A 57,008-nucleotide genomic window follows, 5' to 3' on the forward strand; every position below is an offset into this window, starting at 1 on the left:
TCTGAACGACAAGGTGCCGTTCGTGTCGCCGTTCACGATCGCGTTCGACGAATCCGCGCGCGAGCGTCAGTTCATGATGCTGATGTACGCGCACCGCCAGCATCACGCGATCGTCGACGCGCTGAAACAAGGCGAAGGCGCGCGCGTCGATGCGTTGATGAAGGAACACACGCACATCTCGAAGGAAAGTCTGAATCTGTCGCTGCCATCGCTGCATCTGATCGCGGGCGCGGCATGAACAACGACACGCTTTCCGCCGACACCAGCCAGGCAGCCGCGAAAGCGCCGCTGTCGGTCAGCAGCAAGGACCTGCTCAATCTCGCGCAACTGCGCGCCTTCCGGCTCGTCGCCGATATGGGCAGCGCGACCCGCGCCGCGGCCGCGCTATTTCGCGCGCAGTCGGCGGTCACGCGCTCCGTGCAGGAGCTCGAGTCGGCGCTCGGCGTGCCGCTGTTCGATCGCGGTCCTTCCGGCATGCTGCCCACCGCGGTTGGCCGCGCGGTGCTGCATCGCTGCGAGCGGATCTTCGCCGAACTCGAAGAACTCGCGCAATGGTGCGCCGCGCGACAGACGCGCCGCCGCCCCGTCGCGGAAGCCGCATTGCCCGCGTATCTGCTCAACACGCGGCGGCTGCAACTGTTCGCCGCGCTCGCGCGGCATCGGCATATGCCGAGCGCGGCAAAAGCCTTCGGCATCAGTCAGCCCGCGGTCAGCACCGCGATCCGGGTACTGGAAAGCGGCTCGGGACTGAGTCTGTTCCATCGCAGCCCGCGCGGCATCCTGCTGACGGCCGAGGGCGAAACGTTCCTGCTGCACGTACGCCGCGCGCTGAACGAACTGCGCCACATCCCCGACGATATCGCCGCATTGCACGGCAAGATTCAGGGCTCGGTGACGGTCGGCGCGTTGCCGCTCGGACGCACGCTGATCCTGCCGAAGGCGATCGCGCGAATGACCACGGAGAATCCGGGCGTGCGCGTGGTCACCGACGAAAGCGCATACGAGACGCTGGTGGCCGGTTTGCGCGCCGGCGACATCGACTTCATTCTCGGCGCGCTGCGCGACAACGACGCAACGAGTGGCCTGAAAAACGAGCGGCTGATGTCGGAAGACATGGTGGTGCTGGTGCGCCGCGGTCATCCGCTGACTCGAGCGCACGATCTGACCATCATGGATCTGCGCGACGCGCAATGGATTCTGCCGCGCAGCAACGCGCCGGCGCGTGCGTTGTTCGAAACGCAGTTCAAGCGGATGAAGGTGAAGCCGCCGCTACCGACCGTCGAGACCGCCGACCTCGCGGTGATTCGCGGTCTGCTGCTCGGCACCGACATGGCGGCGGCGTTGTCGGCGCAGCAGCTGCATCACGAGGTCCAGTCCGGGCAACTGGTGGTGCTCGACGTACCGCTGCACAACACGCGGCGCGAGATCGGCCTGACGATGCGCGCGGCCGGTACGCCGTCGCCAGCCGCGCGCGCGTTGATCGACGCGATCCGGCTGTCGGTCGTCGATGTGACGCGCACGGTCAGTATCGGCGCGACCTGAGCGTTCCCATCACTGAAGGACCGCTTCGAACTGTCGCCGTGGGGCCTGTATCACATGCAGTTCACCGAGGCGTCATAGCGCGCCGCCGAATCGCTCGACGCACGCCTGCCGCACGCGCTCGACCGAGCTCGCCCAGTCCTCGCCCGGCGCGCGCCGGAACAGACGCAGCGCGTGCGGATACCACGGCGAATCGTCGCGCTCGCGCATCCACCGCCAATCCGCATCTCTTTCGGGCAGCAGCACCCAGCACGGCTTGCCGAGCGATGCGGCCAGATGCGCGATCGACGTATCGACGCAGATCACCAGATCGAGTTGCGCGACGATCGCCGCACTGTCCGCGAAGTCCGTCACGCGCGCACCGAGATCGAGCAGCGGCTGCGCGAGCGGCGGATTGCGCGCTTCGTCCTCGCCCTGCCCCTTCTGCAAGCTCACGAAATTCAAGCCGGGCACGGTCCACAGTGGCGCGAGCGTGGCGAGCGACGGCATCGAGCGATTCGCATCGTTGTGATGCTTCGCGTTGCCCTTCCAGACCAGACCGACTCGATGGCCGGGCGGCAGCGCGTCCAGCGTGGGGCGCCAGTGTTCGATGAGCGCGGGTTCCGCGCTCATCCGAGCGGGGCGCGGAATCGTATCCAGCGTCGTGCGCAGATACAGCGGCACGCTCAGCGGACTGGTCCAGCAATCGTAGGTCGCGGCGCGTGTGAGCGCTCCATGGTGGTCGAGCACCGCATCGACGCCCTCCACCTTCGCGATCAGCCGATGCAACGCCGGTGCACACGCAAACGCAATATGCGCGGCCCCCAACGCCTTCAGCAGCGGAACATAGCGGCTGAATTGCAGCATGTCGCCGAGGCCGTCTTCCTGCCACAACAGCACGGACTTGCCCTCGAGCGGCTCGCCTTGCCATTGCGCACAACCGAGCATCGTCTGCGACTGTCGATGAACGAAATGCGGCTGCTGATAGCGGCATTCGTAGAGAGGCCAGCCCTCGTCGAAGCGGCCGAAGCCGAGCAGCAACACGCCGAGGCCGAAACGCGCCTCGGTATAGTCGGGTTTGAATGCAATCGCCTGCCGATACGCGCTTTCTGCCTCGGCAAAGCGCCCGATCTGGGTCAGCGCATTGGCGATGTTCGAATGCGCCTCGGCGAGTTGCGGCGACACCGCGAGCGCTTGCTGGAACGCGTCGAGCGCTTCCGGAAAACGCTCGAGCACGCGCAGCACACAACCGAGATTGTTGTGCGCGTGGGCAAGCAGAGGTTGGCAGCGAATCGCGTCGCGATAAGCCTGCTCGGCTTCCTCGTAACGCTCCTGCCTGAACAGCGCCACGCCGAGGTTGTAATGCGCCTCCGCATAATCCGCCCGATGCGCGAGCGCTTCGCGATACGCCGCCTCGGCCTCGCTGACGCGATCGAGATCGACGAGCATCGCGCCAAGATTGAGATGCGCTTCCGCATAGTCGGGCCGGATAGCGATCGCGAGTCGGCAAGCCTGTTCTGCGTCCGCGAGATGCCGCATCGCCTTCAGCACACCGGCGAAATTGTTGAGCGCCTCCGGATATTGCGGTTTCAGCGTCAGCGCTTCGCGATACGCGGCGTCCGCTTCCGCGAGACGCCCCAGTTCCGTCAGCACGATGCCGAGGTTGTTGTGCAATTCGGCATGGCCACGCAAGCCGCGCAACGCATGACGATAAGCCGCTTCTGCTTCCTGCGGGCGTCGCAGGTCGCGCAGCACGATGCCGTGGTTGTAATGCGCTTCGGCGTGCTCGGGGTGAATCGTCACCGCCTGCCGAAACGCCGCCTCCGCTTCGGCGCGATAGCCGAGCCCGTAAAGCACGTTGCCGAGTTGACAATGCGCGTTCGCGTCGAGCGGGCGCAGAGAAACCAATCGCTGATACGTCGATTTCGCGGCCGACAGGCGGCCGAGCGAACTGAACAGCGAGCCGAGACTCGCGTAGACGTCCGCGTAATCAGGCTTCAGATACAGGCACTGGCGCCAATAGTTCTCCGCGTCCGCCCACTGACGCAGCGCGAACGAACACGCACCGGCGATATTGAACGCATCGGCCCGCTGATCGTTCGGCAAACCGGTGTTTTCGAGCAGCGGCGCGACGAGCGGCAACGCGTCGGCGAACTGTCCGGCCGAACATAGCGCCACCGCCCGCTGGTTGATGTCGGCGATCGATGAAGCGGGCGTCTGCGTGAGTGTCATGTGTCGTGGCGATGTTTCAGCGGCGTGGCCGTGCGGCGGGTGCGCCGCTGTTGCGCTGTTGATTCGGTACGCGCACCTCGCGCGATTGCACAGCATAAGTGATTCGCCCCGGCCTCAGCGCCCCGAAATAAGCGCGTTTTCACCGTCAAATCCGCCGCTATACCCGTCATTACGAATGAAAGGATCGTGCGGTGATGCTAGAATCGGCCCCGTCTTTTCTTCGACGCTCATGACTCGACGCTCCCGCAACCAACTGACCGCATGGCTTGGCCTCGTCGCCATGTGGCTCGTCGTGTTCGCGCCGCTCGTGAGTCAGTTGCTCGAATCGGGCCGCGCCCACGAGCCGATTGCCGCGCTGTGTTCGGCGCTTCGCCCGGCCGGCGCAAGCGATATCAGCGATGCGAGCGTCGTCGCTCAAACGAGCCCCGCCCCCGTGCATCTGAGCCACGACGATGCGTTCGGCGCCTGCGGCTACTGTCATCTGCTCGAACATCACGTCGCGATGCCGACGCTCGCCGTCGTCGAGCCGCCGGCCGCGCTGCCGCTGGCCGGCACCGCGCCGCCCACGCTGTCCACCCGCTTCACGCCGCTTGGCGCGTTCCCGTCGGGACGTCCGCGCGCGCCACCTGCCGTTTCCTGATCGCTGCCGGTTCTGATCGCGCCTTCGTCGCTGATATCGACGAAACCTGCGATCGCCTGTTCAATGCATCGAGGAAACGCTCATGTTCAACTTCGCGCTGCGAAGGCTGTCTTTTTGCGTCCGTCGTGACGCTGTCTGTTCCGCTCATCGCGCGGTTCGCCGTTCCGTTCGTTGGCCCGCGCTCGTGCCTGCTTTCGTGCCGGCTTTGGTCGCAACACCCGCGCATGCCACTGACGCCGATGCGACGCTGCCCGCCGTCAGCGTCAATGCCAGCGCAAGCGCGAGCGCCGCATCGCGCGCCGTCGACCCGAACCTGCCCGCCTCCGTCGAAACCGTCACACGCGATCAATTCGCGAACTGGAACGTCGTCAACACCGAGGACGTGCTCAAGTACCTGCCGAACCTCGCGGTACGCAAGCGCTTCATCGGCGACCTGAATTCGATCATCGCGGTACGCGGCACCAGCAACACGCAGAGCGCGCGCGGCCTCGTCTATGCGGACGGTTTGCTGCTGAGCAACCTGCTGGGCAATAGCTATTCGTTTCCGCCGCGCTGGTCGATGGTGTATCCCGACGAAATCCAGCAGGTCGACGTAATCTACGGACCGTTTTCCGCGCTGTACCCTGGCAATTCGCTCGGCGCGACCGTGTTGATCAGTACGCGCATGCCGACGCAGTTCGAAGCCAACGCCGACGTCAAGGCATTCACGCAGCACTTCAGCCTGTTCGGCGTGAACCAGAGTTTCAACGGTAGCGAAGTGAGCGCGTCGCTCGGCGATCGGATCGGCAAGTTCTCATACCTGCTCGGCGTCAATCATCTCGAGAACACGAGTCAGCCGCTGCAATTCGCGACGCTCGCGCAGTCGACCACGCCGGCGAAGGCCGGCGACACGCCCGTCACCGGCGCCTATTTCTACAACAACCAGACTAATGCGCCGACGGCTGTGCTCGGCGTGAACGGCGAAGGCATCGAGCACACGGTGCAGGACCAGTTCAAGCTGAAGATGCAGTACGACTTCACGCCGACGCTGCAGGGCGGCTTCACGCTCGGCTACTGGCACCAGACGTACAACAGCGAAACATCGACGTTCCTGCGCGACGCGGACGGCAACCCGGTGTACAGCGGCAACGTGTCGATCAACGGCTACCACTATACGATTCCGGCTGCCGCATTCGCGCCGAGTCTCGGGCACAGCGAGAACTGGCTCTACGGCGTGTCGTTGAAAACGCGCAACGCAGTCGGCTGGAACGGCGAGGCAATCGCGTCGTATTACGACATCGGCAATAGCGTCGCACGCACCGCGAAGGCCGGCGGCCCCGGCAACGGTCCCGGCACGGTGCTGTTCGGCGACGGCACCGGCTGGAAGACGCTGGACCTGCGCGGCACCTTTACGCCCGCGGCAAACGAGGCGGGACTCGCCAATCACGCACTGAGCTTCGGCTACCACTACGACAACTACTTCGTCGACAACCAGACCTACAACACGCTGGCCTGGCGCGACGGCGACGCGACCTCGTTCGCCAATGCGTTCACCGGCAAGACGCAGACGCAAGCTCTTTATGCGCAGGACGCGTGGCGTTTTGTGCCGCGCTGGAAGCTCGTCTACGGCGTGCGCTATGAAGACTGGCAAGCCTACGATGGTGCACAGTCGCTGCCCGGCACGACGATCGCTTACAGCGACGCCAGCCAGCGTCACTTTTCGCCGAAGGCGTCGTTATCGTTCGATGTCAGCGACGATCTGACTTTGCGCGCGTCGATCGGGCGCGCTTATCGCTTTCCGACCGCGAGCGAACTGTTCCAGGGGCAAATCAATGGCTCCGCGATCGTCAACAACAATCCGCATCTGCAACCCGAAGACGATCTGTCGAAAGAACTGAGCGCCGAATGGGCGCACTGGAATGGCGTGTTCCGCCTGTCGCTGTTTCAGGACGACGTGAAGAACACGATCTTCAGTCAGACCGACACCACCGTGATTCCGAACGTGACGAACTTCCAGAACATCGGCAAGGTTCGCTCGCGCGGCGTCGAAACGAGTTATTCAGGCGAGGACGTATTCGCCCGCGGACTCGATCTGCTCGCGAGCGTCGCGTACACGCAGTCGAAGATCCGCGAAAACGCGCAGAACCCGGCCTCGGTCGGCAAGTACTTTTACCGCATTCCACTGTGGCGCGCGAATCTTGCCGCGACGTATCACTTCGACGCGCGCGCGGCGCTGACGCTCGCCGCGCGCTACTCGGGCCGTCAGTACAACACGCTGACGAATACCGACACGAACCCCAACGTGTTCGGCGGCACCAGCACCTACACGGTCGCCGACGCGAAGTTCACGTTCAAGCCGACGAAGCTCAGCGAACTCGGCATCGGCGTCGACAACCTGTTCGATGCGCACTACTTCGTCTACCACCCGTATCCGGGCCGCACGTTTTATGTCGAAGCGAAGCTGCATCTCTGAGCAACCCATCGCCCCATTTGAGGATTTCATGTCCACGACTCCAACCGCCGAACCCGGACGTGCTCAGAACGGTACGGCCGCTGCCGCGACGAACGGCCCGGCACATCCAGGCTATAGAACACTGTGGCGCTGGCATTTTTACGCGGGCCTCTTCGTGATGCCGTTTCTGCTCGTGCTCGCTATCACCGGCACGCTGTATTGCTTTCAGCCGCCGATCGAGCCGCTGCTGTATCGGCAGCAAATGGTCGTCGCACCGCAAGCGGTGCCGAGACTGCCCGACAACGTGCTGCTCGCGCGAGCGCGCGCGGCGATGCCGCCCGGCTCGGTCGCGACGACCGCGGTGATCACACGCGATCCGCAACGCAGCGCCGAATTCGTGTTTCGACTCGCAGATGGCACGCAGCAGAGCGTCTATCTGAATCCGTACAACGGCGATTTGTTGGGCACGCTGAGCGTCGAGCGTCGCTTGATGCAGGTGGATCGCATGATTCATCGCAAGCTGCTGCTCGGCAAGCCCGGCGAACTGCTGATGGAACTGGCCGCATGCTGGACGCTCGTGATGATCGGCACCGGCATCGCGCTATGGTGGCCACGCGGCAAATCGACTGCGCGCTCTGTGCTGCTGCCACGCCTCGCGCTGAAAGGACGTCCGCTATGGAAAAGTCTTCATGCGGTAATCGGCATCTGGCTCGCGCTGGGCGCGCTTGCGTTCGTCTTGACCGGTCTGCCGTGGACCGGCTCGTGGGGCAAGCAGTTCAAGGCGTTCGCGACCGCGACGAAGCTAGGCGCGCCGCCGGACGCGTGGGGCGGGTTGCCATTGCGCTCCAGCGTGCCGGGAGCGCAACCGGACCGCGCCGACCACGCGAGCGCCACGGGCGCCCATGCCACGCACGCCGAAATGGAGTCGATGCCCGGCATGGTCATGGACGACCTGCCGTTGCCGCTGACGCCGTGGGCCGCAGGCAACTCCAGCGTGCCCTCTTCTTCGGCCAGCGACGCGGCGCAGCCGCTGTCGCTCGGCCATATCGTCGCGCTCGCCGCGTCGCTCGGCATCACGGACGGCTACAGCATCGTGCTGCCGAACTCCGCAACCGGCGTCTACACGCTTTCGTGGTTCCCCGCGGATCCGCGAGATGAACGCACGCTGTACGTCGACCAATACAGCGGCGCGATCCTGAAGGACATTCGCTACGGCGATTACGGCGCGATCGCGAAGGCCGTGTCGTACGGCACGTCGCTGCATATGGGGCGCTACTTCGGCGTCGCGAATCAGATACTCTGCGCGGCGATTTCGCTCGGCCTTGCCGCGCTCGCTGGGACTGGCTTCGTGATGTGGTGGAAACGCCGGCCGCAACGCTCGCTCGGCGCGCCGTCGCGCGAGCGCGCCGCGCCGCCGATGCGTGGCTGGAAAGCCGGCCTCGTGCTGCTCGGCGTCGTTTTCCCGCTGATGGGCGCAACGCTCGTCGCGGTATGGCTGCTCGATCGGCTGGCTTTCGGCCGTGACTCACGACCGGAATTGAACGAAGTCGCTTGAGACCCGGTGCAAACCGCGTCGGTGCCGCTTGCGTCCCTCGACTGTTTGCGATACATTTTGCTCGTTTATGATCGGTTTGCGCCGAAACGGAGACGAGACCCATGCAGCGAACCCGGGAAGAAGCGATCAATGGGCTACTGCCCGAGCAGCGCGAAGCGCTGATTCTGGAGCGATTGCGCTCGCATGGTCGGGTGCTCGCGGCCGAGCTTGCCGCCGAGTTGCAGATCTCCGAGCACACCGTGCGCCGCCATCTGCGCGATCTCGCCGATCAGGGGCACTGCAAGCGCGTGTACGGCGGCGCGCTGCTGATGTCGCCCGCCGACAAACCCGCGGCGCTCCGGATGAACGAGGCCGTCGATCGCAAGGCACGGCTTGCCGCGGCGGCTGTATCGATCGTTCGTCCGAAGCAGATCGTGCTGCTCGACGCGGGCTCGACGAACGTCGCGATCGCGGCGGCGCTGCCCGACAACGCCGGCCTGACCGTCGTCACGAATTCGCCGGAGGCGTGCGCACGGCTGCTGAACCGGCCGGGAATCGACGTGATACTGATCGGCGGCCGCATCGCCGGGGGCGCGGCGGGCTCGCTCGGCGCGACCGCGCTGCTGCAAATCCAGCAGATCCGCGCGGACCTCTGTTTTCTCGGCGCCTGCGCCTTCGATCCCGACGAAGGCGTCGCCGCATTCGACGCTGAAGACGCTGAACTGAAACGCGCGATGGTCAAAGCGAGCGGCCAGATTGCCATCGCGCTGACTTCGGAAAAGCTGATCACGGCTGCACCGTTCGCGGTAGCGCCGGCTGCGGCGGTCGATCATCTGTGCGTCGAAGCGGACGTACCGGGCGCGCGTGTCGCGAGCCTCAAGGCCGTCTGCGATAACGTGATGGTGGCACGCCCATGAACTTATTCGCCAGGGAACGCATCGCGACGCTCGCCGTCTTTCTCGCCAACGGTTTCGGCATCGGCGCATGGGCGGTCGAGGTGCCGCGCATCAAGGAAAGTCTGGCGCTCAGCGACACCTCGCTCGGTGTCGCGCTGTTCTGCTTCGCGCTCGGCGCCATCGTTGCGATGCCGCTCGCGGGACAGCTCGCGCCGCGCGTCGGCAGCGGCCGCGCCACCGCGCTGCTCGGCGCGGCATTCGCGATCGCGCTGCCGCTGCCAGCGGTCGCGCCCGGCATGCTGTCGTTGTGCGTGGTGCTGTTTGCGCTCGGCGCGTCGAACGGCGCACTCGACGTGTCGATGAACGGTCATGCGAGCGCGATCGAAACTCGCTGGCGCGCGCCGATCATGTCGTCGTTTCATGCCGCGTGGAGCGCGGGGGGCCTGCTTGGCGCAGCGAGCGGCGCGATGCTGCAGAAGGGCGGCGTCGGCGTCATGGGCGGGCTGCTCGTCCCCGATCTGTTCATCGCGGCCCTGATCATTTTCGCTGCATGGTTTGCGTTGCGCGATATCGGTCCGCGCGCGGCCGCCGCGTCGAGCGGCTTCGCATGGCCGGACAGCGGCGTGATGAAGCTGGCGCTGCTCGCGTTCATGTGCATGCTGGTAGAAGGCGCGGTGGCCGACTGGAGCGCGGTGTACCTGCGCTCCACGCTGAACCAGGAAGCGAGCATCGCCGCGATCGGCTACTCCGCGTTCGCGTTTTCGATGGCGGCCTGCCGGATCGCAGGCGATGCGTCGGTGCGACGCTTCGGCTCGAGCAAGGTCGTCGCGCTCGGCGGTCTGATCGCGTTCGCCGGGCTCGCGCTGGTGCTGAGCCTGCCGACGGTGCTGACCGCGTGCGTCGGCTTCGCGATGGTCGGCATCGGTCTCGCGAATATCGTTCCGGTGATTTTCAGCGCAGCGGGCCGGTCGAGCGCGACGCCGGCGATCGGCGTGTCGATGGCGGCCACGTTCGGCTATGCGGGCTTTCTGGTCGGGCCGCCGCTGATCGGTTTCGGCGCTGGGGTGCTCGGCTTGCGCGCGGCGTTGGGCGTGCTCGTAATGGCCACGCTGATCGTGTCGCTGCTGGGCGGCAAGGCGGTGCGCGGCGCGCAACCCGCCTAGCCCGCGCTATTTCGCTTTCTTGTCGAGCACCGCAAGCGGCTTGCGAACGGGTAACGCATCACGTCCCGCATGCTGACCCAACGGCCAGCTGAACGCGCCGAGCAACGAGCTCGGCTGCGTGCCATCGTCGAGACCGGTGGCCGGCCACTCGTGTTTCGCGGGCACCCAGCGCGTGCCGAACACGTGATCCCACATCGGCAATAGCTGCGTGAAGTTGTGGTTGAGATGCTCGGCGCGAATGGAGTGATGCAAGCGGTGATACTGCGGATTGTTGATCCACGTGACGTAGCGGCCGAGGTCCACGCGCAGATTCAGATGCGCGAAGTAGTTGCCGAACATGAATACGATCGACGTCACACCGACGATCCACGGCTCGACCTTGAACAGTACGCCGACGAGCGGATAAAGCAGGCAGCCCTTGATGAGCACTTCGATCCAGTGATGCCGCAACGTGATCGTCACGTTGAAATCCACCGCGCTATGGTGCAGCGAATGCAGCTTCCACAGGATGGGCCACGTGTGCTGCAAGCGATGAAACGCGTATTCGAGGCAATCGATCGTCAGCAGCACGATCACGAACGAAGCGAGCGCGCCCCACCCGTGCGACACCAGCACCACCATGCCGCCGCCGAGCGCATTTACGATCGCGACGCTTGCGGCCGCGGTCAGCGGCTTGGTGGCCTCCACCAACGCCAGATACACGCCCGCATAAGCCATGTTCAGACGCTGCCCCGCGCGCGATTGAAGCAATGCGGCCGGCCAGCGACGCTCGAGCAACGCGCCGAGTCCCATCATGACCAGCACGAGCGCATAGCCTTGCAGCCACAGGCTCGCGTGGTGCAGCAATGACGGAAACGGGCTCGACGCTAACATGGCATTCCCTGATGCAGCGGCTGCATACCGTGTGGAGGAGCGTTAGCATGATCTTCGCAGCCCGCCGGTCCGCGCGCAAGCGCCCTTTCGCTCGGGCCGCCGCGCATTCGGCTTGACCCTCATGCACGGAAAAAATGGCGGGGTCATCGCTTCACGCCGTCACGATCGCGAGCCGACGTTAGATATAACCGTATCGTCCGCGCGCGTCGTCGTTGTTTGTCGACATCCGTTTGGTGTGGCCCCGCCGTACTTCGCGTGTTGCGCCAAGCTCCCCGAGCGCGAATCGCGAAGACGTTTGCTGCCGTCGGCATTTATTCACTGAGTGAAATTCCGGCTGCAACATGTGTAGTTCTTGTGCCGGTCTTATTGCAACGGCTATGCCATGCTGGAACAAAGCGTTGCCAGTTAAGGACGGATGCGTTCCGATGCGCTTCGAAGCGGGCCTGATCGCACGTGATGCATCGAAAATGAGACGCCGCATGAATGCTTCGACGAGTTCGTGCCGGTTCGCACACATCGTTCGACGCACGCGGGAATACCCGAACGCGCATTGACGGGCCATGGTTTGCGACACGTACCGGCCAGAATCGCCGGCGCATGATGCGACGAAACAATACCTGGGTCATGCGGACCGACGTGTCGCAAAGTCGAGACGACAAATGGCTTACAGCAGCGCGGTCAATTGCGCGACCCGCACCTCGAACTGCCGTAATTCATCGGCGGCAAGCGACTTCTTCTGCGGCAGGTCGACCTTGAGCGGATCCTGCGGCACATCGTCCACGTGAACCTCGAAATGCAGATGCGGTCCGGTCGTCCAACCGGTCTTGCCCACATAGCCGATCACCTGATCGCGCACGACACGGCTGCCTGCGCGCAGTCCTTTCGCGAAGTGCGACAGATGCGCGAACGTCGTCGAAAACGGTGCGGGGTTCTGAATGACGACCACATTGCCATAACCGGACTGACGGCCGATAAAACGGATCACGCCACGCGCGGTCGCCCGCACGGGTGTGCCGGCCGGCGCCGCAAGGTCGACGCCGTCATGACTTTGCCAACGATGCACTACCGGATCGAAGCGGCGCAACGAGAAAGCCGACGACACGCGCGTGAAGTCGAGCGGATAGCGCTCGAACGCGGGCCCCGTGCTGAGGCCGTCTTTCGAGTAGTAGTGCGGTTGACCTTGCGGATTCTTGTGAAGGAACACGTCGTGCGCGCTCGAGCCTCGTACGATGCGCACCGCGAGCGGTTCGCGCGCTGCGCCTGTGCCAGTGACGCTAGTGGAGTCGAATACGGCGCTCACGCGGTCGCCAGCTTTCAGATCGCGCGACAAATCGAGCTCGTCGCGAAACGCACGCGACAGAATCGCTGTGGTGCCCGCATCGATGCCAAGGCTCTGCGCGGCCGCCGCGAAGGTGCGCTCGACCGGCGCTTCCCTCACGGTGAATGTAGGGGCTTGCGCAGCCGGCACGGCCGGCGGGGGTGCCGACGCCGATCCCGGCGCGCGGGCAACGGCCGTCGTCGAGTCCTTGCTCCGAAGCGACACGTCGGGTTCGTCGTTGCGCGCGGCGCGTTCATGAGTGACGAGATAGGCAGCGCACACCGAGCTCATTGCGCATACGACAATGATTTTGCTGGCGCGTCCCGGTAAAAGACGAGCTACAGATAGAGGCATGTTCAAGAACGACTGTCGACCGTCGCATGCGCGAAAGGCACGCACGACGAGGTGGTTTCGTTGAATTAGCGTCTGCTGGCACTGCGTTAGACGCTGTATGAGGCTCGGGGCAGCCTAGGGTCGCTTTCTTAAGTCAGCCTTAAGCTGCCCCCAAATGAAGCTGGGATGCGGCGAGAGAACGAGTCGGAATATTCGGCTCGCTTGCGCGGGCGTCAGCCGACTCAAGACAACGAAGCAAGCATGTTCGACAGACGCCGGACATGGGCCTTGAATGCATCGCTCGTTTCGCGGTTCGTGGTGGGATTCAGATGCGAGCTTTCGGCGAGTTGCGCCTGCTCGTGAAAGTCGTTGGCGATTCTGCGCTTGATGTCGTCAGGCAGCGACCGCACGATGGAGACCAGCAAAGCCTCTTCGGCATGCAACATGCCGAGAATCGAATGTGTGTCCATACGAGAACCTCCGGGGGGAACATCGTCGGTGCCGGCCGGCAGTGGCGCCGGCGCTCCTCATGTTACCCCGTTGATTCCGCGTCGTTGCGTGTGCGAGTTACTCGGCGATCGAATAGCGTGACGGATGGGCACGCGGCCGTTCTGCCTCACGCTCGACGCGCGGACTCGCGCCGCGAATGAACAGGACCGCGCAAAAAGCGACCATGGCCCAAATGCAAAGAATGACGGTCAACGTGCTCATGTCAGTTTCCGGAACTTCGGGACTACGGGTTGGTACGGTGTTGCTGCCGCGTTCGCCGTCAATGCAGCGTGGACCGCTCGGGCGCACCGAACAGCAGCTCATCGATCAGGGCGGTGGTGAACGTCAGTTGCGTTTCGAGCGATTGACGTGCGGCTTGCGCGCCCGCTTCGTCGCTTCGGGCGACGGCCGCGTGCGCCTGCGTGGCGAGACGCAGGATGGCTTCGGAACCGCGTTGCAGTTCGCGCATCGCGGGGTCGTTCGGACCCAGCGTCGGCTGATCCCGTTCCGAGGCGGTGAGTTCCGGCAGGTCGGTGTCGAACCGGCGGGGTTTGTTGTGACGGGAGGACATCCGGGGCTCCTGACGGAAAAGCGCGATATACGCGACGGGACGAACTCAGTGTGCGCCGGCCCCCCGCGTTTCAATTCGCCGAACAGAAGCCGAATCTGAAGCTAATCCGGGGTCTTCGAGAAAAACGAGGGTTTTTACCGAGCAATCCGCGCTGGGGGCCGCAAATCCGTCGCCGGGGGCATCGGAGTTCGCGGCAATGGCAGGAAAACGTCTACCTTGCAGAAGCAGAAAAAGACTTTTAGCGGTCTCAATCTGCCGGAACGACGTCGATGCGCAATGCCTCGCCGCCGGCGGCAATCACCAGCAGGTGGTCGACGTTCGGATGGGCGCCCGGACGGTTGCGCGCGTCGGCCGTATGCTCGGCGAACAGCGCGAGGCCGTGTTCGGCCGCCTTCGCGTCGAGCGTGCCGAACGCGCCGCGCAGGTAGTTGTACACCGCGAGCGAGCCCTGCTTGCCCGGTTTGTTCTCGATAGTAGCGACCACGGCACCGCTGCCGTTGACCAGATCGATGCGCGCGATACCGTCGATTGCCGGCATTCTGGCGAGATTTTCCTTGAAAACGTTGCTCGGTTCGATCATTGAAACCACTCCTTCCGTTCTAAAAAATGCATGGCGGGCCGTATCTTATCCGATGGGCGGCGAGCGGGTGGATTGGAGGCCGCTGCGAACCGGCACGCGCTGCCGATGCCTGGTATTCCTAGTAAATGTTTCGCACGGATCAAGGGCTCGATAAGCCAGAGAAAACGTTTAACTTAAAGCGCGCAATCCATAAGAATCCGGCCACCGTGTAATCACTTTCGAAAGACCCAGCAAGGAGACGAAAGCAACGCGTCGGCCTCACGCCGCGCGGATGCTTCGCCAACCTAACTAACTTTCTCGGAATTAACCAAATCGATAATCGATGTCGATCGCACAAAAATCAACCTCAAACTGCAAACGATAAACCGCGGATCAAATCATCGAATACCACCTTTTCCACGCCGCACAGCGGCTTGCTCGCGTTTTGGACCGCTTGCAATCCGCTGTGAGATATGATCTCCTACGTCTTACAGATTATTTATCTGCCGCGATTCAGCGGCGTCTGTAATCACCATGCTGCGCTGCAGCGACGCGTGGCTGAGGCACAGCCAAGCAGAGTAAGGAAGATGGCCAACGGCAAGGCTAGCAACGAGGATACACATTCCTCGATGCAGGGAGGCGCTTTGCCCGTCGTAGGATGTCATCTGATGACTGATGTTTTTTAACTTCAAGACATTCTTTTTCTCGGCACGCAGATTATTTGAATCACAAAATCCATTTAAAAGGAGACGAACAATAATCAAGGAATATCGGAAAAGTTAATCAGACCATCAATCAACTAAAATCTGGAGACGAAATGCTTTCCCCGAAGAAAACGACGCTTGCCTTTGCCGTCAGCGCTGCCACCGCGCTTTTATTCACCGCCTGCGGCGGCGGTGTGAATGACGGCCCATCCTCTTCCGGCGGCAGTCCGTCCACGAACTCGCCCTCTCCCACGCCCGATCCGTCGAAAAACGGCGCAATTTCGCTGCATGGAATCGTCTACGGCGCGGCCGACACCAGCGTGCCGACCGGCGCAGGCATTCCAATCACGATGATGGGGCAAATGCGAGCGCTGTTCGATCTGATCAGAAAATCGTCCGATTTCACCCAGGTGGTGATGGATCTCGGCGACGGCAGCCCAGTCCATGTGCTCGATACGAACACCGGCGACAAATTCCTGCCCGGCAAGCTCGCGCTCGGTTTGTCGTGGATCCTGATCGACATGAAAACGAAAGGCGATCCGGCCTACGCCGACTATCTGGCGACGTACCAGAAGATCACGACGGCGATGATGACGCAGATGACCGGCTCCAATTACACGTACGCGAATACGTCCTGGGGCGAGTACTACTATCTCGTCGCGCTCAACAATTTCCAGTCGCACGGCATGCTCAACGAAGTGTTCAGCGACGCGATGCTGAAGACGCTACAGGCGCGCCTGACCTTCTGCGACATGTTCGGCGCCGATGCGAGCGGCAAGACCGACACCTGCCCCGCCGCAGGCACGCCGATCGACGTCGCATCGCTCAATACCGCGCAGAACTACTACGCGGTGTCGTATGGCATCGCGGGGCTGCGGCAGAAGCTCGGCTGGAGCAATCCGACGTTCTCGTCGACCACCGACCCGACCGTGGCCACGATGAACGCGCGCGACGCGCTGCTGTACACGCTGACGAAGCACATCCGCAACGATTCGACCGGCGGCTTCTCCGACGAAGCGTCGAACACGCACACGACCTATTACGATCAGGCGCGCTACGACCGTTACAGCACGCTGCTAATCGGCGAAGTGACCGAGCGCACGCTGGAAATGGGCAATCAGGCAAACCTGACGCCGGAGTTGAAATCGTATCTGCGTAACTCGGTCAACCTGATTCTTCCGCAGCTCAATACCAAGGGCCAAGGCTTCAACTATGGCCGCTCGATCGGTCCGTATGGCGACTCGGCATTCATGGAAGTGCTGACCGCCGCCGCCAATGCGGGCATCCTGACCGATCAGGAAATGAAGGTCGCCTACACGTACATCTACAAGTCGGCTCTGCGCTACAGCAACTTCTGGTACGACCCAACGCTGCCGACGCCGTCCGTCAACATGTGGGTCAAGGGCCGCGGCACCGACTCGTATCGCGGCAAGCCGCGCGTGATGGGCGAAAACTTCAGCCTGCTGCATCAGTACATGTACGTGAACGCGTGGTGGGACAAGCTCGGCTTCAACGGCAAGGCGCCGCTGTCCGATACCGACATGCAGTCTTATCTCGACGCGTTCCCGCACTACACGCTGACCTGGTACAACCAGCCGGGCGATACCGCGCATCCGTATAGCGCCGCGCTGATCACGGTGCGCGACGGCAGGCGCGTGATCAACCTGAACCTGAGCCAGGCGCCCGACTACAACTCGTACACGCCGTACTATCCGGCGCCGTCCTCGGACAATCTTGTGCACGGTACGACGGACCTCGCCTATGCGCTGATGATTCCGCAAGTCACGTACAACGGCAAAACCTATATTCCGGTCACGTACTACAAGAATCTGAACGTGCAGGAAACCAACGGCCAGGTGGTCGTCACGTTCGACACCGCGAAGTTCAGGCAAGCGGCCAAGAACGCGTTGTACACGACGGATCTCGATCTGCAAGTGCATACGGTGATGACGTTCGCCAAGGGCTCGATCACGCGCACCGATACGCTGAGCTCGGGCACGTTGGCGGGCAATCTCGCGGTAGAAACGGACTACACGTCGTTCGCGGACTTTCAGAACACGACGGCGAATAGCGACGGCTACTCGGTCAGCTACGCGAATAGCCCCGCGACGAACTACGCCGCGGTGGGTTTCGATAGTTGCGCGCTGTCGCAGCTCGATACGGTGAACGGTGCGACGAACCCGTTGTCGACCACGCCGATCGGACAGTTGCACTCCAACTTCGCCTGTACGACCAATCCGTTCGCGTTGACGGGCGGCGCCAGCCGTACGCTGTCCTGGACGCTGAAGTACGCTGATCCGGCCTGATAGGAGTAGCAGCAATACCGGTAGCAGAAGTTGCCTTGTTAAGGAATCTCCGAGTCGGAACAATGCGACATCAACGCAGCGAACCCGAAGACGAGTCCGATTCAGGCAACTTCACCCGAGCTGGCAATCATGCGCATTTCCTTTCTGCTCAGGCTGCGGATCTCGCGAGCAAAGCGAGCGAAGGGAAGCGGCCCCTCGATAGGGCGCGCGCGGCGTTGAATACCGTTATGCGGTGGGTCAAGCAGGCTTCCGCCGAAAAGCGTTGATGGAGAAATGCGAGAGCGAACGTTCATTCGCCACGCCGAAAAAAAGCCCGCTTACGCGGGCAACCCTTCTCAACGCAGCATCGCCACGCGCCAACATCTTCACCCCTTCGTCGCGCCAAACGTCAGGCCCGCGACAAAATGCTTCTGCATCGCAAAGAACATCATCACCGATGGCAGCGCCGCCAGAATCGATCCCGCCGAAACGAGATTCCACGCGGTCGTCCACTGCCCTTTCAGCGCGGCTACACCCACCGTGATCGGCGCGGCGTCATCGCCTTGCGTCAGACACAGGGCCCAGAAATAGTCGTTCCACACGAACGTGAACACGAGGATCGCCAAGGCCGCGAGCGCCGGACGAATCAGCGGCAGCACGATCCTGAAGAACACGGTCCACTCGTTCGCCCCTTCTATGCGTGCCGCCTCGACCAGTTCGAATGGCAGCTGCTTGATGAAGTTGCGCAGAAACAGCGCGCAAAAGCCGGTCTGGAACGACACATGAAACAGAATCAGCGCGCTCACGGTATTGAACAGCCCGAGCTGCAACGACAGATCTCGCACCGGGATCATCAACACCTGGATCGGCACGAAGTTGCCCGCGACGAACGTGGCGAACAACATCGAATTGCCGCGAAAGCGATAGATCGCCAACGCAAAACCCGCCATCGCCGCGAGTGCGATCGAGCCCACGACCGCAGGCACCGTGATCAGCACGCTGTTCCAGAAGTAATGCCGCATCGGCGACGTCGTCAACGCCTCGCGATAGTTATCGAACATCGCGAAGTGCTTCGGCCATCCCCAGTAGTTGCCCTCGCTCAGTTCTTCGGTCGAACGCACGGACGTGATCAGCACCGCGATCATCGGCAGCAGCCAGATCACGAGTGCGATTGGCAACGTCAGCTTGTATGCGCGGCGCGTGGCCGGCTTCCATTTGTCGATCGGAATCGGAAACATCAGCGGCTCCTTATTGCTCGGCGCGCAGCATCCGCCGCAGGTGATAGACGATGTACACGAGCATGATGCCGAACAGCACCACCGCGATCGCCGCCGAATAGCCGATGCGGTAGTACTTGATCGCCTGGTCGTACATGAAATAGGCGAGCACCGTCGAGCTTTCGAACGGACCGCCGCCCGTCATCACCGAAATCAGATCGAAGCTGCGCAGCGCGCCGATGATCGTCACGACGATCGCCATGAACGTGGTGGGCCGCAACTGCGGCAGGATCACATGCCAGAGCATCGACCAGCCCTGCGCGCCTTCCATTCGCGCGGCTTCGATCTGCTCGGCGTTCAACGTGGTCAAGCCGGTCAGATAGAGAATCATGCAGTACGCGGTTTGCGGCCACAGTGCCGCGAACACGATGCCGAACGTCGCATAGCGCGGATCGCCGAGCACTGGCACGCCGTGGCCGAGCATCATCGCGAGCAGGCCGAAGGTCGGATCGTAGAACCATGAAAAGATCAGCCCGACCACGACGCCCGACAACACGAACGGCGCGAAAAACAGCGACTTGACGATACGGATGCCCGCCACCGCCTGGTTCAGATACAGCGCGACGGCGAGGCCCATCGGCGGGGCGAGCAGGAACAGCACGAGCCAGATCAGGTTGTTCCTCAGCGCCGTATAGAACGTCGGCGTATGAACGAGCTCGATATAGTTCGCGAGGCCGATGAAGGTCGGCTCGGTCATCCCGTCCCAGTTGAAGAAGCTCAGGCGGATCGTCGAGAGGATCGGCCACACCACGTACACGGCCACCATGAAGCAGGCCGGTGCGAGAAACAGGAACGCGGCGCGCCGCTGCCGCCGCGCGGTCGGCGTCGGGCCGCGCCGGCGCGACGCGAGCGGCGCGCCGCCCAGCGCACCACCCGACGCCGGCAACCCCTGGCCGCCGGATTCAACAGGACCGTCGACGCTATGACGGCTGACGGAATGCGACACGATCAATCTCCCGATCTGATCTGATACGACCCGATGCATCGGACAGCGGCCGTGCGGCCGCCGCCGCTCACTTCTTGTAGATGCGTTGACGCGTCTGCTCGAGCTGCGCGAGGATGCTGTCGAGCTTCGACGGATCGGAGACGAACTGCTGCATCCCCTTCATCCCTTCGTCGGCCATCTCCTTGGTCATGTCGCGATCGTAGAACTGCGCGATGCCGCCCTTCGTATTCGACAGGATCTGGAAGCCGATCTTCGAAATCGGATCTTCAGGTTCCGGCGACTTGCTGTTCGCCGATAACGAGCCGAGCCCCTTTGCGAGTTGCGCACCGATTTCGGGCGTCTCGACGAAAGCGAGGAACGTGTGCGCATCGGCCTTGTTCTTCGCTTTCGATGGAATATGCAGCGATTCGACCGGCCCATCCTCGGCGGTCGGCACCTTGGAGTCGATGATCGGGAACTGGAAGTACCCCATTTGCGGCTTTACGTTGTCCGGGAAACCCGCCGCAATGAACGTCCCCATCAGCATCATGGCCGCCTTGCCTTGGAACAGGAACGGCTGCACCGCGTCGAGATCGTAGGACAGTGAATTGTTGATGAAGTAGCCGTCGTCGATCAGCTGCTTCCACGTCGTATAAACCTTCTTCACGCGCGGATCGGTGTACGGAATCTCGCCGGCCATCAGCTTCTGATGGAACGCATTGCCGTTCAGCCGCAGATCGAGGTAATCGAACCAGCCGGCAAGCGTCCATGCATCGCGGCCCGCCACCGCGATCGGCGTAATACCGGCGGCCTTCAGCTTTTTCCCGGCGTCGAGAAACTCGTCCCACGTTTTCGGCTCGCCCTTGATGCCGGCCTTCTCGAACAGGTCCTTGCGATAGAACGTCCCCCACGAGTAGTACACGGTCGGCGCGGCGTATTGCTTGCCCTTGTACGACGACGCTTCCTTCGTCGACGCATACATGTCGTTCCAGCCGTTCTTCTGCCAGTCGCCGGTCAGATCTTCGAACAGGCCACGCTGCGCGTAATACGCCATACGCTCGCCGTCGTGCCAGTTGACGATATCGGGTGCGACAGTCGAAAGCCAACCCGGCAACTGAACCTTGTAGGCCTCTTCGTCGATGAACGACACCTTCACGTCGATCCCGGGTTGCGCCTTCTTGAACTCGTCGACCACCTGCTGCCACACCGCGCGCTGGCTCGCGCCCTTGAACGCGATGTTCATCGCGAGCGTGCCCGCCTGCGCGGTGCTGACGACCGAGGTCCCCGCGGCAACCGCGGCCAGCGCGAGCGCCGCCAGAATCTTGCGTGGTTTCAGTTTCATCCTGACTGTCTCCTTCATTCCATGGTTTTTACGTCGTTGTCGCTTCTGTATCGAATGACTGCGTGGAATTGCCAAGGCCAGACTTCTATTGCGAGCGGTAGACCGCTACCCCTTGCGGCGCCACCTCCCGGGAGCCGATCACGAAAGCGTCGTCGGAAATGTTTTCGAGCGTATAGGCTTGATCGCCATAGTTGAACACATAGGTCAGTCCGCCGCGACGGCTGATGCGCACGCTGTCGCCGAGTGCCTGCGTTTCGAGGCCCGCTTCCTGTGCGATCCGCGCGAACAGGCGCACTGTCAACGCGTCGTCGAACAGGCTCGCGAGGTAGTGGAACGCGCCGCTTCGCACGTACGCGGGATGACCGTCCGCGAAACGCGCGCGCACGTCGAATGAGGATGATGCATCGCTGTCGATGAAATCGCGCCAGTGTCGCGCGAAGCCGTCGGCCGCACCGCCTTGCTGGTCCAGCACCACCGCTTCGGTCACGTTCGGCCGCATCGATTCGACGCGCCACACGCGCAGCGGCAACACCGACGTCAAGGCACCGGGCGGCAGATTCGCCGGAATCCGCAGGTCGCGCGTCTTCGATCCGGTGCGCGGGCCGAGCACGACTTGCGCGCCCGAGCGTGCGAGACGTTCGGCGAAATCGTCGGGCACGACCGGCAGCGGCGGCACGACGACGAGGCTATAGCCATCGAACGACGCATTGGCCGGCACCACATCGACGTCGAGTCCGAGCGCGCGCAGAGCCGAGTAGTACTCGAACGCGAAGCGCGGATAGTGAAAGTCCGCGCCTTGCGGATGAATCTCGAACAGCCACTTCGCTTCGTAGTCGTAGACGAGCGCGACTTTCGAACGGATCGACGCATTCGCGTCGGCATTCGCGGCGAGCACCGTGTGAATTTCCGATGCCACCTGCGAGGCTTCATTGCCGCCGACGTCGAGCCGGTTATCGGGCGTATTGAGCCCCGCGTGCATCTGCTCCTGCGCGAACGGCGCCTGACGCCAGCGGAAATACGACACGCAACCCGCGCCGTGCGCGAACGCTTCCCAACTCCACAGCCGCACCATGCCCGGCAGCGGCGCCGGGTTCCACTGCGCCCAGTTCACCGGTCCCGGCTGCTGCTCCATCACCCACAGCGGCAGCTTCGACATGCCGCGATATACGTCGTGATTGAACGACGCGAAATCCGGATGACCGGTACGCAACCAGCGCGCCTTGATGTCCGGTGCGAACCACTGCTCTTCGAGCGCGCCGAGCGGATAGCTGTCCCACGTCGCGACGTCGAGATCGGCCGCGACCTTGTAGTGATCGAACTCGGTGAAGAGCTGCATGAAGTTGTGCGCGACGGGCCGCCCCGGCGAATGCGCGCGAATGATCTCGACCTGCATGCGGTTGTAGCGCGCCACTTCGTCGGATGCGAAACGCCGGTAGTCGAGCCGATGCGACGGATGCGCCTCGGTCACGGTGCCGACCGGCGCGTCGATTTCTTCGAAACCGCGGTACTCCATGCTCCAGAACACCGTGCCCCACGCGTCGTTCAACGCCTGGATCGTGCGATAACGCGCCTTCAGCCACTCGCGAAAGCGCGCGACCGCGGCTGGCGAATAGCTGACCACCGTGTAATGACAGCCGAATTCGTTATCGGTCTGCCAGAAAGCGACCGCCGGATGCTTGCCGTAGCGCTCGGCCACCGCCGTGCAAATTCGCCGCGACGCCTCGAAATACGCGGGCGACGAGAAGTCGTAATGACGCCGCGAGCCGAACGCGCGCGGACGTCCATCGGCGCCGACCGGCAGGATGTCCGGATGACGATCGATCAGCCACTTCGGCGGCGTCGCGGTCGGCGTACACATGACGACCTTCAGGCCAGCCGCGCCGAGCACGTCGACGGCGCGATCGAGCCAGCCCCAATCGTATTCGCCGGGGGTCGGCTCGATCCGGCTCCACGCGAATTCGGCAATGCGCACCTGCTCGATGCCGAGCGCTTTGATCCGGCGCGCGTCGTCTTTCCACATCGACTCGGGCCAGTGCTCCGGGTAATAACAGACTCCTAAACGCATCCCTGTGTCCCCAATGTTCTTCAAGCGTAGTGTTCGACGGTTTCGAGCGACGCGGCCGCGAAGCCGTCCTCGGTAAACAGATGACAGGCGGTAAGCGGCACCCGCAGGCTCGCGCGATCGCCTGGCGCGAGGTGCGTGTTGCCCGGCGCCTTGGCGATCAGCACGGCGCCGCCGGGTTGATCGAGGTGCACGTAGCTGTGTTCGCCAAGCTGCTCGACGAGCGATACGGTGCGCGCGAGCACACCCTCTTGCGACGCGGCCGATGCATCGACGAACTCCAGATGCTCGGGGCGCACGCCGAGCGTGACCGGCTGAGCTGACTGCAAGCCCACGCTGCTGACCGGCACACGCACGTTCTCGCCGGTGTGATCGAGCGTGACGAGCACGCCTTGCGTATCGACCGACGCCACCTTGCCCGGCAGGAAATTCATTCGCGGCGAGCCGATAAAGCCGGCCACGAAGCGGCTTTTCGGGCGGTGATACAGCTCGAGCGGCGCGCCGATCTGCGCGATGCTGCCGTAGCGCTCGGTGTCCTTGCCCGAATGCAGGAGCACGATCTTGTCCGCGAGCGTCATCGCTTCGATCTGATCGTGCGTCACGTAGACCACGCTCGCCTTCGCGAACTGCTTATGCAGGCGCGCGATTTCGACGCGCGTTTGTCCGCGCAAGGTTGCATCGAGATTGGACAGCGGTTCGTCGAACAGGAACACGCCGGGCTCGCGCACGATCGCCCGGCCGATCGCGACGCGCTGCCGTTGCCCGCCTGACAGCGCCTTCGGCTTGCGCTCGAGCAGTGCCTCGAGTTGCAGGATGCGCGCGGCCTCACGCACCTTGCGCTCGATTTCATCCTTCGGGGTCTTAGCGAGTTTCAGACCGAACGCCATGTTCTCGAACACGCTCATGTGCGGAAACAGCGCATAGCTCTGGAACACCATCGCGACGCCGCGTTGCGCGGCCGGCACGTCGTTGACGATCTTCCCGCCAATCGACAGGTCGCCGTCGGTCACGTCCTCGAGTCCGGCGATCATGCGCAGCAGCGTGGACTTGCCACAGCCCGACGGGCCGAGAAACACGCAGAATTCGTTTTCGCCGATATCCAGATCGACGTTGCGAATCACCGGCGCACCGTCGCCATACGCCTTTTGCACGCCTCGTAACGAAATGCTCGCCATTGCCTCGACTCCGTGATTTAATCGGCGCGAAGTCGGAGATTAAGCGCTTAATCAGCGTGACCGAAAAATCGATCGCAAGGCGATCGTTGGGTCTGTCTCCGATATCGTTTTGTACGTTGGTTCGACGACAGATGTTGCCGCGCCTTGCGCCGCGACGCAAATGTCGGGCAGCCATCCCAGATACTGACCAGATCATGCCTACACTCAGCGAAGTCGCGCGTCATGCCGGCGTTACGCCGGCCACGGTGTCCAACGTGCTGCGCAATCGCGGCCGCGTCGGCGAAACGACCCGGCAACGCGTGCTCGACGCGGTCGCGGCGCTCGGCTATCGCCCGCATCTCGCCGCGCGTGCGCTCGCCGAAGGCCGCGCGCCGACGCTTGCTTTGATGGTGTCGAGCATCGCGAATCCGTTCTATCCGGAGTTCGCGCTCGCGGTCGAACGCGCCGCGCGCACGAGCGGCCACTTCGTGATCATCTGCAATACCAACGAGGACCCGCTGAGTGGCCGCGCGTACCTCGACCAGATTGCCGGCACCTTGTCCGAAGGTGTGCTCGTGACCAACGCGAACCTCGATTTCGCCGATCTGCACAAGACCGAAGCGCGCGGCACACCGGTCGTGCTGTGCATGTGGGAGCGGCCCAGCGAGCCGCCCGGTTTGCCGTGCGTCGCGGTCGATTTCCGGCTGGCCGGCAAACTGGCCGCCGAGCACCTGCTCGAACTCGGGCATCGGCGCATTGGTGCGATCGTCGGCAGCAAGGCGTCGGGTATTCACGCGACGCGCTATGAAGGTTTCGTCGACGCATTGCGCGCAGCCGGCGTGCCGAAGAATCGCGTGCGGCACGGGCTCGACACGATCCACGGCGGCTACCTTGCGGCCCGCGCGCTGCTCGAAGCCGATCCGCAACTGAGCGCGATCTTCGTGACCAACGACCTGCCCGCGCTCGGCGCAATGCACGCGGCGGCAGACCTCGGCCTGCGCGTGCCGCACGATCTGTCGGTGATCGGCATCACCGACATCCAGCTCGCGCGCGAGTCGCGTCCCGCGCTGACGACGGTGGCGGTACCGACGGTCGAGGTCGCCGGACTTGCAGTGGAACTGCTGCGCGAGCTGATCGAGACGTCGTACGGACAGGCGGGACGCGCCGTGGGGGATGTACGGGCGCAGGTGCCGATGCGGATTTCGTCCGAGCCGAAACTGGTCGTGCGCGCATCGACGGCCGCGCCCCGCTCGCGTTGATGCGGCCGTAACAGCCACGACGCAACGTTGCAGCCGACGAGGTTCGGCCAGCTTGCCGCGCATCAACTCGCGTGACGAGGCACACGCGCACCGACCGCCAAAGCAATGCAGGCCAATACCGCGGAAACCGCGGCGAATGCGACGTTCGCCCACAAATGCCCGACCCGGGTCGACAGCAAAGCTATGCCGACCGCCGGCAACGAGTTGCCGGTGTAACAGCAGAGCAGATACGCCGATAGCAATTCGGCGCGCTGGTCCGCGGGCGCGATCCGGTTGACCTCCTGCAAGCTGCCGCGGAAACCGAGCGCGGCCGCGATGCCACACGACGCCGTCGCCGCGCTCAGCACCACGATCGACGCGGCGACCTGCGCCCACAACAGCAACGCCAGACTCGGCGGCAACAGCCACAGTCCGGCAAACATTGCGGTGCGGGCGGCAAGTTTCGACGTGACCATCACCGTGATCGTGCTCGCGGCAAACAGTTCGGCGACGAGCGCCCCGCTCAGCGCGGGGCTATGCAGATGCATGCTGTTCGCGATCAGATTGGGCAACAACGCCGCGAAAAAACCGAGCAGCGCGAAGGTCGCGAATGCGGTGACGGCAGGCACGACGAATGCCACGCGCAATCGTGCGGGTACGCCGATGCGTGGCGCGAACGACACCTGCGCCAGGGTCCGGGCGCGCTCCTGCACCGTTTCGCATGCGAGCGCCGCCAACGCCGCGGTGACCAGAAGCGTCAACAGATAAACGACGAACACCGTGTGCAACGGCCACGGCGCGAATTGCGCGAGCAGACCGGTCAGCAGCGGCCCCACTCCGAGCCCGGCCAGATTGACCGCCGCGGCAAGACGGCTGGCGGGCGCCTTGTCGGCGCCGGCGTGCAATTCCGCGATCCATGCGGTCGCCGTGGCGGCACCCACGCCGATCGCGAGTCCGCTTGCCGCTCGAGCGACGAAAAGCCACGTCGCATGCGTGGCGAATAGAAAGCACATCGTGCTCGCGATCGCGGCTGCGAGCACCAGCAGAGTGACCGGTCGACGGCCGGCCTGATCGGACACGCGACCGAATAAGAACAACGCGCCGAGATTGCCGATCACGTAGGTCGCGTACACGAGCGTGATCGTCAGATCGGACAGTCCGAACCGGTGTTGATAGAGCGGATAAAGCGGCGTGACCATCGTGCTGCCCGCGTACAGAACGCCGATCACCAGCGCGGCGGCGATCAACGATGCGCGGGAGCCGAGTCGTCGCTGCCACCAATGCGAAGGCATGGGTCTCTCCGGCAGGTTCACGTCCTGTCGAGGCGAGCAAGTGCTGTTCCGCCGCGACCTCTTCTCAGGTTTCAGCGGATACCGAAAAAGCGCGTTACGCGGCGCGAATTGCGTTGAAAAACCCTAGTTCAGCCTTCAACAAGCTTTCAGTTGAGCCAGGACTTTCCCGAAGCCGAGACCCGCTGCTCCGCACTGCAACACTCCTTCAAAGCCTTGCCACACAAGGCTCTCAGCCTGCATCCGGGGCGCTGCATGGCAATTATTCTGCTTTCACATTTCCTTGACGATCGGCTGCGCGCCTGCTGTACTAAATCAACCAAAGTGATTTAGGCGATTTCCTTCGGACCACGTCGAATCGAAGCGTCATCGCCAAACGTTGACCCCGCAGTTTTGCAGTTTCGATCTATCTGCAGTCTCACACGTCGTTGCCAATAACCGGAGGAGCGTCTTATGAATCTGAATTCCCACAGGCGTCCTGTCGCCAGGACAATCGTGTCGATGTGCACCGCGGCAGCGGCGCTGTGGTGCGCGAGCGCGAGTCAGGCCGCCGACCAGCCCGTCATCGGCCTGATCACGAAGACCGATACGAATCCGTTCTTCGTCAAGATGCGCCAGGGCGCGGACGCGACCGCGTCGAAAGACGGCGCGAAACTGATCACGGCCGCCGGCAAGTTCGACGGCGACAACGCGAGCCAGGTCACCGCGATCGAAAACATGATGACGGCCGGCGCGAAGGCGATCCTGATCACACCGAGCGACACCAAGGCGATCGTGCCGAGCATCAAGAAGGCGCGCGCGGCCGGCGTGATGGTCGTCGCGCTCGATACGCCGACCGATCCGCAGGACGCGACCGACGCCCTGTTCGCCACCGACAACTTCAAGGCCGGCGTGCTGATCGGCAAATATGCGAAGGCCGCGCTGAACGGCAAGCCCGCGAAGATCGCCACGCTCGATCTCGCGCCGGGCGTGTCGGTCGGCGTGCTGCGTCACAACGGCTTCCTCGAAGGCTTCGGCGTCAAGGAAGGCGATGCGTCGATCGTATGCAGCCAGGACACGCGCGGCGATCAGGCGAAAGGCCAGACCGCGATGGAAAACTGCCTGCAGAAAGCGCCGGATATCAACGTCGTCTACACGATCAACGAACCGGCCGCGGCCGGCGCGTATCGCGCGCTGAAGGCGGCGGGCAAGGACAAGGGCGTGATGATCGTGTCGATCGACGGCGGCTGCGAAGGCGTGCGCAACGTGAAGGCCGGTGCGATCGCGGCGACCTCGCAGCAGTATCCGCTGAAGATGGCCTCGCTCGGCGTCACCGCCGGCGTCGACTACGCGAAGACCGGCAAGAAGGTCTCCGGGTATCAGGACACCGGCGTCACGCTGATCACCGATAAACCGATGTCCGGCGTCGATAGCAAGGACACGAAGTTCGGCCTAGACAACTGCTGGGGCAAGTAACGCGCATTGCACAGCGGCCCGTTGCGCGTCGTACCGGGCCGCCATCTGATTCGCCGCGTGACCTTCACGTCACGCTCATGTACCGAGGACTGCCATCATGTCGACCCCTTCCGCGCCCGCCGGCCGCCCGCGCCCGTCTTTCTCCGAGCACCTTCCGTCGCTGTCCGAAATCGGACCGCTGATCGCGCTGGTGCTGGCCTGCGGGTTCTTTATTTCGCAGAGCAGCCGCTTTCTATCGTTCCAGAACCTGTCGCTGATCCTGCAACAGACGATGGTCGTCGCGGTCATCGCGATCGGCCAGACGCTGATCGTGCTGACCGGCGGCATCGATCTGTCCTGCGGCATGGTGATGGCTTTCGGCTCGATCATCATGACCAAGTTCGCGGTCGTGCTCGGCGTACCACCCATTCTCGCAATCCTGTGCGGCATCGGCGCCAGTACCTTGTTCGGCTTACTGAACGGTCTGTTGATCACGCGCATCAAGTTGCCGGCGTTCATCGTCACGCTGGGTACGCTGAACATCGCGTTTGCGCTCACGCAGATCTACTCGAACGCGGAAAGCGTGTCGAACCTGCCCGACGCGATCATGTTCTTCGGCAGCACGTTCAAGCTCGGACCGGCGGAAGTCACGTACGGCACCGTGCTGACGCTGCTGATGTACCTGGCCACGTGGTTCGTGCTGCGCGACACGGTGCCGGGGCGCCATCTGTACGCGCTCGGCAACAACGCCGAGGCCGCGCGGCTGATGGGCCTGTCGTCGCAGCGGATTCTGCTGATCGTCTACACGCTCGCCGGCGCGATCTATGGCATCGCCGCGCTGCTGTCGGTAGCGCGCACCGGCGTCGGCGATCCGCAAGCCGGGCAAACCGAGAACCTCGACAGCATCACCGCGGTCGTGCTCGGCGGCACGAGTCTGTTCGGCGGACGCGGGTCGATCGTCGGCACCTTGCTTGGAGCGCTGATCGTCGGCGTGTTTCGTAACGGCCTGACGCTGATCGGCGTGTCCTCGGTGTACCAGGTCTTGATCACCGGCATCCTCGTGATTCTCGCGGTCGCCGCCGATAAACTCTCGCACCGCGGCCGTTGATCCCGCACAGGAGCCTTGTCATGCTGACCTCCACCTCCCCTTCCACGTCCTCTGCGATGCCGGTTCTGCAAGCACGCGGGCTCGTCAAACGTTATGGCAACGTGACCGCGCTCGACGGTTGCGATTTCGAAGTGCTGCCCGGCGAAATCCTCGCGGTGATCGGCGACAACGGCGCGGGCAAATCGTCGCTGATCAAGGCGCTCTCGGGCGCGACGGTGCCCGACGAAGGCGAGATTCTGCTCGACGGCAAACCGGTCAAGTTCCGCAGTCCGCTCGATGCGCGCGCTCAGGGCATCGAGACCGTGTACCAGGAACTCGCGGTCGCGCCGGCGATGAGCATCGCCGAAAACCTGTTTCTCGCCCGCGAATTGCTGAAACCGGGCTGGCGCGGCTCGCTGCTCAAGATGATCGACAAGCGCCGCATGCTCGACGAAGCGACCGCGGCCATGAAAGATCTGCAGATCGGCATCCGCTCGATGCGCCAGGCGGTCGAAACGCTGTCGGGCGGTCAGCGCCAGGGCGTCGCCGTGGCACGCAGCGCGGCGTTCGCGCGCCACGTCGTGATTCTCGACGAGCCCACCGCCGCGCTCGGCGTGAAGGAAGGCAACATGGTGCTCGAACTGATCCGCCGCGTGCGCGATCGTGGTCTGCCGGTGATTCTGATCAGCCACAACATGCCGCACGTGTTCGAGATCGCCGACCGCATCCACATTCAACGGCTCGGCCGGCGCGCGGCGCTCGTCAATACGAAGGACGTGCACATGTCGGAAGCGGTCGCGATCATGACCGGCGCGAAGAAAGCCGACGTGAAGGCGATCGCATGACGCGCCGCTCAACCCGCTGAGCCACGAGGCCGATACACGACAATGGACACCTCCAGCACCAGCACGCGTTCGCCGGTCAAACGCACGGTCGGCTCGAACCAGGTGGGCATGCGGCAATTCAACGAGCGGATCGTGCTGCAAACGATCCGCTTGCATGGCCCGCTGCCGAAGGCCGAGGTCGGCCGCCTCACGCGTCTTTCGATGCAGACGGTGTCGATGATCGCCGATCGGCTGATCGCCGACGGTCTGCTCGAAAAGCAGGCGCGCGTGCGTGGCAAGATCGGCCAGCCGTCGGTGCCGATCGCGTTGTGCGCGGACGGCGCATACACGATCGGCATCAAGGTCGGACGCCGCAGTCTCGACGTGCTCGCGATGGATTTCGCCGGGCGCATCGTGTGCCGCGACGTGTTCGAGTATGCGTATCCCGACCCGAGAACGCTGTTCCCCGCGCTCGAAAGCAAACTCGCGCGCGTGAACCAGACGCTCGGTGCGAAGGCCGGCAAAGTGGTCGGCGTAGGCGTCGCGGCGCCGTTGTGGCTCGGCGGCTGGCGCGACTTTCTCGGCGCGCCGCCCGACGCGCTCGAAGCCTGGAACGACATCGATCTACGCGCGCGCATCGCGACGATAACCGGCCTGCCCGTCGAGTTCGCCAAAGACACCACGGCCGCGTGCGCGGCCGAGCTCGTGATGGGCCAGGGCCGCGGCATCCACAACTTCCTGTATCTATTCGTCGGCACATTCATCGGCGGCGGGCTCGTGATCGACGGCCGTCTGCATGGCGGTCCGCACGACAACGCGGGAGCGGTCGGTTCGATCCCGCTGCGCGAAGGCAGCGCCCGCAAACCCGCGCGGCAGTTGCTGCACGCGGCATCGGGCTTCGTGCTCGAACAACTGTTCAGCGATGCGGGCGCGCCGGCCGCCGCGGCGCACGATCATCGCGCGCTGTCGCCCGAGTTGTGGAGGCATACCGAGCAATGGCTCGACAGCGCGTGCCCGGCAATCGCAAACGCGCTAACCAATGCGGCCGCGCTGCTCGATCTCGAAGCCGTCGTGATCGACGGCGAGTTCGACCGGCTATTGCTGCGCGAGATCATTCGCCGTACCGAGCGCGTACTCGATCGTTTCGAATGGGAAGGGATGGTGCGGCCGCAATTGCTGGAAGGCGCGATCGGCGCCGATGCCCGTGCAATGGGCGGTGCGATTCTGCCGCTATACGCGCATTTCGCACCGGTCCATGAACTGTTTCTGAAGCCGGCGGCCACCGAGGTGGGTTATGACGAGCGGTAAGCGCTTCAGTGCGCGGCGACCTTCGTCGCAGCTGGCGGCGATTGCGCCGGCACCGTCGTCACGGTTTTCTGAACCGGTTTATCGAGCAACGGCTGCAACGCCGGCGCCATCGACTTCAGCAACTGCACCGCCAGCGCACTCGTGAAGTCGTAACGCGCGGCATACGGCTCGTGCACCCACGCGGTCAGCGTGCCGTAGAAGCGGTCGCCGAGCGCGAACACGAAGGTCGCGCTGCGATTCACCTTGCGCGACTCGATCAGGCGCGCGCCCTTCGCGTAAACGTTCAAACGCTGATCGCCGGTGCCGGTCTTGCCATAGACTTCGAGCGTTTCGCCGTTCGGGAACGTCATGCCCTGCGCGAGACGCCTCGCGGTCCCGCCCGTCACGACATCACGCAACAGCATCCGTACCTCACCGGCGATCTCCGGCGACACCTGCTGCTGCGGCGCAACCACCGCGCGCCTGAAATGCGTTTCGTACGGCGTATCCTTCGCGAAGTCGATTTGCGTCAGCGTTTCGGTCGGCACCTTGTTGCCGCCGTTCGCGATCACGCCGATCAGTTGCGCGAGCGCCGCCGGACGATCACCCGACGCGCCGATCGCGGCCGCATACGACGGCGTCAGCGACGCAAACGGATAGCCGAGCGCCTGCCAAGACTTGCCGATCGCGTCGAACGCGCGCAGTTCGACCATGCGCTTGATGCGCCGATCCTGAGTCGCGTGATAGCGCGTCTTGAAGAGCCACGAGTAGGTGGACAGTCGCACGTCCTGGCTTGCGGTTTCGATCTGCGCGAGCGTCGCATCGGGATGCTTGCGCAGATAATTCAGCGTCCATAGTTCGAGCGGATGCACGCTGGAGATATAGCCGCGGTCGTTCAGGTTGAAACGGTTTATGCCGTACTTGTCGTACAGATTCGCGAGGTCTTCGTCGTCGAGCATCGAAGCCGACGGCGTGTTCTTCAGCGCCGCGTACATCATCCTGTTGAACCACGCGTTCGATTGATCCGGCGCCACGCTGCGCAAAGCGGTCGCCACTTTCGGCGGCGATTTGCGCACGCCGAGCAGCAACAGCGTGATCTGCTGATCGGGCGTCTTGCCGTGATACTTCGTGTAGAAGCGCTTCATGTACACGCGGCTTTCCTGATCGGCGAAACGCGTCAGATACATCTTGCGGGTCGCGGTATCGCCGAGCCACTCCGACGACGGCCCGGTGGTCTGCACCATTTCATAGTGCACGATATCGCGCATCAGCCGCACGAACACGAGATTCACCGAATGCTGGAACGCGCGATGCACGGTCAGGATGCGGCTGTTGTCGTCGGACTCGAAGTTCGTGAAGGTCTGCGCGCCGCCGCCCGTAAAGAAGGTTTCACCCGGGCTCGCCGAGTATTTACGCTCGACGGCGGCGTCGAGCATCGGCTGCAGCGAATGATCTCGCGTGTGCAGCAGATAGTCGATCGCCCAGCGCGTCAGCCGATCGTTCGGATCGGGTGTGATCGCTTTCAGCTCGGCATTGCTCAGCGACGCGTAACGGGTGTGCAAATCGGTGACGATCTGCAGATACGTGATCACGGTGCGCAGTTTCGCGGTCGAGCCGAGGTTCAGGCGCGCGCCCGAATTGATGTCGAACGGCTGGTTCACGCTATCGGTCTGCACGCGCACGAGATTCGCGTCGCCGTGCCGCTCGAACAGCGTGAAGCTGTAGGCGATATGCGTCGGATCGTCGGACCCGCGCAGCATTTCGTAGCCCACCAGCCCCGCGGCCTTCGCGCCGTCTTTGGTCGCGGCGGCGGCGAGGCGCTCGGCAATGGCCTGTTGTACGTCATTGTTCAGCGTGCCCGTCGCCTGCATGTCCAGGCGGTCGAGTTCATAGAAACTGCGCACGCCGAGCGCGGCGAGCAGATGCGAGCGCATCGACGTGACCGCCTTGCGCGACACGAACGAACCGAGATCCGGTGTGCTGCGCGGCGCGCGATGCAGTTCGACATGCGCCGCCAACGCCGCGTCGCGCAACTGCGCGGTGATCACGCCGCCACTCGCGAGCAGCCGCAGATAGCTGTCGGTCAGCCGTTCCAGCTCGGGATAGCCGCGCTGCAGGAAAAACGACGGCGCGCGCTGCGCGATCATCAGCGACAACACTTCCCGAAACGCCAGGCCCTGGTCGGGCAGATTCGTGTCGGTCGACGGTGCCTTCAGCAGACGGTTGGTCTCGCGGAAATCGCGCCCGTACCAGGCGGCGAGACCATCGCCGATACCGTTGATTTCGCCGACGCCGGGCTGCGCGGCAAGCGGCACCGAGTTCAGATAATGCACGACGATCTGTTCGCGCGCGGGCAGCGTTTGCGGTCCGTTCAGATAGGCGCGCACCGACGCGGACGCGATTTGCCGCAGCTTTTCCGGCGGCGTCGCGGTGCGGCCGCCCGCCGAGTGACGGAATTTCTCGATCTGCGTCGCGAGCGTGCTGCCGCCCGGCGTCTGCTGATGTCGATTGAACACGCGCGCGCCCTGGTCGGCGAGCGCGCGGCTGAAGCGCCCCCAGTCGATCGCCGGATTGCGGTTCGGCTGATTCGGATCGAGCAGATAGCGGTCCTCGATGAACAGCAGCGAGTTCACGACGAGCGGCGGAATCGCGTCGAAGCTGTCGTACACGCGGCCCGGAAACTGGGCGCTGTATAGCGGCACGCCGGTGCCGTCGAACAATTGCAGGCCCGCGGTGTCTTTTTCGTCGTAAGGCAGGAACAGGCCGCCATCTGCCAGCGACAGCATGCGTTCTGAATCGCGCGCCTGCGAGCTGATTTCGAAGCCATGCTGCAACAGACGCTGCTGGATCGCCGGCAACAGCGCGTAGCCGAGGCGCGCGTCGTACGGGCCCTTGTCGGCTTGCGGAAAGCGGATGGAATGACTGGGACCGTCGGCGACCGAGAAACCAACGTCGCGAGTCAGTTCGGAAAGGTAGCGCGCCTGTAGCCGCGAGGTCTCGACCTCGATCTGCACGAGCCGCGCAACTAGCGCCATCGCGAGCAGGAAAAACGCGGCCAGGCCCCATTTGAGCCAACGCCAGCTCCGCACGGTCACGGTGCTGGTCGCGCGAAGCGGAAACCGAAGCGGTGGCCGATTCATGGCTGCTCTCCCCGAGCGATGGCCAGGATGTCGAGCCTGGCTCAGTTCATTTAAACCAGTGTAGCTCGGAACGAGAGACCCTCATCGGCTCAGATTGACGTGACAGTGTCGCGGCTACAACACCTGCTGGCGTCGAATGACAAAACGCGAACCGGCATGAGATATTGAATATCTTTTCACCCGAATACCAAACCGTCTGTTCGGACGGTTTTGCCGTTTCTGGCGGGCCTTGCCGAAATAAAGTCGCTTTTTTGCTGGCATTCTTACCGGCAACGGGCGGACGGCTGAGCAAGCTGGTTGCGCCGCGCCTAAGTTCGCGTTTTCGTCTGCGCGCGCAACAGCGCGATAAACCGCTCCGCCGGCGGCGACAGCACGCCGCCCTTGCGCGTGACGATGCCGAATGTCTGCGACGGCGATTTGAGCCTGACCGGCACGACGCGCAGCATCTTGTGCCGCACGAACGGCTCCGCAATGGCGCTCGGCAGCAGCGAAATCAGTTCGGCGCTGCTTTGCAGCAGTGCCACTGTCACGAAAGTGGAAGCCGTCGAAATCGGATTGTCGGGCATGTCGAGGCCGGCGAGATCCATCTCGCGTTCGAGCAGCGCATGCAGCGGCATATGTGACGGATACGTGACCCAGCGATGCCCGGCGAGATCGCTCAACGTCATCTCGCGACGCAGCAATGGTGCATGCTGATACCCGACCACCACCGCCAACGGCTCGTCGCCGAGCGGGCGATACTGATACTTCGACGGATCGGCCGCGACCGCCGCGCGGCCGACCACCAGATCGAGCCGGCCGTCGTCGAGCTGCGCGAGCATCCGCGCGCTGGTGTCCTCGACCACCTCGATCGACAGACCCGGTTGCGCCGCATGCAATTGATTCAGCGCGGGCACCACGCAGTCGGGAATCGCGCCCATGATCGCGCCGAGAGCGAGCCGGCCGCCGCGCCCGGAACGTATTTCGGCGACGTCCTGACAGAGCGCGGTGAGGTCGGACGTCACAACGCGCGCATAACGGATCACGCAATGGCCGAGCTGGTTCGGAATCATGCCGCTTTTCGAGCGCTCGAAAAGCGGCGCGTCGAGCATCGATTCGAGCTCCTGCAGCGCCTTGCTCGCCGCCGATTGCGTCATCGACATCACGCCGGCCGCCTTGTGCAGCGATTTGTGATCGTCGAGCGCGATCAGCAGTTGCAGCTGCTTCATGCGCAGCTTTGATAGCAGGACGTTCAGTGTGTCTTTCATTGCGGGGGTGATTCGTAAAAGCGATCACGATATGGAAACAATTCAATATACCTGTGAGGCCCCGCGCCGTATAGTCGCCGCAGCAGACATTCATCCAGTTGCGCCGCTCCCTTGCGGGCTCGGGCGCAATCCTTCCATCCGAACACGGACCACATCGCCATGAGCCAAGCGTCACACTCCCCCGCCCTGCGCGGCGTCTTCCCCGTCGTGCCGACGATCTTCGACGATTCCGGCCGCCTCGACCTCGAGGGCCAGAAGCGCTGCCTCGATTTCATGATCGACGCCGGCTCGAACGGCCTGTGCATTCTCGCGAACTTCTCCGAGCAGTTCGCGCTGTCCGACGACGAGCGCAGCACATTGATGCATGTCGCGCTCGAACACGTCGCGGGCCGTGTGCCGGTGATCGTCACGACCACGCACTTCAGCTCGTATCAATGCGCGGAACGCAGCCGCGCCGCGCAGGCCGCGGGCGCCGCGATGGTGATGGTGATGCCGCCGTATCACGGCGCGACGATCCGCATCGGCGAGCGCGGCATCTACGAGTTCTATCGCACGGTGTCCGATGCGATCCAGATTCCGATCATGATCCAGGATGCGCCGGTCAGCGGCACGCCGTTGTCCGCGCCGTTCCTCGCCCGCATGGCGCGCGAGATCGACAACGTGTCGTACTTCAAGATCGAAACGCCGCAGGCTGCCAACAAGCTGCGCGAGCTGATCGAACTGGGCGGCGACGCGATCGTCGGTCCGTGGGACGGCGAGGAAGCAATTACGCTGATGGCCGATCTCGATGCTGGCGCGACCGGCTCGATGACGGGCGGCGGTTATGCCGATGGCATCCGCCTGATCATCGATGCCTATGCGGCCGGCGATACCGAAGCCGCCGCCGCGCACTATCAGCAGTGGCTGCCGCTGATCAACTACGAGAACCGCCAGGGCGGCCTCGCATCGTGCAAGGCGCTGATGAAGGAAGGCGGCGTGATCGCTTCGGACGCGGTGCGTCATCCGCTGCCGCAGATGCATCCGGCGACGCGCGAAGGACTGTTGAAAATCGCGCGCCGGCTCGATCCGCTGGTGTTGCGCTGGGGTCGATAACACGCTTTGAGATGCAGCGGGGCGCCCGCCGACCTGCGGGCTCACGCGGGCTGGACGGCGACACGCGATTGCCGCTAACCTAGCGCGTGTCCACGAGCTTGCGCCCCATGCAAAGTTTCTACGAAGCCACCGTCACCCGCTCCTCCGCCTTTGCGCCGCTCGACGGCCGACGCAGCGCGCACGTCTGCATCATCGGCGGGGGACTCGCGGGACTCTCCACTGCGTTGGGACTCGCAGAGCGCGGCGTCGAAGACGTCGTCGTGCTCGAAGCGCAGCAGGTCGGCTTCGGCGCATCGGGACGCAACGGCGGGTTCGTGTTCGGCGGCTATAGCCTCGATTGCGCCGACCTGCTGAAGACGCTCGGCCCGACACGCGCGCGCGAACTCTATGCGCTGACCACCGACGCAGTCGAGCTGATGCGCAAACGCATTGCGCGCTACCGGATCGATTGCGACGCAACCGATGCCGGCGTGATCCTCGCGAACTGGTTCGACGAACCCGCGCGTCTCGAAGCGCAACGGCGTCTGATGCGCGATTCGTTCGGCGTCGACTGGGAACCGATCGTTGCCGACGAACTCGCCGCGCAACTGAAAACGAGCCGCTATCACGGCGGACTGTTCGAGCGCAACGCGTTCCATTTTCATCCGCTCAAGTATGTCCTCGGCGTCGCCGCGGCGGCCGCGCAAGCGGGTGTGACGATCCACGAGCGCTCGCCGGTCGTCGGCTTGCGGCGCGACGGCGCGGGCTTCGTCGTCGAGACGTCGCAAGGTGCGCTCGACGCGCGTCACGTCGTGATGGCGGGCGGCGGCTATGCGCGCAACGTGTACGCGCGCGTCGAGCGCGCGGTGCTGCCGATCGCTACCTACGTGATGGCGACCGAACCGCTCGGCGAACGCTTGCACGACGCGATCGCGACGCGCGCCGCGGTCTACGACACCCGCTTCGCATTCGACTACTACCGGCCGCTGCCCGATACGCGCATCCTGTGGGGCGGCCGCATCTCGGTGCGCGACCGCGAACCCGAGGCAATCGCGCGTCTGTTGCGGCAGGACCTGTTGAAGGTCTATCCGCAGCTGCGCGACGTACGCATCGAGCACGCATGGGGCGGCCTGATGAGCTACGCGCGACACAAGATGCCGCAGATCGGCCAAAGCACGGATGGCGTCTGGTATGCGGTCGGTTTCGGCGGACACGGCATGGCGCCGACCACGGTGTCGGGCGAATTGCTGGCGGCGGCGATCTGCGGTGAACGGCCGGTGCCCGATGCATTCGCGAGCTTCGGCCTCACGCGCACGTACGGCGCGCTCGGTCTCGCGGCCGCGCAGCTCACGTACACCGCGATGCAAACACGCGATGCCCTCGCCGCACGCCGCCGGCCCACGCGACCGGTCGCGTAAGCGCCGCCCGGGCTCCTTCGAAATACCTGCACCGATGCCCGAGACCCCCGCCAGAGGCCCATTTCGCCATGCTAGAATGCGCCGTCACTGCCGCTCGAAACCACAATGAAAAAGGGAAGCAAGGCCGCCGAGCCTGATACCAACGGCATCGTGTCTGGCGCGCCGCACGACGACGCGCGACGTACCGACGCCAAGCGAGCCGACGCCCGGCGTGTGGACGCCCCACGCAAATACGATCCCGAGCAGACGAAGCGCAACATCCTCGACGTCGCGACCCAGGAGTTCTCCGCGATGGGACTGGCGGGTGCCCGCGTCGACGCGATCGCGGAGCGCACGAACACCACCAAGCGCATGCTGTATTACTACTTCGGCAGCAAGGAAGGGTTGTATCAGGCGGTGCTGGAAAAGGTGTACGGAGACATTCGTGCGCTCGAACAGGACCTGCACATCAGCGAACTCGATCCGGTCGAGGGCATGCGCGCGCTGGTCGAATTCACGTTCGATTACCACGACCGGCAGCGCGACTTCGTGCGTCTAGTGACGATCGAAAACATTCACGGCGCGAAGTATGTCGAGCAGGTCAAGACGTTCAAAGGACGCAACGTCACCGTGATTCACACGATCGAGGATCTGCTCGCGCGCGGCATCGCGGCCGGCCAATTCCGCAGCGACATCGATCCGATCGATCTGCACCTGATGATCAGCTCGCTGTGCTTTCATCGCGTGGGCAACCGGCATACGTTCGGCACCGCGTTTGGGCGCGATCCGTCGCATCCACGGCTGCGGGCACGGCATCGGGCGATGATCGTCGATGCGATCTTGCGGTTCGTGAAGAAGGACGATTGAGGCCGGTGGCGACGCGAGCGGCTGAGAAATGAAAAACGGGATGTGGTGAAAGCCACATCCCGTTTTTTGTCGCTTCGACACCCGTCACCTGAAGCGACGTCTCACAGGAAGCCTTAATCCGCCAGCACGATCCGCTTGATATCGCCGACGATGAAGATATACGACAGCGCGCCGATCAACGCGACGACACCGATAAACACCAGCGCACCGACGAACGAACCGGTCGCCGCGACGATCAAACCCACCACCAGCGGCGTCACGATACCCGCCAGATTCGCGGCGAAGTTGAAGATGCCGCCGGTCACGCCGAGCAGACCCTCGGGCGCGATATCCGATACCAGCGTCCAGCCGAGCGCCGCCATACCTTGCGCGAAGAACGCCACCGACAGAATCGCGATCACGACCACGTTGCTCTCGACATAGTTGGCGAGAATGATCGTCGACGCGAGCAGCAGACCAGCGATGATCGGCAGCTTGCGCGCGACGTTCGGCGATTTGCCACGACGCAGCAGCCAGTCGGAGAACACCCCGCCGAACATCACGCCGATCGACGCCGCAATGAACGGCATGATCGCGAAGAAGCCGATCTTCAGCCACGCCATGTGACGCTCAGTAGCGAGATACGTCGGGAACCACGTGAGGAAAAACACCAGCGTCGAATTGCCCGCGAACTGGCCGAGACAGATGCCCGTCAGCTGACGATGCTTGAGCAGCTGGCCGATCGTGCGCCATTGGAAGCCGCTCTTCTTCGATGCCGCCGTATCGGCTGCACCCGCGACATCCTTGTGGCGCTGCGTGAGACCGCCGCCCGCCTCGATGTAGTCGAGCTCTTCCTGATTCGCCGACGGATGATCGCGCGGCTCGCGATACATCAGCCACCACACCACGCCAAACGCGATACCGACACCGCCGACCACGAGGAACAGCGAGCGCCACCCGAATGCGCCCATCAGCATGAACAGGAACGGGCTGAAAAACGCGAGACCGATATATTCGCCGACCGTGTAGGTGCCGGTCGCCATCGCGCGCTCGCTTTGCGGAAACCACGTGGCAACCACCCGGCTATTGGTCGGAAAACACGGTGCTTCCGAAACGCCAAGGCCGAGACGGAACGCGAACAGGCCGGCGATGCCACCCACGAGCCCTTGCGCGAGCGTGCACAGCGACCAGAACGTCATCGACAGGAAGTACGTGATCTTGCTGCCGAAGCGGTCGAGAAACAGGCCCCCCGGAATCTGCGAAGCCACGTAGCTCCACGAAAATACGGAGAACAGCAGGCCCATCAGCGCGGCGTTGATGCCGAGCTCCTTCGTCAACTGCGGCGCCGCGATGCCCAGAATGGTGCGGTCGAGATAGTTGATCATCGTGCCGACTGCGAGCAGTCCGAGGATCTGAAAGCGGGCTTTCGAACGGCGCGCGGGGCTCGCCGTCTTGCTGTGCGCGGGCGAGCCCGCGGAACTGGATTGGAACGATTGCGTCATGTCGTACTGGTCTCCTCGATCAGCTTGGATGCCGGTCTCTACGCGGCCGGTTAGCGTTGCAACAGCGATTGAAAATGGGTGTAGACCCGCTCGGCGTCCGGCTCGAGGCCCGTGAAAATGCGCATGGCGTCGACCGCCTGGTAGACCGCCATGCCGCCGCCGCTCAGCGTGCGGCAGCCGAGCGCCTCGGCCGCTTGCAGCAGCGCTGTGCGAATCGGGAAATAGACGATGTCGGCAACCCACAGGTCGCGGTGCAGCAATTCGGCCGGCAGCGGCAGGCCGGGCATTTTAGCCATGCCGGTCGGCGTCGCGTGAATCAGCCCTTGCGCGGCGGCGAGCGATTCTTCGAGCGATGTGCCCGCGCTGACCTTGGCTTTCGGGAAACGCGCCTGCAATTCGTCGGCGAGCGATTGCGCGCGGGCGGCATCGACGTCGAACAGCGTCAGCGACTGCGCGCCCATGTTTAGCGCCGCGTGCGCGACCGCCGCGCCGGCCCCGCCGGCGCCCAGCTGCACGACTCGTTCCAGCGACACGTCCGGCAGGCCGCGCTGGAACGCGCGCGCGAAACCGGACCAGTCGGTGTTGTGACCGATACGCTTGCCGTCCTTGAACAGCACGGTGTTGACCGCGCCGAGCGCGCGGGCGTCGTCGGACAGCTCATCGAGCAGCGGAATCACCGCCTGCTTGCACGGATATGTGATGTTCAGGCCGTTGTAGCCCATCCGTTCGGCCGCGGTCAGCAGCTCCGGCAGCGCCGCGGTATCGAGCTTCTGCGCATCCAGATCGATGCGTCGATACACGTAATGCAGACCGAGCCTGCTGCCCTCTTCCTCGTGCATTGCGGGCGTGAGCGAACCGCTGATGCCCGAGCCGATCAGACCGACCAGAAAGGACTGAGGCGTGGCCCGCAAGCTCGCCTGCGCATTGGCCAACGCGGTGATCTGCGCGTCGGACCGGGGATTTTCCTGAGTGTTCGCTTGAGTGTTCATTTCGCCGCCCTATGCTTAAGAATCGTCGCCATCCTTTCCAGCGCGAGCACATAGCCCTGCGTGCCGCAGCCGACGATGATCGCGTCCGCCACCGCCGACACGTACGAGTGATGCCGGAACGCTTCACGCCGATGCACGTTCGAGATATGCACCTCGATGACGGGCTTTTCGATCGCCGTCAGCGCGTCGGCGATTGCAACCGACGTATGCGTGTACGCGGCCGGATTGATCACGATGCCGTCGACCTTGGTGCGCGCCGCGTGCAGCCAGTCGATCAGTTGATGCTCGGCGTTCGACTGGCAGAAGTCGATCGCGAGGTCGAGGCGCTCGCCCGCGTCGCGGCACAGCTTCGCGACGTCGTCGAGCGTTTCCGAGCCATAGATGGCCGGCTCGCGCGTGCCCAGCAGATTGAGGTTCGGTCCGTTCAGGACCAGTACGGAGGCAAAGCTCATGACAACGACTCCCGCAAAATAAAGCTCGACTCGAACCGACGCACCCGCGACGGTTCTTCGACGCATGGCGAAGTGTGCGCTCATCGGCCGTCGCCGTCATTCGGGGTTTCTACGAATTTGTACCATCTAGTTAGTTTGTATAGACTATCGAAACTCCTCGGCTAGTGTGGGATATTCTGGTCTGCGTCTTGCTGGAGTGCGTAACGAACTAGCTCATTTTGCGCATTGCAGCAAGCTTGGCAGGCCGCGCCTCATGGGCGCGCCGCAGCGGCTTGCCTCCTTGTTTCCCCCTCGTTTGCCCGTTTTTGCAGGAGCCGTTCATGCAACGTTCGATAGCCACCGTGTCGATTAGCGGCACCCTCGTCGAGAAGCTGAGCGCGATCCGCGCGGCGGGCTTCGAAGGTGTCGAAATCTTCGAGAACGACCTGCTGTATTTCGACGGCTCGCCCGCCGACGTGCGCCGCATCGCCAACGACCTCGGCCTGAAGATCATGCTGTTCCAGCCGTTTCGCGATTTCGACGGCGTCAGTCCCGACCGGCTCGAGCGCAATCTCGACCGCGCGAAGCGCAAGTTCGACGTAATGCACGAGCTCGGCACGGACCGCATCCTCGTGTGCAGCAACGTGTCGCCCGAGACCATCTGCGACGACTCGCTGATGATCGACCAGTTGGGCGCGCTGGCGCGCGCGGCCGAAGCGGCTGGCGTGATCGCCGGTTACGAGGCGCTCGCCTGGGGCAAGCACGTGAAAACCTACCGCCACGCGTGGAAGCTCGTCGACGCCGTGAACCATCCGAGCCTCGGGCTCGTGCTCGACAGCTTTCATACGCTGTCGCTGGACGACACGCCCGACGCGATCGCAGACATTCCCGGCGAGCGCATCGCGTTCGTGCAGATCGCAGACGCGCCGAAGCTCGCGATGGACGTGCTCGAATGGAGCCGCCACTACCGCTGCTTCCCGGGCCAGGGCGACTTCGATCTCGCGAACTTCACCGCGCAGGTCGTCAAATCCGGCTACGAGGGCCCGCTCTCGCTGGAAATTTTCAACGACGGCTTTCGCGCCGCCCCCACCACGATCACGGCCGCCGATGGCCATCGCTCGCTGTTGTTTCTCGAAGAGCAAACTCGCGCGCTGCTCGAAGAGCAGCAGCCGCAGAAGATGACTGGCGACCTGTACCGCTCGCCCGCCGCGCCCGCGCACGTCGGCTATCAGTTCCTCGAATTCGCGGTCGATCACACCACCCGCGCGCAGCTCGCCGACTGGCTCGGCAAGCTGCGCTTTCGCCAGGCCGGCCAGCATCGCTCGAAGGACGTGACGCTATATCAGCACGGCGCGGCATCGATCGTGCTAAATGCCGAGCCCGATTCGTTCGCAAACGCGTTTTTTCAGCAGCATGGCTTGTCGCTGTGCGCGTCGGCGTTTCGTGTCGACGACGCCAGCCAGGCGTTCGAGCGCGCCGCCGGCTTTGGCTACACACCGTTCTCCGGCCAGATTGGGCCGAACGAGCGCGTGCTGCCGGCCGTGCAGGCACCGGACGGCAGCCTCAACTATTTCGTTGACGAAACGCCGGATCAGCCCACGCTGTTCGAGGCGGATTTCGTGCTGACTGACATCAACGGGCCGACCGAGGTGGGACCGCTCGAGCGCATCGATCATGTGTGCCTGTCGGTGCCGGCGAGTGCGCTCGATACGTGGGTGCTGTTTCTGCGCACCGCGTTCGGCTTCCAGGCCGAGCCGGGGGTGCTCGTGCCCGATCCGTATGGCCTCGTGCGCAGCCGCGCACTGCGCAGCGCGGACGGCTCGGTGCGGATCGCGCTGAATGCATCGGTGGATCGCCATACGGCGGTGGCCGAGGCGCTGCACACTTATCACGGCTCGGGACTGAACCACGTTGCGTTCAGTACCGGCGACATTTTCACCGCGATCGCCGAGTTTGTCGCCGACGGCGTACCGATCCTGCGCATTCCGCGCAACTACTACGACGACCTCGCGGCCCGCTACGCGTTATCCGACACGCTGCTGGAAGCGATGCGCGCGAACGACATCCTGTACGACCGCGACGAACGCGGCGGCGAGTTTTTCCACGCCTATACGGAACAACTCGACCAGCGCTTCTTCCTCGAAATTGTCGAGCGGCGCGGCGGTTATGACGGCTACGGCGCGGCCAACGCGGCGGTGCGGCTCGCGGCGCAGGCGCAGCGGCGCAAGTAACGGGCAGACACCCCGGGGCACGACGGCGGCTGGGCTGCGCCATTGGAAAGCCGCGTCGACACGTATTTCGTCTTTTCAGGCACGCGATTTGCGCCCCCGCTCGGGCAGGTTCGCCGCCTCGATATAATGGCGGCTGTTTTGGGGTCTACTCCGCGCGACACGTGGACCCTACGCCGAATCGCCGAATCAACGCCAGGAGAGATATGAAGAAGTTCGCTGCAGTCCTGTCCCTTTCGCTGCTTCTCAACGCTTGCGCGTATTTCCAGAAAGACCCCGATTCCGGCGAACCCGTCACGGACACGACGACGCAGCGTTCCGTCGACGACGTGGTCGCCTGTCTGACGCAGTTGGCCAATCATCACAACGCCGCGTTCAAGTCGACCGGAATTCCGCAAGGCCAGATGCTCGACTTCGGCGACTCGAACATCATCAAGGTACGCAGCGACAACGGCGAGACAACTTACCGTTTCTATGCGGGCAAGCGTCATGTAAGCAACCTGTGGATCGAATCGGCCGCCAAAACCTGCGCGCCATGAGGCTTTGTGGCGCATAAAGGCGAAGTTGCAGGCTTCGGAATCTGATCCATTGCAACGTTCATGTCACGGTGTTACAGGACAATGGAGTCTTAAGAATCGTTTAAGACTTCCTCCGCAACATCCCCGGACATGTCCCCGCACGAGGTGCGCTCCATGAACCAGCCCGAACCGAATACCGACGAAATGCCGGCCAAGCGGCCCACTATCCTGCGCCGTCTGTTGAGCCATCACGAACTCGCGACACTGCTGCTGTTGCTGCACGCGCCGATCGATGCATCCGCAAAACCCGAAATTCCGCAGCTTTACGAAGCAGGTCTCGTCGAGACCATTTCGAACGACGCGGGCACGTCGCATATCCGTCTGACGTCCGAGGGTAATGCCGTGTTGCGGGGGCTTGGGGTGAAGTAAAGCACGACCATCGAAACTGTCTGAGGCCGCGGCAATGATTCACATTGCCGCGGCCTTTTTCATGCAAGCATTTCAGGCCTGCCACACCCCATACCCCGCCTCGCGCAACCCGATCGCCAGTTCCACTTCCATGTCCTGTGCGCCGCGGTAAGGCATCGGGTTGAACACTTCGTACAGTTCGGGCATCAGACGCAAGCCGTAGTCGCGCACATACCGATTCGCCTGAATGCCCGCCTTGTGCCGATCGAAGCGCAGGTCCGGGTCGAGCCCCGTCATGCCGACGTACACGCACGGCTTGTCGAAACGGTAATCGGGATTCGCGCGACGAAAGCGCGCCTCGTTCCACACCTTGTCGTCGAGCGCGACGACGTACACGTAATAATGATGCCCGCGACCCGCCATGACACGCCCGACGCCGCTCAGCCGCGCAGCGTACCGTGCAGCAACATCCGGTATTCGGTCGGTGTGACGCCGACGGTCGCCTTGAATTGCCGCGTAAATGCGCTGTGATCGGTATAGCCGCAACGCGCGGCGACGTCGGTGACCTTGTCGTGCGAAACCAGCAGCGCGGTCGCAGCATCGAGTCGCGTTTTCAGCAACACCTGGCGCGGCGTCAGATGAAACACCTTGTGAAAGTAGCGCTCCAGTTGCGCGACCGACATGTCCGCCATCGCCGCAAGCTGCTTCAGGTTCAGCGGCTGCACGTAATTCTCATGGATCGACTGCACGACGGCGGCAAGCCGGCTGTAGGCCGGATGGCTGCTTTCGTCGGCTTTCAGATCGCGGGAGATGCCGGCGAGGCCGACCACCTTGCCGCTCGCATCGCGCAAAGGCTGTTTACAGGTCAGGCACCAGCCCGGTTGACGGCCCGGATACAGATGCAATTCGAGCTGATCGAGCATCTGGTTGCCGACGCCGATGATCGCCTTGTCCTGCGCGGTATAAATGCGCCCGAAGCGGCGCGGAAACACGTCTTCCGCGGTTTTGCCGAGCAGCGCCGCCTTTTCCTTGAAACCGCAACGCGAAGCGAGTGTGCGATTGACGAGCGCGTAGCGCGCGTCAGCGTCCTTCACGAAGAACACGACGTCCGGCATTGCATCGAATACCGGCTCGAGCAACCTGAAATGCGACAGCATGCCGGACAGCGTCGTATCGTCCGGTTCGAGCGGATGAGCCAGCGTGTTCATCGTGCGGTTCCGTTGGTGCGTGCCTGATTGATTGCGTTGCGTTCGCGGATCGCTGCGCCGCTGCGGCCGGGCAGCCGGCGGGTGCGGTTGATAGCGATCGATTATAGAGCCGCGCGTCGCCCGCCAATATCTACCGATGGTAAGCGGGGAGCCGTCATGGCGCCGCTGCCGGTGGTTCGGCGGCGCTCATCAGCGTGCCAATTTGCGCCGGGCTGAATGGCGGACGCGCCGCGGCGGCCGGCCAGCCGAAGTACAGGCTCGCGGCCGCGCCGCAGATGCGCCCCTGGCAAGGGCCCATGCCGCAACGCGTCTGCAGCTTCGCGTCACGCCAATCCGCGCAGCGGCGCACCTCGCCGACGCTCACATCCTCGCAACGGCACAGCAGCGTCGCATCGGGAGGCGGCGTGCGTACCGCGTCGCCCAATGCGAACGACGCCGCGACGCGCGCGCCAAAGCCCCGCCAGCGCGCGCGCTGCGTGACGAGCGCCGCCAGCGCGGCGCGTTGGGTCGCCGCCTCGCCGCTCGCCACGAGACCGGCGATCTCGCCTTCCGCGCAAGCGAGCTCCGCGCCGCCGACGCCCGTGCACTCGCCCGCCGCATAAACGCGTTCGAGCGAGGTGCGCTGCCCGTCGTCGACGATGATTTCGCCCGCGTCGTTGAGCGCGCAGCCGAGCGCCTGGGCAAGCGTGACATTCGGCAGCAGCCCATAGCCGCACGCGACGCGGTCGCAATCGAGCGTCACGTCGCGCTCGCCGCGCCGGATCGTCACCTGCTGCACGCGCTCGGCGCCGCGGGCTTCGCGCACGATGCTGCCGGTCCAGTAGCGCAGTCCCGCGAGACCGCGCGTGAGGCTGATCGCCTGACCCAGCTTCGCGGGCTCACGCAGCAGCGATACGGCGAAACGCGCGACCTCTGCCGCCGATGCCTGCTCGACCACCGCGATCACATGCGCGCCGGCCTCTCGCGCCGTCGCGAGCGCGGCCATCAGCAGCGGGCCGCTGCCGGCGATCACGATGCGTTCGTCGCGCACCGGCATACCGCCTTTGATCAGCGCCTGCAATGCGCCCACGCCGGTCACGCCGGGCAAGGTCCAGCCGGGAAACGGCAGAAAACGCTCGCGCGCGCCGGTCGCAAGAATCAGTCTGTCGTAGCTGATCGACACCCCGCCGTGTTCGGCGGATTCGAGCAGCAAACCTTGCGTGCCGAGCGGCGCGATCACGCGCGTCGATGGCCAGTAAGTGAAGTTTTGCTGCGATTGCAATGCCGCGAGCAACGCATGCAGCGGCGCTTGCGGCGGATCGGCGGGCCCCTGGCGCCAGATCTGGCCGCCGGCGCGCGGGTTGTCATCGAGCTGCGCGACCGTCGCGCCCGCCTGCGCCGCCGCCCGCGCGGCATTGAGCCCGGCCGGACCACCGCCGATCACCACGATGTCGAAGTGCTGAGTCATGCGTGTACGGTCCCGTTTCGTGTCTGCACGCGCTGGCCATCGCGGCACAGCGTCTGGCACGCGAGCGCATGCGCTCGACCGTCGATCGTCACGCGGCACTCCTGGCACACGCCCATCCCGCACAATGCGTCACGCGGCTCGCCTTTGACCGACAGACTCGAGCCGCGGATGCCCGCGATAGCAAGCGCTGCTGCTACGGTCGTGCCGGGTTTCACTTCGATGCTGCGGCCGTCGACCGTCAAACGGATGCGGGCCGCGTCAGTGTCAGTCATGGGCCACCTGTTCGGCAAAACGGACCGGCAGATAAGGTTCGAACGGAATCGGCGCGGCGTGGCCCGTGATCTGCGCCGCGAGCAGTTTTGCGGTCGCGAGCGAGGTCGTTACGCCCAGTCCTTCGTGACCGACCGCAAGCCATACGCGGGACATGGAACCTGAGCCAACGTCGGGCGCAAACTCGCCGGCCGGTCCGATCAGCGGCAGGCCGTCCGGCGACGCGGCACGAAACCCCGTCCACGCGCGGATGCCGCTGAGCGTCGGCAATGCCGGCAAATACTGCGCGGCTCGTTGCAGCATCTGCGCGAGCACTGGCATCTCGACGGCGGGATCGGTTGTTTCGAACTGGCGCGACGAGCCGATCAGCAATTGCCCGGTCGGACGGGGCTGCGCGTTGAATGCGACCGACGTGCCGGTCGCGTGATGTGCACTCTTGATATAGCCGAGTTCAAGAAGTTGATGACGGATCAGCCCCGGATAGCGGTCGGTGATCAGCAGGTGGCCTTTCTTCGGCTGCATCGGCAGCGACGGCAGCAATTGCGACGCGCCGAGGCCGTTCGCGACGACCACGTGCGCCGCGCTGATGCGCTCGCCGCTCGCCAGCACGACGCCACCCGCATCGATCGACGCGACCGACGCGCCAAGCCGCACGCTGATGTTCGCCGCGTGTGGCGATCGCGCGAGCAGCCATTCAGCGGCGGTCGGCGCATACACGATGCTGTCGTGCTCGATCCGCAAGCCGCCGGCCATCGACGGTGCGAGCGCCGGTTCGCAGGCGCGTAAGTCGGCCGCGTCCACCAGTTGCGCGGCGACGCCCTGGCTCACAAACGCCGCATGCATTGCGCGCGCGGCTTGCCATTCCTCGTCGTCGGCGGCGATCCACAGCGTGCCGCAGCGCGCGAACGCGTCGCGCGTGCGCAGCTGCGGCGCGAGCTCGAGCCATAGCTCGCGCGAATAGCGACTCAGCACGAATTCGGCGGGCGAGTCGTTCATCACGACGATATGCCCCATGCCGGCCGCCGTCGCGCCGCCGCCGATGCGCTCGGCGTCGAGCACGTCGACACGCATGCCGAGCGCGGCCAGTTCCGCCGCGCACGCTGCACCGACGACACCCGCTCCGATGATCAGCGCGTCCGGGCTCATGCGGTCCGGATACCCCACGCGAACGGATCGCGCTCGTCGAAACAAAGACGCCCCTCGGCCGTGATGTGCGCGTGACCGGTGATGGTCGGAATCACATGAACGCCGTCGCCCGCCGCGTGATAGCTCGCCTCGAACACGCTGCCGATGATGCTCTCCTGGCGCCACACCGCGCCTTCGGCGAGCTTGCCGTCGGCCGCGAGACACGCGACCTTCGCGCTTGTGCCGGTGCCGCACGGCGAGCGGTCGTACGCGTTGCCGGGGCACAGCACGAAGCTGCGGCTGTCGAGGCCGTCGCGCGAGCCCGGTCCGAACAGCTCGATATGGTCGATCAGCGCGCCGTTCGCGCCGGTGATGTTCTGTGCGATCAGCGCGTCGCGAATCGCCGAGCTGAACGCAGTCAGGCTCGCGATGTTCGCGGCCTCGAGCTCGTGCCCATGCTCGGCCACGAGGAAAAACCAGTTGCCACCCCAGCCGATGTCACCGGTCAGCACGCCATAGCCTGGCACGTCGACCTGCACGGCCTTGCGGTGGCGATACGCGGGCACGTTGCGCACCGCGACGCCGCCGTCTTCGTTTAGCGTCGCCTCGACCACGCCGACCGGCGTTTCGATAAGGTGCCGTCCCTGTCCGATCCGCCCCCTGTGCGCGAGCGACACGACGAGCCCGATCGTGCCGTGCCCGCACATGCCGAGATAGCCGACGTTGTTGAAGAAGATCACGCCGGCCGCGCAGCTCGGATCATCCGGCTCGCAAAGCAGCGCGCCGACCACCACGTCCGAGCCGCGCGGTTCGGTGACGATGCCGGCGCGCCAGTCGTCGAAGCGGGTGCGGAAAACGTCGAGCCGTTGCGCGAGCGTTCCGCCGCCCAGATCCGGGCCACCCGACACCACGAGGCGGGTGGGCTCACCGCCGGTGTGCGAGTCGATGATGTTGAGGGTTTTCATGTCGCCCATGGTAGGAATCGGGGGCCGGTGGGTCTTGGTGCGCGTGCGCGCGGATTGAGACGATTTCGGCATACCGGCACGATGGGCGATCCGCCGTGCGCGCGGCGCGCGGAACGTCCCGAACAGCGCTGGCCAGCGCAACGGTCCGCAACGCGGATTTCAGCATATACCCGGCCGACTGCAGATCTTCACCCGCTAAGCACGTGGTCGCCGACCCTCAGCAACCGGTAACCGCTCTTGTATACAGGCTGCAGCCGGAAGCCATTACGCGGCTCGATAGCGAGCAGCAGACGCAGCCGCGACACGTGACTGTCGATGGTCCGCGTGTATTCGCGCATCTCGCGGCCCCACACCGTCGCGAAGATATGATCGCGCGACATCACGCGATCGATGTTGGAAAAGAGCAGCACCGCGATCCGATACTGCGTGGGCGACAGCGGCACCGGCTCGCCGCGCAGCGTGACGGCCCGGCGCACCGTGTCGAAGCGATAAGGGCCGATCTCGAAACAGGTCGCGGCACTGAAGCGCACCGGATACGCGCGCCGCAGCAGCGCCGCGACTCGCGCGCGAAACTCGGCGTCCCGCAACGGCAACGCGAGGTATTCGTCGGCGCCGCCGGCGAGCGCGCGCACCATGCTTTCCTCCGACCTGTCGTTCGACACGAACATGATCGGCACATGCTCGCCTGCCACGAGGCGCACCGAGCGCAACAGGTCCGCGCCGGCGGGCCGCGTATCCTGCCAGTCGAGCACCAGCAGATCCATCGTGGAGTGCACGAGCGACCTCGACATCGCGCGGCCGTCCTCATACGCCGCGCAGAAATGGCCGGCTCTCACCAGCATGGATTCAATGGACTGACGCATGACCGGGTCACGCTGAAGAACAGCAACACGCATGGGATGGACTCTCGACAAGGACTCGCCGGCCATTCTCCGAGGCGCACCCCGGCCCCTCCCTTCGGAGCATTCCGAATTTCGGCGCTTTCTTCGCCCAATCAGGCGCTTCCGCGGGACTTCCGCTTTCATCCTGTAAAATTCGCGCCGGCCTCCGTCGTCAGCGCGCCCGCCCTATCCGGACGGCGCGCCCGTGTCCCGTGCTCTACCCAGCGCCTGCCACACTTCTCGCCCGACGACCGCCGTATGTCCACGCGTGGCGCGCGTGGCTCCCAATTCCACAAAAGACATGGCAATGCAAGCAACAAATCTGGGTGGAGCACAGGCTGTCACCCCACGCCCGCTTGGGCACGGCGATTACAAGACACTCGGTCTCGCCGCGCTCGGCGGAGCGCTCGAGTTCTACGACTTCATCATCTTCGTTTTCTTCGCGCCGGCGATCGGCCAGCTGTTCTTCCCTGCGGCGATGCCGGAGTGGCTGCGTCAGGTGCAGACCTTCGGCATTTTCGCGGCCGGTTATCTGGCACGGCCGCTCGGCGGCATCATCATGGCGCACTTCGGCGACCTGTTCGGCCGCAAGCGCATGTTCACGCTGAGCGTGCTGCTGATGTCTGTGCCGACACTGCTGATGGGCCTGATGCCCACCTACGCGAGCATCGGCGTGCTCGCGCCGGTGCTGCTGTTGCTGTTCCGCGTGATGCAGGGCGCGGCGGTAGGCGGCGAAGTGCCGGGCGCATGGGTGTTCGTCTCCGAGCATGTGCCCGGGCGGCACGTCGGCTATGCGTGCGGCACGCTGACGGCCGGCCTCACGGCCGGTATTCTGCTCGGCTCGCTGATCGCGTCGGCAGTGAATCGTCATTACACGCCGGCCGATATTTCCGGGTTTGCCTGGCGTATTCCATTCCTCATCGGCGGCGTGTTCGGCATGTTCTCGGTGTATCTGCGGCGCTGGCTGCACGAGACGCCGGTGTTCGCCGAGCTGAAGCAGCGCAAGGCGATCGCCGCGGAAGTGCCGCTGAAGGCCGTACTGCGCGATCACGGCCGCGCGGTGATCGTGTCGATGCTGCTCACGTGGATGCTATCGGCGGCGATCGTCGTCGTGATCCTGATGACGCCGACGCTGCTGCAAAAGCAATTCCACATCGAGCCGGCCACCGCGCTGCTCGCGAACTGCGTCGCGACGCTGTGCCTGACGATCGGCTGCGTGATGGCCGGTTCGATCGCCGGCCGCATCGGTGCGGGTCGCACGATTTTCGTCGGCGGTATTGCGCTTGCAATCACGTACTACGTGATGTTTCGCCAGTTGACCGCCGATACGTCCCTGCTCGTGCCGCTGTATGCATTGGCCGGGCTGTTCGTCGGCGTGATCGGCGCGATTCCGCTCGTGATGGTCCGCGGATTCCCGCCGGTGGTGCGCTTCTCGGGCATCTCGTTCTCGTATAACGTCGCGTACGCGGTGTTCGGCGGTCTGACGCCGATCGTCGTGTCGCTGATGATGAAGTCGAACCCGCTGGCCGCGCCGCTGTATGTCGCGGCGATCTGCGTGCTGGGCGCACTGACCACGCTGTTCATCAAGGATGCGCCGCAGGCGCGTTGAGCCGACTGAACCCGCTTCGTCGATCCGCAAGTAGCGCGTCGACGAAGCGTTCCGCGACGGCGCGGCTTTCAGCGCGCCGTCGCCCGCACGGGCGACATCCATACTTCACGCCGCGCCGAAACGTGGCACGCTGCATCGGGCATACGATGCAGTCATGAACTCATCCAAATCCTCCTTCTCGCCCGCCCTCGGCCGCATTCTGGCGACCGTCAGCGTCGGCTTCGTGGTCACGCAACTCGACGTGACCATCGTCAACATCGCGCTGCCACGAATCGGCGCGGACTTGCACGCGAACGTCGCGGGACTGCAATGGGTCGTCGACGCGTACACGCTCGCGTTCGCCGTGCTGATGCTGTCGGCCGGCGCGCTCGGCGACCGTTTCGGCGCGCGGCGCATGTACGCCTGCGGGATCGTGCTGTTCGCGCTCGCGTCGCTGGCCTGCGGGCTCGCGCTCGACGCCCCGATGCTGGTCGCCGCGCGCGCGATCCAAGGCATCGGCGCGGCCGCGATGCTGCCGAATTCGCTCGCGCTGCTCAATCAGTCATTCGGCCACGAACCGAAGCTGCGGGCACGTGCGGTCGGCCTGTGGACCGCGTCGGGCGCGATTTCGATCGCCGCCGGGCCGGTGGCCGGCGGTCTGCTGATCGCCGCGTTCGGCTGGCGCAGCATCTTTCTGGTAAATCTGCCGATCTGCGCAGCCGGCCTGCTCGCGACGCTGCTGTGGATTCCGCGTCCGCAAACCGCGCAGCGCGGCGCGCCCGCCGCCGCTCGCGGCATCGATCTCGGCGGCCAGTGTCTCGCGATCGTCGCGCTGACCGCGTTCGTCGCCGCGGTGATCGAATGGCGGCCGCTCGGGCTCGCGCATCCGCTGGTCGCCGGCGGCTTCGTGCTGGCGCTGCTGGCGGCGGTTGCGTTCCTGTTCGTCGAGGCGCGCGTCGCGAGCCCGATGCTGCCGCTGTCGCTGTTCGGCACGCGCACGTTCAGCGCCGCGGTGCTGTTCGGCATCTGCGTGAACCTGACGTATTACGGCATGGTGTTCGTGCTGAGCCTTTATCTGCAGCGTGTGCGCGGCTACACGCCGTTGCAGGCGGGCCTCGCGTTCCTGCCGCTGACGGGCGGCTTCCTGATCTCGAACGTCGCGAGCGGCTGGGTGATCGGCCGCCTGGGGGTGCGCGTGCCGATGATCCTCGGCGCGATTACGGCCGGTCTCGGCTACGGCCTGCTCCATCTCGTCGATGCCGACACGCCGCTGATTGGCCTGATGCTGCCGTTTTTGCTGATTCCGTCGGGCATGGGACTCGCGGTGCCGGCGATGACCACGGCGGTGCTCGCATCGACCGAAGCGCGGCGCGCGGGCACGGCATCAGCGGTATTGAACACGGCGCGCCAGGCTGGCGGCGCGGTGGGCGTGGCGGCGTTCGGCGCGCTCGCGGGCGGCGCGGCCGCGAGCGAGATCGTGCCGGGGATGCTGGCGGCCACGGCCATTTCGGTGGGATTGCTGGCGCTGGGTCTCGCGCTCGCGTGTTTCGTGCATCCGGAGCCGCACGCGACGGCATCGTCTGGGCGCGGGGCGAGAGCCGCGAGTAAGTAAACGGTGTGTGTAACGCAGCGGTGTGTGTAACGTAGGCGCCTACAGCGACGCCTCCTGAATCGTGCCGGTATCGATCGCGCGCTCGATCAGCCCTTCGTTGCGCGCCTTGGCGATCGCATCGGCGACCAGTTTTTCCGGGTCCTCGATCTCCGCCTTCAGCGTGCCGATGAATCCGGACGCATCCAGAACCACCAGCGTCTTCGCAGAATCGGCGAGGCTGATGATCACGCGATGCGGCGTCGCCCCTTCGCCGAGACTCGCGCACAATTGCGTGACCTTGCCGCCGATCATTTGCTCGAAGTTCTGAATCATCATCTGCTCCCTTGATTGGCGCGGATTGGAAACCCTGCTGCTAGCAGGATGCGGGCCGCGTTTTACAGGCCGCCGAGTCCGCTGCGCGGCGCGCGCGCATTGTCGATGCTCAGACGCCCCGCGCCGGTGACGAACAGCAGCAGGAAACCGCCCGCGATTCCGATGTTCTTCCAGAAATGAATCACCATATCGTGCTGCAACGCAGGGTCGGTGATATTCCAGAAGTCGTGGCCGAGCACCGCTGTCGCCACCGTATACACCGCCATGATCAGCGCGAGCGGCCGAACCTTGAAGCCGACCACGAGCAGCAGGCCGCCGAGCACCTCGACCGCGATTGCGATCGGCGCGTCGATCTGCACGAACGGCACGCCCTTCGAATGCAGGTAGCCGACGAAGCCCGCATAGCCCAGCAGCTTCATCACCCCACTCCACAGGAACAGCACGGAAAGCGCAAGACGGGCGATGAAAATAATGCCGAAATCGACGGGACGCGACATGGGGGGACTCCTGTAATGAATAAGCAGCAGACCCGAATAGGCGGGCTCAGTTCCCCGCCTCGCCCCTGAGCATATGTGCAATGGCAGCGATTTCCAAGCCCGCTCAGGCTGGCGGATAGGTGGCGACCTCGATCAGGTTGCCGTCCGGGTCGCGGCAATACACCGAGGTCATCTTGCCGCGCGCGCCGTCGCGCTCCACCGGCCCCGCCTCGATCGCGACGCCTTGCGCGAGCCAGTGCGCCTTGACGTCGTCCGGGCTTGCGGTGGTCACGAAGCACAGGTCCGCCGTGCCCGGCACCACCTCGCGCGACGTGAACCACGCGACGGTATCGGCCGACGCGGGACGCAGATTGATCTTCTGATTGCCGTAGGTCATTGCCACGCGCGTGCCGCTGCGCGACATGACCTCGGTGCGTCGCATGCCGAGCATCCGCGCGTACCACGCCGCGCTCACTTCGACGTCAGCGACGTTCAGAACGAGATGATCGAGACTGTCTAGCTGGAAGCCCATGGTTTTGTCGTGATGAATCGGGGAAGGTGGTCGCAACTATGCGCGTGGCGCGTCCGGTGCGAGCAACACGCCCTTCGTGAACACGAAGCAACCATAGCCGCGCTCCTCGCCCGTCGCGATCACGCAATATGCGCGGCGCGCACGCTCGTAAAACGCGAATCGCTCGATCGACACGAACGGCACCTCGCGCCCCTCTCCCGCGTTGACCTCGGCTTGCGCTTCGCGCTGCACCGCGGGAATCGTCTGCGGCTCGCCCACCACTTCCATGCGCGACGCGGGATGCTCGATGAAGGTGTCGAGCGGCAGCACCGACAGCACCGCGCGGATCGCGCGCGGCGAACCGACGCCGTCGAGGCGCAGCGGCTTGCCGAGCACGGTATCGCGCGCGACCGCGTCGGCCGGGAAGTTGGCGTCGCAGATCACGAGTTCGTCGCCGTGGCCCATCGAGCGCAGCGCGTGGAGGATATCGGCGTTCAGTAGCGGGTCCAGATTTTTCAGCACGGGGTCTCCTGGTCGTTCGGTTGGGAACATGCCGCGGCGGTGAGGTCGTACGTGTCACGCGTCATCAGCACGACGATCGATTGTAGCAAGCGCGTCGCGCGTCTTGCGGGGCTGCGCTCGCACCGCATTGGCAGCGCAGCCATCCGACCAGGGCGAGCAGCACGAGCCCCGCGCCGCCGAGCACCGGCTCGCGCCAACCGAACAGTGCGATGAACATGAACGCCCGCGCGCCGCCGAGCAGCGCAAAACCGGCGATCGCGCTCGATAACGCATCGAACGCGGCCGCGACGCGCAGCAACGCGAGATGGACTTGTGCGGGCCTGGCAGCGGCGGGGTCGTGCATGATCGTCTCCGTGAAAAGCGCCTCAGGCGGCGCCGGGGGTTTCGTCGAGGAAACCGGTGACCGCTTGCAAGCGTCCATGCGCGTCCACCACGCCGAAGTCGGAGCCCTTCACGATCGCCTCGCCCGCGGGTGTCGTCAGCGCCCACGAGAAGCGCAGGCGATTCGCGAAGCCGTCGACGTCGGTCGTACGGCGAAACGTGTGATGCGGAAAGCGCTCGTGCACCGCGCGGATCATCGCGTCGATGCCATCGTGGCCCGCCCCCGCCAGCAGCGGGTCGCGATAGTCGGCGTCGGCGCTCCACGTGGCCGCGATCAACTCGCGACGACGCGCGCCATCGGTCTCGTTCCAGATATCGAAATAACGGTCGATCAAATCGGTATGCGCATTCATCTCAAACTCCTCGATTGGTAGGACTGAGCACTTCGCGCCTCACACGCATCGCATGCGGCGGGCTCGGAATGAAGATTGACGGTTCGCGCGCATTGCGTCGATTACGTGAGAGGTA

Annotated in this window: 52 protein-coding genes and 1 pseudogene (1 of these 53 only partly in view); 21 read left to right on the forward strand and 32 right to left on the reverse strand. The window is 64.3% G+C overall.

Annotated features, from left to right (window positions below; all coding sequences use genetic code 11):
• A protein-coding gene (locus BC1002_RS21665; RefSeq protein WP_026228459.1) for a GntR family transcriptional regulator crosses the window boundary here: on the forward strand, positions 1-238 show its end. Its footprint begins 464 nt before the window's first position; 238 of the gene's 702 nt are visible here — the last part of the coding sequence; its start codon lies off the left edge, out of view; it ends in the stop codon at positions 236-238.
• Positions 235-1,542: a LysR family transcriptional regulator gene (locus tag BC1002_RS21670; RefSeq protein WP_013092130.1), complete on the forward strand. Its 1,308-nt coding sequence runs from the start codon at positions 235-237 to the stop codon at positions 1,540-1,542. Before BC1002_RS21665 ends, BC1002_RS21670 begins: the two co-directional genes overlap by 4 nt.
• A gap of 72 nt (positions 1,543-1,614) precedes the next feature.
• On the opposite strand, the gene BC1002_RS21675 is transcribed toward BC1002_RS21670, so the two are convergent.
• Entirely contained in the window at positions 1,615-3,750 is a 2,136-nt protein-coding gene (locus tag BC1002_RS21675; protein WP_013092131.1) for a tetratricopeptide repeat protein, read from the reverse strand.
• A 229-nt stretch (positions 3,751-3,979) separates the two neighbouring features.
• Between BC1002_RS21675 and BC1002_RS21680 the strand changes: the two genes are divergently transcribed.
• From BC1002_RS21680 to BC1002_RS21700, 5 genes are all read left to right on the forward strand, one after another.
• The gene (locus tag BC1002_RS21680) at positions 3,980-4,390 is read left to right on the forward strand and encodes a DUF2946 domain-containing protein (protein WP_013092132.1); all 411 of its coding nucleotides are present in this window, start codon (positions 3,980-3,982) and stop codon (positions 4,388-4,390) included.
• Between the two features lie 82 nt (positions 4,391-4,472).
• Positions 4,473-6,842 carry a TonB-dependent receptor gene (locus BC1002_RS21685; RefSeq protein WP_013092133.1) on the forward strand — a complete coding sequence of 790 codons (2,370 nt, stop codon included), beginning with the start codon at positions 4,473-4,475 and terminating at the stop codon, positions 6,840-6,842.
• A gap of 28 nt (positions 6,843-6,870) precedes the next feature.
• Positions 6,871-8,376, forward strand: a complete 1,506-nt coding sequence (locus BC1002_RS21690) for a PepSY-associated TM helix domain-containing protein (protein WP_013092134.1) — start codon at positions 6,871-6,873, stop codon at positions 8,374-8,376.
• 101 nt (positions 8,377-8,477) lie between these two features.
• A complete protein-coding gene (locus BC1002_RS21695) occupies positions 8,478-9,272 on the forward strand; it encodes a DeoR/GlpR family DNA-binding transcription regulator (protein WP_013092135.1) in 795 nt (264 codons plus the stop codon).
• Positions 9,269-10,414: an MFS transporter gene (locus BC1002_RS21700; RefSeq protein WP_013092136.1), complete on the forward strand. Its 1,146-nt coding sequence runs from the start codon at positions 9,269-9,271 to the stop codon at positions 10,412-10,414. The genes BC1002_RS21695 and BC1002_RS21700 overlap by 4 nt, the downstream gene beginning before the upstream one ends.
• 183 nt (positions 10,415-10,597) lie before the next feature.
• On the opposite strand, the pseudogene BC1002_RS21705 reads toward BC1002_RS21700, so the two are convergent.
• The 7 genes and pseudogenes from BC1002_RS21705 to BC1002_RS37850 all read right to left on the reverse strand — a co-directional run.
• A pseudogene (locus BC1002_RS21705) lies at positions 10,598-11,287 on the reverse strand (sterol desaturase family protein); the annotation flags it as partial.
• Between the two features lie 664 nt (positions 11,288-11,951).
• Positions 11,952-12,896 carry a M23 family metallopeptidase gene (locus BC1002_RS21710; RefSeq protein ID WP_013092138.1) on the reverse strand — a complete coding sequence of 315 codons (945 nt, stop codon included), beginning with the start codon at positions 12,894-12,896 and terminating at the stop codon, positions 11,952-11,954.
• Positions 12,897-13,180: 284 nt separating this feature from the next.
• Positions 13,181-13,408 (reverse strand): hypothetical protein, encoded by a 228-nt coding sequence (locus tag BC1002_RS21715; protein ID WP_013092139.1) that lies wholly within the window; start codon positions 13,406-13,408, stop codon positions 13,181-13,183.
• A gap of 97 nt (positions 13,409-13,505) precedes the next feature.
• Positions 13,506-13,649, reverse strand: a complete 144-nt coding sequence (locus tag BC1002_RS38485; RefSeq protein WP_018434255.1) for a hypothetical protein — start codon at positions 13,647-13,649, stop codon at positions 13,506-13,508.
• A gap of 58 nt (positions 13,650-13,707) precedes the next feature.
• Positions 13,708-13,998: a hypothetical protein gene (locus BC1002_RS21720; RefSeq protein WP_013092140.1), complete on the reverse strand. Its 291-nt coding sequence runs from the start codon at positions 13,996-13,998 to the stop codon at positions 13,708-13,710.
• A gap of 247 nt (positions 13,999-14,245) precedes the next feature.
• The gene (locus tag BC1002_RS21725; protein ID WP_013092141.1) at positions 14,246-14,578 is read right to left on the reverse strand and encodes a DUF2322 family protein; all 333 of its coding nucleotides are present in this window, start codon (positions 14,576-14,578) and stop codon (positions 14,246-14,248) included.
• Positions 14,579-15,045: 467 nt separating this feature from the next.
• Positions 15,046-15,321 (reverse strand): hypothetical protein, encoded by a 276-nt coding sequence (locus tag BC1002_RS37850; protein WP_157874730.1) that lies wholly within the window; start codon positions 15,319-15,321, stop codon positions 15,046-15,048.
• Positions 15,322-15,374: 53 nt separating this feature from the next.
• Here BC1002_RS37850 and BC1002_RS21730 point away from each other — a divergent pair, with 53 nt between their 5' ends.
• Positions 15,375-17,567 carry a hypothetical protein gene (locus BC1002_RS21730; protein ID WP_013092142.1) on the forward strand — a complete coding sequence of 731 codons (2,193 nt, stop codon included), beginning with the start codon at positions 15,375-15,377 and terminating at the stop codon, positions 17,565-17,567.
• Between the two features lie 365 nt (positions 17,568-17,932).
• Here BC1002_RS21730 and BC1002_RS21735 read toward each other — a convergent pair whose 3' ends face one another.
• From BC1002_RS21735 to BC1002_RS21755, 5 genes are all read right to left on the reverse strand, one after another.
• Entirely contained in the window at positions 17,933-18,784 is an 852-nt protein-coding gene (locus tag BC1002_RS21735) for a carbohydrate ABC transporter permease (protein ID WP_013092143.1), read from the reverse strand.
• A 10-nt stretch (positions 18,785-18,794) separates the two neighbouring features.
• Positions 18,795-19,769 (reverse strand): carbohydrate ABC transporter permease, encoded by a 975-nt coding sequence (locus tag BC1002_RS21740; RefSeq protein ID WP_013092144.1) that lies wholly within the window; start codon positions 19,767-19,769, stop codon positions 18,795-18,797.
• A gap of 67 nt (positions 19,770-19,836) precedes the next feature.
• Positions 19,837-21,090: an ABC transporter substrate-binding protein gene (locus BC1002_RS21745; RefSeq protein WP_013092145.1), complete on the reverse strand. Its 1,254-nt coding sequence runs from the start codon at positions 21,088-21,090 to the stop codon at positions 19,837-19,839.
• 85 nt (positions 21,091-21,175) lie between these two features.
• Entirely contained in the window at positions 21,176-23,155 is a 1,980-nt protein-coding gene (locus BC1002_RS21750) for a beta-galactosidase (protein WP_013092146.1), read from the reverse strand.
• A gap of 20 nt (positions 23,156-23,175) precedes the next feature.
• Positions 23,176-24,327, reverse strand: coding sequence for an ABC transporter ATP-binding protein (locus BC1002_RS21755; protein ID WP_013092147.1), 1,152 nt, complete (start codon positions 24,325-24,327; stop codon positions 23,176-23,178).
• Between the two features lie 194 nt (positions 24,328-24,521).
• Between BC1002_RS21755 and BC1002_RS21760 the strand changes: the two genes are divergently transcribed.
• Complete coding sequence (locus tag BC1002_RS21760; RefSeq protein ID WP_013092148.1) at positions 24,522-25,565, forward strand: LacI family DNA-binding transcriptional regulator; 1,044 nt, start codon at positions 24,522-24,524, stop codon at positions 25,563-25,565.
• A gap of 62 nt (positions 25,566-25,627) precedes the next feature.
• Here BC1002_RS21760 and BC1002_RS21765 read toward each other — a convergent pair whose 3' ends face one another.
• The gene (locus BC1002_RS21765) at positions 25,628-26,836 is read right to left on the reverse strand and encodes an MFS transporter (RefSeq protein ID WP_013092149.1); all 1,209 of its coding nucleotides are present in this window, start codon (positions 26,834-26,836) and stop codon (positions 25,628-25,630) included.
• Positions 26,837-27,286: 450 nt separating this feature from the next.
• Between BC1002_RS21765 and BC1002_RS21770 the strand changes: the two genes are divergently transcribed.
• The 4 genes from BC1002_RS21770 (at position 27,287) to BC1002_RS21785 (ending at position 31,486) form a co-directional block, all read left to right on the forward strand.
• Complete coding sequence (locus BC1002_RS21770) at positions 27,287-28,288, forward strand: sugar ABC transporter substrate-binding protein (protein WP_013092150.1); 1,002 nt, start codon at positions 27,287-27,289, stop codon at positions 28,286-28,288.
• 97 nt (positions 28,289-28,385) lie between these two features.
• A complete protein-coding gene (locus BC1002_RS21775) occupies positions 28,386-29,375 on the forward strand; it encodes an ABC transporter permease (protein WP_013092151.1) in 990 nt (329 codons plus the stop codon).
• A gap of 20 nt (positions 29,376-29,395) precedes the next feature.
• Entirely contained in the window at positions 29,396-30,199 is an 804-nt protein-coding gene (locus BC1002_RS21780) for an ATP-binding cassette domain-containing protein (RefSeq protein WP_013092152.1), read from the forward strand.
• A 42-nt stretch (positions 30,200-30,241) separates the two neighbouring features.
• Positions 30,242-31,486 carry an ROK family transcriptional regulator gene (locus tag BC1002_RS21785; RefSeq protein WP_013092153.1) on the forward strand — a complete coding sequence of 415 codons (1,245 nt, stop codon included), beginning with the start codon at positions 30,242-30,244 and terminating at the stop codon, positions 31,484-31,486.
• Positions 31,487-31,491: 5 nt separating this feature from the next.
• On the opposite strand, the gene BC1002_RS21790 is transcribed toward BC1002_RS21785, so the two are convergent.
• Together BC1002_RS21790 and BC1002_RS21795 are read right to left on the reverse strand one after the other, a co-directional pair.
• Complete coding sequence (locus BC1002_RS21790) at positions 31,492-34,605, reverse strand: transglycosylase domain-containing protein (protein WP_013092154.1); 3,114 nt, start codon at positions 34,603-34,605, stop codon at positions 31,492-31,494.
• Positions 34,606-34,913: 308 nt separating this feature from the next.
• Positions 34,914-35,852 carry a LysR family transcriptional regulator gene (locus tag BC1002_RS21795; protein ID WP_013092155.1) on the reverse strand — a complete coding sequence of 313 codons (939 nt, stop codon included), beginning with the start codon at positions 35,850-35,852 and terminating at the stop codon, positions 34,914-34,916.
• Between the two features lie 159 nt (positions 35,853-36,011).
• Here BC1002_RS21795 and BC1002_RS21800 point away from each other — a divergent pair, with 159 nt between their 5' ends.
• The 3 genes from BC1002_RS21800 to BC1002_RS21810 all read left to right on the forward strand — a co-directional run bounded on the left by BC1002_RS21800 (position 36,012) and on the right by BC1002_RS21810 (position 39,187).
• Positions 36,012-36,944 (forward strand): dihydrodipicolinate synthase family protein, encoded by a 933-nt coding sequence (locus BC1002_RS21800; RefSeq protein ID WP_013092156.1) that lies wholly within the window; start codon positions 36,012-36,014, stop codon positions 36,942-36,944.
• A 107-nt stretch (positions 36,945-37,051) separates the two neighbouring features.
• Positions 37,052-38,341 carry an NAD(P)/FAD-dependent oxidoreductase gene (locus BC1002_RS21805; protein ID WP_013092157.1) on the forward strand — a complete coding sequence of 430 codons (1,290 nt, stop codon included), beginning with the start codon at positions 37,052-37,054 and terminating at the stop codon, positions 38,339-38,341.
• Positions 38,342-38,446: 105 nt separating this feature from the next.
• Positions 38,447-39,187 carry a TetR/AcrR family transcriptional regulator gene (locus tag BC1002_RS21810; RefSeq protein WP_013092158.1) on the forward strand — a complete coding sequence of 247 codons (741 nt, stop codon included), beginning with the start codon at positions 38,447-38,449 and terminating at the stop codon, positions 39,185-39,187.
• A gap of 113 nt (positions 39,188-39,300) precedes the next feature.
• On the opposite strand, the gene BC1002_RS21815 is transcribed toward BC1002_RS21810, so the two are convergent.
• Genes BC1002_RS21815 through aroQ form a run of 3 tightly spaced genes read right to left on the reverse strand, consistent with a single transcriptional unit; the run spans position 39,301 to position 42,109 of the window.
• Positions 39,301-40,668: an MFS transporter gene (locus BC1002_RS21815; protein WP_013092159.1), complete on the reverse strand. Its 1,368-nt coding sequence runs from the start codon at positions 40,666-40,668 to the stop codon at positions 39,301-39,303.
• Positions 40,669-40,718: 50 nt separating this feature from the next.
• A complete protein-coding gene (locus tag BC1002_RS21820; protein ID WP_013092160.1) occupies positions 40,719-41,657 on the reverse strand; it encodes a shikimate dehydrogenase in 939 nt (312 codons plus the stop codon).
• The gene (gene aroQ, locus BC1002_RS21825) at positions 41,654-42,109 is read right to left on the reverse strand and encodes a type II 3-dehydroquinate dehydratase (RefSeq protein ID WP_013092161.1); all 456 of its coding nucleotides are present in this window, start codon (positions 42,107-42,109) and stop codon (positions 41,654-41,656) included. Before aroQ ends, BC1002_RS21820 begins: the two co-directional genes overlap by 4 nt.
• A gap of 320 nt (positions 42,110-42,429) precedes the next feature.
• On the opposite strand from aroQ, the gene BC1002_RS21830 reads away from it, so the two are divergent.
• The 3 genes from BC1002_RS21830 (at position 42,430) to BC1002_RS21840 (ending at position 45,263) form a co-directional block, all read left to right on the forward strand.
• Entirely contained in the window at positions 42,430-44,319 is a 1,890-nt protein-coding gene (locus tag BC1002_RS21830) for a bifunctional sugar phosphate isomerase/epimerase/4-hydroxyphenylpyruvate dioxygenase family protein (protein ID WP_013092162.1), read from the forward strand.
• 203 nt (positions 44,320-44,522) lie between these two features.
• Positions 44,523-44,855, forward strand: coding sequence for a hypothetical protein (locus BC1002_RS21835; RefSeq protein ID WP_013092163.1), 333 nt, complete (start codon positions 44,523-44,525; stop codon positions 44,853-44,855).
• A 153-nt stretch (positions 44,856-45,008) separates the two neighbouring features.
• The gene (locus tag BC1002_RS21840; protein WP_013092164.1) at positions 45,009-45,263 is read left to right on the forward strand and encodes a hypothetical protein; all 255 of its coding nucleotides are present in this window, start codon (positions 45,009-45,011) and stop codon (positions 45,261-45,263) included.
• Between the two features lie 72 nt (positions 45,264-45,335).
• Here the strand turns inward: BC1002_RS21840 and BC1002_RS21845 are convergent, their stop codons facing one another.
• The 7 genes from BC1002_RS21845 to BC1002_RS21875 all read right to left on the reverse strand — a co-directional run bounded on the left by BC1002_RS21845 (position 45,336) and on the right by BC1002_RS21875 (position 51,153).
• Complete coding sequence (locus BC1002_RS21845) at positions 45,336-45,665, reverse strand: hypothetical protein (protein ID WP_013092165.1); 330 nt, start codon at positions 45,663-45,665, stop codon at positions 45,336-45,338.
• 17 nt (positions 45,666-45,682) lie between these two features.
• Entirely contained in the window at positions 45,683-46,450 is a 768-nt protein-coding gene (locus BC1002_RS21850; RefSeq protein ID WP_013092166.1) for an AraC family transcriptional regulator, read from the reverse strand.
• Between the two features lie 154 nt (positions 46,451-46,604).
• Positions 46,605-47,897 (reverse strand): FAD/NAD(P)-dependent oxidoreductase, encoded by a 1,293-nt coding sequence (locus tag BC1002_RS21855; protein WP_013092167.1) that lies wholly within the window; start codon positions 47,895-47,897, stop codon positions 46,605-46,607.
• Positions 47,894-48,169 carry a (2Fe-2S)-binding protein gene (locus BC1002_RS21860; RefSeq protein WP_013092168.1) on the reverse strand — a complete coding sequence of 92 codons (276 nt, stop codon included), beginning with the start codon at positions 48,167-48,169 and terminating at the stop codon, positions 47,894-47,896. Before BC1002_RS21860 ends, BC1002_RS21855 begins: the two co-directional genes overlap by 4 nt.
• The gene (locus tag BC1002_RS21865; protein ID WP_013092169.1) at positions 48,162-49,313 is read right to left on the reverse strand and encodes an NAD(P)/FAD-dependent oxidoreductase; all 1,152 of its coding nucleotides are present in this window, start codon (positions 49,311-49,313) and stop codon (positions 48,162-48,164) included. Before BC1002_RS21865 ends, BC1002_RS21860 begins: the two co-directional genes overlap by 8 nt.
• Positions 49,310-50,266, reverse strand: a complete 957-nt coding sequence (locus BC1002_RS21870; RefSeq protein ID WP_013092170.1) for a 4-hydroxyproline epimerase — start codon at positions 50,264-50,266, stop codon at positions 49,310-49,312. The genes BC1002_RS21865 and BC1002_RS21870 overlap by 4 nt, the downstream gene beginning before the upstream one ends.
• Positions 50,267-50,445: 179 nt before the next feature.
• Entirely contained in the window at positions 50,446-51,153 is a 708-nt protein-coding gene (locus tag BC1002_RS21875) for a response regulator transcription factor (protein WP_013092171.1), read from the reverse strand.
• Between the two features lie 292 nt (positions 51,154-51,445).
• On the opposite strand from BC1002_RS21875, the gene BC1002_RS21880 reads away from it, so the two are divergent.
• Together BC1002_RS21880 and BC1002_RS21885 are read left to right on the forward strand one after the other, a co-directional pair.
• Complete coding sequence (locus BC1002_RS21880) at positions 51,446-52,747, forward strand: MFS transporter (RefSeq protein WP_013092172.1); 1,302 nt, start codon at positions 51,446-51,448, stop codon at positions 52,745-52,747.
• Positions 52,748-52,901: 154 nt separating this feature from the next.
• Positions 52,902-54,338 (forward strand): MFS transporter, encoded by a 1,437-nt coding sequence (locus BC1002_RS21885; protein ID WP_013092173.1) that lies wholly within the window; start codon positions 52,902-52,904, stop codon positions 54,336-54,338.
• Between the two features lie 39 nt (positions 54,339-54,377).
• Here the strand turns inward: BC1002_RS21885 and BC1002_RS21890 are convergent, their stop codons facing one another.
• The 6 genes from BC1002_RS21890 to BC1002_RS21915 all read right to left on the reverse strand — a co-directional run bounded on the left by BC1002_RS21890 (position 54,378) and on the right by BC1002_RS21915 (position 56,893).
• A complete protein-coding gene (locus BC1002_RS21890; RefSeq protein ID WP_013092174.1) occupies positions 54,378-54,650 on the reverse strand; it encodes a hypothetical protein in 273 nt (90 codons plus the stop codon).
• Between the two features lie 62 nt (positions 54,651-54,712).
• Positions 54,713-55,147 (reverse strand): DoxX family protein, encoded by a 435-nt coding sequence (locus BC1002_RS21895; protein ID WP_013092175.1) that lies wholly within the window; start codon positions 55,145-55,147, stop codon positions 54,713-54,715.
• Positions 55,148-55,250: 103 nt separating this feature from the next.
• On the reverse strand, positions 55,251-55,658 hold the full coding sequence (locus BC1002_RS21900; protein ID WP_013092176.1) for a VOC family protein: 408 nt from the start codon (positions 55,656-55,658) through the stop codon (positions 55,251-55,253).
• Between the two features lie 36 nt (positions 55,659-55,694).
• On the reverse strand, positions 55,695-56,159 hold the full coding sequence (locus BC1002_RS21905; RefSeq protein ID WP_013092177.1) for an RbsD/FucU family protein: 465 nt from the start codon (positions 56,157-56,159) through the stop codon (positions 55,695-55,697).
• 64 nt (positions 56,160-56,223) lie between these two features.
• Positions 56,224-56,502: a hypothetical protein gene (locus BC1002_RS21910; RefSeq protein WP_013092178.1), complete on the reverse strand. Its 279-nt coding sequence runs from the start codon at positions 56,500-56,502 to the stop codon at positions 56,224-56,226.
• Positions 56,503-56,524: 22 nt separating this feature from the next.
• Positions 56,525-56,893 (reverse strand): nuclear transport factor 2 family protein, encoded by a 369-nt coding sequence (locus BC1002_RS21915; RefSeq protein WP_013092179.1) that lies wholly within the window; start codon positions 56,891-56,893, stop codon positions 56,525-56,527.
• Positions 56,894-57,008: the final 115 nt, after the last annotated feature.

This window comes from Paraburkholderia atlantica (genome assembly GCF_000092885.1).
GTDB lineage: Bacteria > Pseudomonadota > Gammaproteobacteria > Burkholderiales > Burkholderiaceae > Paraburkholderia > Paraburkholderia atlantica.

Bases quoted from the DNA above. Each gene is read 5' to 3' on its own strand.
- BC1002_RS21670 (WP_013092130.1), top strand. From the start codon at position 235: ATGAACAACGACACGCTTTCCGCCGACACCAGCCAGGCAGCCGCGAAA.
- BC1002_RS21675 (WP_013092131.1), bottom strand. From the start codon at position 3,750: ATGACACTCACGCAGACGCCCGCTTCATCGATCGCCGACATCAACCAG.
- BC1002_RS21680 (WP_013092132.1), top strand. From the start codon at position 3,980: ATGACTCGACGCTCCCGCAACCAACTGACCGCATGGCTTGGCCTCGTC.
- BC1002_RS21685 (WP_013092133.1), top strand. From the start codon at position 4,473: ATGTTCAACTTCGCGCTGCGAAGGCTGTCTTTTTGCGTCCGTCGTGAC.
- BC1002_RS21690 (WP_013092134.1), top strand. From the start codon at position 6,871: ATGTCCACGACTCCAACCGCCGAACCCGGACGTGCTCAGAACGGTACG.
- BC1002_RS21695 (WP_013092135.1), top strand. From the start codon at position 8,478: ATGCAGCGAACCCGGGAAGAAGCGATCAATGGGCTACTGCCCGAGCAG.
- BC1002_RS21700 (WP_013092136.1), top strand. From the start codon at position 9,269: ATGAACTTATTCGCCAGGGAACGCATCGCGACGCTCGCCGTCTTTCTC.
- BC1002_RS21710 (WP_013092138.1), bottom strand. From the start codon at position 12,896: ATGAGCTCGGTGTGCGCTGCCTATCTCGTCACTCATGAACGCGCCGCG.
- BC1002_RS21715 (WP_013092139.1), bottom strand. From the start codon at position 13,408: ATGGACACACATTCGATTCTCGGCATGTTGCATGCCGAAGAGGCTTTG.
- BC1002_RS38485 (WP_018434255.1), bottom strand. From the start codon at position 13,649: ATGAGCACGTTGACCGTCATTCTTTGCATTTGGGCCATGGTCGCTTTT.
- BC1002_RS21720 (WP_013092140.1), bottom strand. From the start codon at position 13,998: ATGTCCTCCCGTCACAACAAACCCCGCCGGTTCGACACCGACCTGCCG.
- BC1002_RS21725 (WP_013092141.1), bottom strand. From the start codon at position 14,578: ATGATCGAACCGAGCAACGTTTTCAAGGAAAATCTCGCCAGAATGCCG.
- BC1002_RS21730 (WP_013092142.1), top strand. From the start codon at position 15,375: ATGCTTTCCCCGAAGAAAACGACGCTTGCCTTTGCCGTCAGCGCTGCC.
- BC1002_RS21735 (WP_013092143.1), bottom strand. From the start codon at position 18,784: ATGTTTCCGATTCCGATCGACAAATGGAAGCCGGCCACGCGCCGCGCA.
- BC1002_RS21745 (WP_013092145.1), bottom strand. From the start codon at position 21,090: ATGAAACTGAAACCACGCAAGATTCTGGCGGCGCTCGCGCTGGCCGCG.
- BC1002_RS21750 (WP_013092146.1), bottom strand. From the start codon at position 23,155: ATGCGTTTAGGAGTCTGTTATTACCCGGAGCACTGGCCCGAGTCGATG.
- BC1002_RS21755 (WP_013092147.1), bottom strand. From the start codon at position 24,327: ATGGCGAGCATTTCGTTACGAGGCGTGCAAAAGGCGTATGGCGACGGT.
- BC1002_RS21760 (WP_013092148.1), top strand. From the start codon at position 24,522: ATGCCTACACTCAGCGAAGTCGCGCGTCATGCCGGCGTTACGCCGGCC.
- BC1002_RS21765 (WP_013092149.1), bottom strand. From the start codon at position 26,836: ATGCCTTCGCATTGGTGGCAGCGACGACTCGGCTCCCGCGCATCGTTG.
- BC1002_RS21770 (WP_013092150.1), top strand. From the start codon at position 27,287: ATGAATCTGAATTCCCACAGGCGTCCTGTCGCCAGGACAATCGTGTCG.
- BC1002_RS21775 (WP_013092151.1), top strand. From the start codon at position 28,386: ATGTCGACCCCTTCCGCGCCCGCCGGCCGCCCGCGCCCGTCTTTCTCC.
- BC1002_RS21780 (WP_013092152.1), top strand. From the start codon at position 29,396: ATGCTGACCTCCACCTCCCCTTCCACGTCCTCTGCGATGCCGGTTCTG.
- BC1002_RS21785 (WP_013092153.1), top strand. From the start codon at position 30,242: ATGGACACCTCCAGCACCAGCACGCGTTCGCCGGTCAAACGCACGGTC.
- BC1002_RS21790 (WP_013092154.1), bottom strand. From the start codon at position 34,605: ATGAATCGGCCACCGCTTCGGTTTCCGCTTCGCGCGACCAGCACCGTG.
- BC1002_RS21795 (WP_013092155.1), bottom strand. From the start codon at position 35,852: ATGAAAGACACACTGAACGTCCTGCTATCAAAGCTGCGCATGAAGCAG.
- BC1002_RS21800 (WP_013092156.1), top strand. From the start codon at position 36,012: ATGAGCCAAGCGTCACACTCCCCCGCCCTGCGCGGCGTCTTCCCCGTC.
- BC1002_RS21805 (WP_013092157.1), top strand. From the start codon at position 37,052: ATGCAAAGTTTCTACGAAGCCACCGTCACCCGCTCCTCCGCCTTTGCG.
- BC1002_RS21810 (WP_013092158.1), top strand. From the start codon at position 38,447: ATGAAAAAGGGAAGCAAGGCCGCCGAGCCTGATACCAACGGCATCGTG.
- BC1002_RS21815 (WP_013092159.1), bottom strand. From the start codon at position 40,668: ATGACGCAATCGTTCCAATCCAGTTCCGCGGGCTCGCCCGCGCACAGC.
- BC1002_RS21820 (WP_013092160.1), bottom strand. From the start codon at position 41,657: ATGAACACTCAAGCGAACACTCAGGAAAATCCCCGGTCCGACGCGCAG.
- aroQ (WP_013092161.1), bottom strand. From the start codon at position 42,109: ATGAGCTTTGCCTCCGTACTGGTCCTGAACGGACCGAACCTCAATCTG.
- BC1002_RS21830 (WP_013092162.1), top strand. From the start codon at position 42,430: ATGCAACGTTCGATAGCCACCGTGTCGATTAGCGGCACCCTCGTCGAG.
- BC1002_RS21835 (WP_013092163.1), top strand. From the start codon at position 44,523: ATGAAGAAGTTCGCTGCAGTCCTGTCCCTTTCGCTGCTTCTCAACGCT.
- BC1002_RS21840 (WP_013092164.1), top strand. From the start codon at position 45,009: ATGAACCAGCCCGAACCGAATACCGACGAAATGCCGGCCAAGCGGCCC.
- BC1002_RS21845 (WP_013092165.1), bottom strand. From the start codon at position 45,665: ATGGCGGGTCGCGGGCATCATTATTACGTGTACGTCGTCGCGCTCGAC.
- BC1002_RS21850 (WP_013092166.1), bottom strand. From the start codon at position 46,450: ATGAACACGCTGGCTCATCCGCTCGAACCGGACGATACGACGCTGTCC.
- BC1002_RS21855 (WP_013092167.1), bottom strand. From the start codon at position 47,897: ATGACTCAGCACTTCGACATCGTGGTGATCGGCGGTGGTCCGGCCGGG.
- BC1002_RS21860 (WP_013092168.1), bottom strand. From the start codon at position 48,169: ATGACTGACACTGACGCGGCCCGCATCCGTTTGACGGTCGACGGCCGC.
- BC1002_RS21865 (WP_013092169.1), bottom strand. From the start codon at position 49,313: ATGAGCCCGGACGCGCTGATCATCGGAGCGGGTGTCGTCGGTGCAGCG.
- BC1002_RS21870 (WP_013092170.1), bottom strand. From the start codon at position 50,266: ATGGGCGACATGAAAACCCTCAACATCATCGACTCGCACACCGGCGGT.
- BC1002_RS21875 (WP_013092171.1), bottom strand. From the start codon at position 51,153: ATGCGTGTTGCTGTTCTTCAGCGTGACCCGGTCATGCGTCAGTCCATT.
- BC1002_RS21880 (WP_013092172.1), top strand. From the start codon at position 51,446: ATGCAAGCAACAAATCTGGGTGGAGCACAGGCTGTCACCCCACGCCCG.
- BC1002_RS21885 (WP_013092173.1), top strand. From the start codon at position 52,902: ATGAACTCATCCAAATCCTCCTTCTCGCCCGCCCTCGGCCGCATTCTG.
- BC1002_RS21890 (WP_013092174.1), bottom strand. From the start codon at position 54,650: ATGATTCAGAACTTCGAGCAAATGATCGGCGGCAAGGTCACGCAATTG.
- BC1002_RS21895 (WP_013092175.1), bottom strand. From the start codon at position 55,147: ATGTCGCGTCCCGTCGATTTCGGCATTATTTTCATCGCCCGTCTTGCG.
- BC1002_RS21900 (WP_013092176.1), bottom strand. From the start codon at position 55,658: ATGGGCTTCCAGCTAGACAGTCTCGATCATCTCGTTCTGAACGTCGCT.
- BC1002_RS21910 (WP_013092178.1), bottom strand. From the start codon at position 56,502: ATGCACGACCCCGCCGCTGCCAGGCCCGCACAAGTCCATCTCGCGTTG.
- BC1002_RS21915 (WP_013092179.1), bottom strand. From the start codon at position 56,893: ATGAATGCGCATACCGATTTGATCGACCGTTATTTCGATATCTGGAAC.